General features: G+C 52.3%; 39 protein-coding genes and 6 pseudogenes (1 of these 45 running past the window's edge). 26 read left to right on the top strand and 19 right to left on the bottom strand.

Annotated features, from left to right (window positions below):
* Together ubiG and EAH78_RS09205 are read right to left on the bottom strand one after the other, a co-directional pair.
* Positions 1 to 296 carry the start of a bifunctional 2-polyprenyl-6-hydroxyphenol methylase/3-demethylubiquinol 3-O-methyltransferase UbiG gene (gene ubiG, locus EAH78_RS09210; RefSeq protein WP_007945809.1) on the bottom strand. 403 nt of this gene lie to the left of the window's left edge, so 296 of the gene's 699 nt are visible here — the first part of the coding sequence; it begins with the start codon at positions 294 to 296; its stop codon lies beyond the left edge, outside the window.
* Positions 297 to 354: 58 nt separating this feature from the next.
* Positions 355 to 1,689 carry a TRZ/ATZ family hydrolase gene (locus EAH78_RS09205; RefSeq protein ID WP_140667277.1) on the bottom strand — a complete coding sequence of 445 codons (1,335 nt, stop codon included), beginning with the start codon at positions 1,687 to 1,689 and terminating at the stop codon, positions 355 to 357.
* Positions 1,690 to 1,797: 108 nt separating this feature from the next.
* Between EAH78_RS09205 and mtnA the strand changes: the two genes are divergently transcribed.
* From mtnA to EAH78_RS09105, 20 genes are all read left to right on the top strand, one after another.
* Positions 1,798 to 2,874 (top strand): S-methyl-5-thioribose-1-phosphate isomerase, encoded by a 1,077-nt coding sequence (gene mtnA, locus EAH78_RS09200; protein WP_140667276.1) that lies wholly within the window; start codon positions 1,798 to 1,800, stop codon positions 2,872 to 2,874.
* 447 nt (positions 2,875 to 3,321) lie between these two features.
* On the top strand, positions 3,322 to 5,976 hold the full coding sequence (gyrA, locus tag EAH78_RS09195; protein ID WP_140667275.1) for a DNA gyrase subunit A: 2,655 nt from the start codon (positions 3,322 to 3,324) through the stop codon (positions 5,974 to 5,976).
* 228 nt (positions 5,977 to 6,204) lie between these two features.
* The gene (gene serC, locus EAH78_RS09190) at positions 6,205 to 7,290 is read left to right on the top strand and encodes a 3-phosphoserine/phosphohydroxythreonine transaminase (protein ID WP_140667274.1); all 1,086 of its coding nucleotides are present in this window, start codon (positions 6,205 to 6,207) and stop codon (positions 7,288 to 7,290) included.
* Entirely contained in the window at positions 7,290 to 8,384 is a 1,095-nt protein-coding gene (gene pheA, locus EAH78_RS09185) for a prephenate dehydratase (protein ID WP_007945815.1), read from the top strand. Before serC ends, pheA begins: the two co-directional genes overlap by 1 nt.
* Positions 8,385 to 8,394: 10 nt before the next feature.
* The gene (gene hisC / locus EAH78_RS09180) at positions 8,395 to 9,507 is read left to right on the top strand and encodes a histidinol-phosphate transaminase (protein WP_140667273.1); all 1,113 of its coding nucleotides are present in this window, start codon (positions 8,395 to 8,397) and stop codon (positions 9,505 to 9,507) included.
* A gap of 28 nt (positions 9,508 to 9,535) precedes the next feature.
* Positions 9,536 to 11,743 (top strand): bifunctional prephenate dehydrogenase/3-phosphoshikimate 1-carboxyvinyltransferase, encoded by a 2,208-nt coding sequence (locus EAH78_RS09175; protein ID WP_240051868.1) that lies wholly within the window; start codon positions 9,536 to 9,538, stop codon positions 11,741 to 11,743.
* Positions 11,740 to 12,429: a (d)CMP kinase gene (gene cmk / locus EAH78_RS09170; protein ID WP_027924112.1), complete on the top strand. Its 690-nt coding sequence runs from the start codon at positions 11,740 to 11,742 to the stop codon at positions 12,427 to 12,429. The genes EAH78_RS09175 and cmk overlap by 4 nt, the downstream gene beginning before the upstream one ends.
* 120 nt (positions 12,430 to 12,549) lie before the next feature.
* The gene (gene rpsA, locus EAH78_RS09165; protein ID WP_140667271.1) at positions 12,550 to 14,241 is read left to right on the top strand and encodes a 30S ribosomal protein S1; all 1,692 of its coding nucleotides are present in this window, start codon (positions 12,550 to 12,552) and stop codon (positions 14,239 to 14,241) included.
* A gap of 218 nt (positions 14,242 to 14,459) precedes the next feature.
* Complete coding sequence (locus EAH78_RS09160) at positions 14,460 to 14,738, top strand: hypothetical protein (RefSeq protein ID WP_140667270.1); 279 nt, start codon at positions 14,460 to 14,462, stop codon at positions 14,736 to 14,738.
* Between the two features lie 148 nt (positions 14,739 to 14,886).
* On the top strand, positions 14,887 to 15,195 hold the full coding sequence (ihfB, locus tag EAH78_RS09155; RefSeq protein ID WP_140667269.1) for an integration host factor subunit beta: 309 nt from the start codon (positions 14,887 to 14,889) through the stop codon (positions 15,193 to 15,195).
* 11 nt (positions 15,196 to 15,206) lie between these two features.
* The gene (locus EAH78_RS09150) at positions 15,207 to 15,446 is read left to right on the top strand and encodes a LapA family protein (RefSeq protein ID WP_140667268.1); all 240 of its coding nucleotides are present in this window, start codon (positions 15,207 to 15,209) and stop codon (positions 15,444 to 15,446) included.
* Positions 15,447 to 15,674: 228 nt separating this feature from the next.
* Positions 15,675 to 16,751, top strand: coding sequence for a dTDP-glucose 4,6-dehydratase (gene rfbB / locus EAH78_RS09145; protein WP_140667267.1), 1,077 nt, complete (start codon positions 15,675 to 15,677; stop codon positions 16,749 to 16,751).
* Positions 16,748 to 17,644, top strand: coding sequence for a dTDP-4-dehydrorhamnose reductase (rfbD, locus tag EAH78_RS09140; RefSeq protein ID WP_140667266.1), 897 nt, complete (start codon positions 16,748 to 16,750; stop codon positions 17,642 to 17,644). The genes rfbB and rfbD overlap by 4 nt, the downstream gene beginning before the upstream one ends.
* Entirely contained in the window at positions 17,641 to 18,531 is an 891-nt protein-coding gene (gene rfbA, locus EAH78_RS09135; protein ID WP_140667265.1) for a glucose-1-phosphate thymidylyltransferase RfbA, read from the top strand. Before rfbD ends, rfbA begins: the two co-directional genes overlap by 4 nt.
* 55 nt (positions 18,532 to 18,586) lie before the next feature.
* Positions 18,587 to 19,510 (top strand): glycosyltransferase, encoded by a 924-nt coding sequence (locus tag EAH78_RS09130; protein WP_140667264.1) that lies wholly within the window; start codon positions 18,587 to 18,589, stop codon positions 19,508 to 19,510.
* Positions 19,507 to 20,469 carry a UDP-glucose 4-epimerase family protein gene (locus tag EAH78_RS09125; RefSeq protein ID WP_140667263.1) on the top strand — a complete coding sequence of 321 codons (963 nt, stop codon included), beginning with the start codon at positions 19,507 to 19,509 and terminating at the stop codon, positions 20,467 to 20,469. Before EAH78_RS09130 ends, EAH78_RS09125 begins: the two co-directional genes overlap by 4 nt.
* Positions 20,466 to 21,485 (top strand): MraY family glycosyltransferase, encoded by a 1,020-nt coding sequence (locus EAH78_RS09120; RefSeq protein ID WP_140667262.1) that lies wholly within the window; start codon positions 20,466 to 20,468, stop codon positions 21,483 to 21,485. The genes EAH78_RS09125 and EAH78_RS09120 overlap by 4 nt, the downstream gene beginning before the upstream one ends.
* Positions 21,486 to 21,622: 137 nt before the next feature.
* The gene (locus EAH78_RS09115; protein ID WP_161599677.1) at positions 21,623 to 23,560 is read left to right on the top strand and encodes a glycosyltransferase family 2 protein; all 1,938 of its coding nucleotides are present in this window, start codon (positions 21,623 to 21,625) and stop codon (positions 23,558 to 23,560) included.
* A 478-nt stretch (positions 23,561 to 24,038) separates the two neighbouring features.
* Entirely contained in the window at positions 24,039 to 29,015 is a 4,977-nt protein-coding gene (locus EAH78_RS09110) for a glycosyltransferase (RefSeq protein WP_140667260.1), read from the top strand.
* A gap of 190 nt (positions 29,016 to 29,205) precedes the next feature.
* Positions 29,206 to 30,252, top strand: coding sequence for an NAD-dependent epimerase/dehydratase family protein (locus EAH78_RS09105; RefSeq protein ID WP_240051866.1), 1,047 nt, complete (start codon positions 29,206 to 29,208; stop codon positions 30,250 to 30,252).
* Positions 30,253 to 30,584: 332 nt separating this feature from the next.
* Here EAH78_RS09105 and EAH78_RS09100 read toward each other — a convergent pair whose 3' ends face one another.
* From EAH78_RS09100 to EAH78_RS09040, 13 genes are all read right to left on the bottom strand, one after another.
* Positions 30,585 to 31,763 (bottom strand): acyltransferase family protein, encoded by a 1,179-nt coding sequence (locus EAH78_RS09100; protein ID WP_140667259.1) that lies wholly within the window; start codon positions 31,761 to 31,763, stop codon positions 30,585 to 30,587.
* A gap of 610 nt (positions 31,764 to 32,373) precedes the next feature.
* A complete protein-coding gene (locus EAH78_RS09095) occupies positions 32,374 to 33,039 on the bottom strand; it encodes a class I SAM-dependent methyltransferase (RefSeq protein WP_140667258.1) in 666 nt (221 codons plus the stop codon).
* Positions 33,026 to 33,445: a GtrA family protein gene (locus EAH78_RS09090; RefSeq protein WP_140667257.1), complete on the bottom strand. Its 420-nt coding sequence runs from the start codon at positions 33,443 to 33,445 to the stop codon at positions 33,026 to 33,028. The genes EAH78_RS09095 and EAH78_RS09090 overlap by 14 nt, the downstream gene beginning before the upstream one ends.
* Positions 33,442 to 34,728 (bottom strand): NAD(P)/FAD-dependent oxidoreductase, encoded by a 1,287-nt coding sequence (locus tag EAH78_RS09085; protein ID WP_140667256.1) that lies wholly within the window; start codon positions 34,726 to 34,728, stop codon positions 33,442 to 33,444. The genes EAH78_RS09090 and EAH78_RS09085 overlap by 4 nt, the downstream gene beginning before the upstream one ends.
* Positions 34,729 to 34,730: 2 nt before the next feature.
* The gene (locus tag EAH78_RS09080) at positions 34,731 to 35,681 is read right to left on the bottom strand and encodes an NAD-dependent epimerase/dehydratase family protein (protein ID WP_140667255.1); all 951 of its coding nucleotides are present in this window, start codon (positions 35,679 to 35,681) and stop codon (positions 34,731 to 34,733) included.
* A complete protein-coding gene (locus tag EAH78_RS09075; RefSeq protein ID WP_140667254.1) occupies positions 35,678 to 37,609 on the bottom strand; it encodes an ArnT family glycosyltransferase in 1,932 nt (643 codons plus the stop codon). Before EAH78_RS09075 ends, EAH78_RS09080 begins: the two co-directional genes overlap by 4 nt.
* A gap of 57 nt (positions 37,610 to 37,666) precedes the next feature.
* A complete protein-coding gene (locus EAH78_RS09070) occupies positions 37,667 to 37,936 on the bottom strand; it encodes a hypothetical protein (RefSeq protein ID WP_193560074.1) in 270 nt (89 codons plus the stop codon).
* Positions 37,933 to 40,308: a hypothetical protein gene (locus EAH78_RS09065; protein WP_140667253.1), complete on the bottom strand. Its 2,376-nt coding sequence runs from the start codon at positions 40,306 to 40,308 to the stop codon at positions 37,933 to 37,935. Before EAH78_RS09065 ends, EAH78_RS09070 begins: the two co-directional genes overlap by 4 nt.
* Before the next feature lie 32 nt (positions 40,309 to 40,340).
* Complete coding sequence (locus EAH78_RS09060) at positions 40,341 to 41,081, bottom strand: SDR family oxidoreductase (protein WP_140667252.1); 741 nt, start codon at positions 41,079 to 41,081, stop codon at positions 40,341 to 40,343.
* Positions 41,078 to 42,391: an FAD-binding oxidoreductase gene (locus tag EAH78_RS09055; RefSeq protein ID WP_140667251.1), complete on the bottom strand. Its 1,314-nt coding sequence runs from the start codon at positions 42,389 to 42,391 to the stop codon at positions 41,078 to 41,080. The genes EAH78_RS09060 and EAH78_RS09055 overlap by 4 nt, the downstream gene beginning before the upstream one ends.
* A complete protein-coding gene (locus EAH78_RS09050) occupies positions 42,388 to 43,830 on the bottom strand; it encodes a UbiA family prenyltransferase (protein ID WP_240051865.1) in 1,443 nt (480 codons plus the stop codon). Before EAH78_RS09050 ends, EAH78_RS09055 begins: the two co-directional genes overlap by 4 nt.
* 954 nt (positions 43,831 to 44,784) lie before the next feature.
* Positions 44,785 to 45,528 carry an ABC transporter ATP-binding protein gene (locus EAH78_RS09045; protein ID WP_140667250.1) on the bottom strand — a complete coding sequence of 248 codons (744 nt, stop codon included), beginning with the start codon at positions 45,526 to 45,528 and terminating at the stop codon, positions 44,785 to 44,787.
* A gap of 13 nt (positions 45,529 to 45,541) precedes the next feature.
* On the bottom strand, positions 45,542 to 46,342 hold the full coding sequence (locus tag EAH78_RS09040; RefSeq protein WP_170219111.1) for an ABC transporter permease: 801 nt from the start codon (positions 46,340 to 46,342) through the stop codon (positions 45,542 to 45,544).
* A gap of 672 nt (positions 46,343 to 47,014) precedes the next feature.
* Between EAH78_RS09040 and EAH78_RS09035 the strand changes: the two genes are divergently transcribed.
* The 5 genes and pseudogenes from EAH78_RS09035 (at position 47,015) to EAH78_RS09020 (ending at position 54,531) form a co-directional block, all read left to right on the top strand.
* Complete coding sequence (locus tag EAH78_RS09035) at positions 47,015 to 49,009, top strand: polysaccharide biosynthesis protein (protein ID WP_140667249.1); 1,995 nt, start codon at positions 47,015 to 47,017, stop codon at positions 49,007 to 49,009.
* Between the two features lie 265 nt (positions 49,010 to 49,274).
* A pseudogene (locus EAH78_RS09030) lies at positions 49,275 to 49,427 on the top strand (helix-hairpin-helix domain-containing protein); the annotation flags it as partial.
* 72 nt (positions 49,428 to 49,499) lie between these two features.
* Positions 49,500 to 49,807 (top strand): annotated as a pseudogene (locus EAH78_RS32990) (class I SAM-dependent methyltransferase).
* A 347-nt stretch (positions 49,808 to 50,154) separates the two neighbouring features.
* Positions 50,155 to 50,471, top strand: a pseudogene (locus EAH78_RS32650) (IS5/IS1182 family transposase); the annotation flags it as partial.
* Between the two features lie 349 nt (positions 50,472 to 50,820).
* Positions 50,821 to 54,531, top strand: a complete 3,711-nt coding sequence (locus EAH78_RS09020) for a rhamnan synthesis F family protein (protein WP_161599675.1) — start codon at positions 50,821 to 50,823, stop codon at positions 54,529 to 54,531.
* 303 nt (positions 54,532 to 54,834) lie between these two features.
* Here EAH78_RS09020 and EAH78_RS09015 read toward each other — a convergent pair.
* A pseudogene (locus EAH78_RS09015) lies at positions 54,835 to 55,099 on the bottom strand (transposase domain-containing protein); the annotation flags it as partial.
* A gap of 202 nt (positions 55,100 to 55,301) precedes the next feature.
* On the opposite strand from EAH78_RS09015, the gene EAH78_RS09010 reads away from it, so the two are divergent.
* Positions 55,302 to 56,408 (top strand): acyltransferase family protein, encoded by a 1,107-nt coding sequence (locus tag EAH78_RS09010; protein ID WP_140667247.1) that lies wholly within the window; start codon positions 55,302 to 55,304, stop codon positions 56,406 to 56,408.
* Between the two features lie 217 nt (positions 56,409 to 56,625).
* Here EAH78_RS09010 and EAH78_RS32645 read toward each other — a convergent pair.
* From EAH78_RS32645 to EAH78_RS08995, 3 genes and pseudogenes are all read right to left on the bottom strand, one after another.
* Positions 56,626 to 57,158: pseudogene (locus tag EAH78_RS32645) on the bottom strand (IS66 family transposase); the annotation flags it as partial.
* A gap of 52 nt (positions 57,159 to 57,210) precedes the next feature.
* Positions 57,211 to 57,255: pseudogene (locus tag EAH78_RS33235) on the bottom strand (IS66 family insertion sequence element accessory protein TnpB); the annotation flags it as partial.
* Positions 57,256 to 57,419: 164 nt separating this feature from the next.
* The coding region (locus EAH78_RS08995) for a transposase domain-containing protein (RefSeq protein WP_140667246.1) at positions 57,420 to 57,671 on the bottom strand (252 nt) is incomplete at its 5' end.

Genomic DNA, 57,671 nt, shown 5'->3' with positions numbered 1-57,671 from the left:
CGGTACTCAACGTTCACGCCCGACTCAAGCTGATGCAGCTGCGCGACCGCGAGCGGTGCTTCGCCCATGTCGATGCCCATGACGGTGGCGCCGCGCTGGGCCATGGCCTCGCTCAGGATCCCGCCGCCGCAACCGACGTCCAGCACCTTCTTGCCGGCCAGGTTGACGCGCTCGTCAATCCAGTTGACCCGCAGCGGGTTGATGTCGTGAAGCGGCTTGAACTCGCTTTCACGGTCCCACCAACGATGGGCCAGGGCTTCGAATTTGGCGATTTCTGCGTAGTCGACGTTGCTCATGGTTCAGTCCTCTAAAACTTGAAAAATCCTGTTGCCCCGGTTTTATGGTCCGGGGATCTTACGATTCGGTACGGCCACTGATGCGCTGGCCCCAGGCCTTGGCGGCGGCGCAGAGCTGTTCTTCATCCATGCGGGTCAGGCGTCGGTCATCCAGCAACTGCTTGCCGGCGACCCAAAGGTGTTTCACGCAGTCCCGGCCGGTGGCGTAGATCAACTGCGAAACCGGGTCGTAGACCGGTTGCTGCGCCAGGCCGGACAGGTCAAACGCGACGATATCTGCCGCTTTGCCGATTTCCAGTGAGCCGGTTTCAGCCTCGATCCCCAGCGCGCGGGCGCCATTGAGCGTGGCCATGCGCAAGGCGCGATGAGCATCCAGCGCGGTGGCCGAGCCGGCGACGGCCTTGGCCAGTAACGCAGCGGTGCGGGTTTCACCGAGCAGGTCGAGATCGTTGTTACTGGCGGCACCGTCGGTGCCCACGGCCACATTGACGCCGGCCTGCCACAAGCGCTCGACCGGGCAAAATCCGCTGGCCAGCTTGAGATTGGATTCCGGGCAATGAATCACATTGGTGTTGCTTTCTACCAGCATCACCAGGTCTTCATCGCTGATCTGGGTCATGTGAACGGCCTGGAAGCGCGGCCCGAGCAAACCCAGGCGGCCAAGGCGAGCCAGCGGGCGTTCCCCGCGCTGCTCAAGCGATTGCTGCACTTCGAAGGCGGTTTCATGTACGTGCATGTGGATCGAGGCGTCCAGCTCTTCGGCGATCACCCGGATTTTTTCCAGGTTTTCATCGCCAACGGTGTAAGGCGCATGGGGGCCGAAGGTGATTTTGATGCGTTCGTGGTGCTTGAGATCGCCAAACAATTCCACGCCCTGACGAATGGCTTCGTCCGCCGTGCTGGCGCCCGGAATCGGGAAATCGAGGATCGGAATGGCGATTTGCGCGCGAATACCGCTGTTATGCACGCGTTCGCTGGCAACCTTCGGGAAGAAATACATGTCAGAGAAGCAGGTGATGCCACCTTTGATCTGTTCGGCGATGGCCAGGTCCGTGCCATCCCGTACGAAGGTTTCATCGACCCATTTGGCTTCGGCCGGCCAGATGTGGTTTTCCAGCCAGGTCATCAGCGGCAGATCATCGGCCAGGCCACGAAACAGCGTCATGGCCGCGTGACCGTGGGCATTGATCAGGCCGGGGCTGAGCAGCATGTCCGGCAACTCGCGCACTTCAGTTGCGTTAAGCTTCAACGCAGCCGAGCGTGGGCCGATAAAGACGATGCGTCCGTCACGGATGCCCAGGCCATGCTCTTTGAGGACAACGCCAGCGGGTTCGACGGGTACCAGCCAGGTCGGCAGCAATAACAGGTCGAGCGCAGCGGCAGTGTTCGGCATCGAGGGTCGGTTCCAGTGCTTTTGTAAAGGATGGCGAAGTATACCCGAGCGTCTTCGCGGGGGGATCGCTATAATCGGCGGCTTTTGTGCTTGAGTGCGGGGTGTGGGATGCGCGATCGACTGTTGGCTGCGGAGAAAGTGAAGGCCATCGATTGGCGTGATGGCGCCCTGTACCTGCTGGATCAGCGTATTTTGCCTTTCGAAGAAACCTGGATCGCCTACACCAGTGCAGCCGGTGTTGCCGAGGCCATTCGGTCGATGGTAGTGCGCGGCGCGCCAGCGATTGGCATCAGTGCGGCGTATGCCATGGTGCTGTCGGCTCGCGCACGGATTGCCGAGGGCGGTGACTGGCAGGCCGCGTGGGAAGAGGATTACGCGGTGCTGGCCGATTCCCGTCCAACCGCGGTGAATCTATTCTGGGCCCTGAGTCGCATGCGCGACCGCCTGGACCGTCTCAAGGGAGACGCAGACCCGCTGGCGGCGCTGGAGGCGGAGGCCATTGCCATTCACGAAAGTGATCGCGAAGCCAACCTGACCATGGCCCAACTGGGTGTGGATCTGATCCGCAAGCATCAGGGCAATGCACAAGCGATCCTGACCCACTGCAACACGGGCGCGCTGGCCACCGGCGGCTTCGGCACGGCGCTGGGTGTGATTCGCGGGGCCTTTATCGAAGGCATGGTCGAGCGCGTTTACGCCGATGAAACCCGGCCGTGGCTCCAAGGCTCGCGTCTGACCGCGTGGGAGCTGGCCAATGAGGGTATTCCCGTGACCCTGAATGCCGACTCCGCTGCCGCACACATCATGAAAACCAAAGGCGTGACCTGGGTGATCGTCGGCGCCGACCGCATCACGGCCAACGGCGATGTGGCGAACAAGATCGGCACCTATCAGCTGGCGGTCAACGCCATGCACCACGGCGTGCGCTTCATGGTGGTGGCGCCGAGTTCGACCATCGACATGAACCTGGCCAGTGGTGATGAAATCCCTATTGAAGAACGCGATGGCCGCGAGTTGCTGGAGGTCGGGGGCAAGCGGATCGGGGCGGATGTCGATGCGTTCAACCCGGTGTTCGATGTGACCCCGGCGGACTTGATCGACGTGATCGTCACGGAAAAAGGCATTGTCGAGCGGCCGGATACGGCGAAGATGGCGCAGTTGATGTGCCGTAAGCGTCTGCATTAAAGATCTCTGGCGCCTGATAAATCGTCTTCGCGAGCAAGCCCGCTCCCACAATTGATTGATGTGAGTCTATGATCTCGGGCACATCACTGAACCAATGTGGGAGCGGGCTTGCTCGCGAAGAGGCTCTCACAGTCACCAAATAACCCTCATTAATCTACGAAATCTGCATTCATTGCAGCTCTAAGCCCCTCTCGTCTCCCTGAAGCCTGTCACCGGTCAACTAACTATGCTCCATGCGCGTCTGGGGGATAGGTGCGTGGCGGCTCTTGTGATAACATCCGGCGTTTTCCGAGGCAGTCCCGCGGGGTTGTCTTTACTGCGCAAATCCATGGTTAATCTTGTTGATTTGTCGTAAGTCGGTGTATGGCACTCAGCCTGCAGCGGCGAGCTTCGTTCGTCCCATATGGATGTGACGAAGTTTCACCAGAAAAAGGAATCGAGCTTCTCATGGGCGAACTGGCCAAAGAAATCCTCCCGGTCAATATCGAAGACGAGCTGAAGCAGTCCTACCTCGACTACGCAATGAGCGTAATTGTCGGGCGGGCCCTGCCGGATGCGCGCGATGGCTTGAAGCCCGTGCACCGGCGTGTGCTGTTCGCGATGAGCGAGCTGGGCAACGACTTCAACAAGCCGTACAAGAAATCTGCCCGTGTTGTCGGTGACGTCATCGGTAAGTATCACCCGCACGGTGATACCGCGGTGTACGACACCATCGTCCGCATGGCGCAGCCGTTCTCGCTGCGTTATTTGCTGGTAGACGGTCAAGGCAACTTCGGTTCGGTGGACGGCGACAACGCCGCGGCCATGCGATACACCGAAGTGCGCATGACCAAGCTGGCGCACGAGCTGCTGGCTGACCTGCATAAAGAAACCGTGGACTGGGTGCCGAACTACGACGGCACCGAAATGATCCCGGCGGTCATGCCGACCCGTATTCCCAACCTGTTGGTCAACGGCTCCAGCGGTATCGCCGTGGGCATGGCGACCAATATTCCGCCGCACAACCTCGGTGAAGTCATCGACGGTTGCCTGGCCCTCATCGACAACCCTGAGTTGACCATCGATGAGCTGATGCAATACATCCCCGGTCCGGACTTCCCGACCGCCGCGATCATCAACGGTCGCGCCGGCATCATCGAAGCCTACCGCACCGGTCGCGGGCGCATTTACATGCGCGCCCGCTCGACGATCGAAGACATCGACAAGGTCGGTGGCCGTCAGCAAATCGTCATCACCGAACTCCCTTACCAGCTCAACAAGGCCCGTCTGATCGAGAAGATCGCCGAGCTGGTCAAAGAGAAGAAGCTTGAAGGCATCACCGAGCTGCGCGACGAGTCCGACAAGGACGGTATGCGCGTCGTGATCGAACTGCGTCGCGGCGAAGTGCCTGAGGTGATCCTCAACAACCTCTACGCCCAGACCCAGTTGCAAGCGGTGTTCGGTATCAACATCGTTGCGTTGATCGACGGCCGTCCGCGGATCCTGAACCTCAAGGACCTGTTGGAAGCCTTCGTTCGTCACCGTCGCGAAGTCGTTACCCGCCGTACCGTGTTCGAACTGCGTAAAGCCCGCGAACGCGGTCACATTCTGGAAGGTCAAGCGGTTGCCCTGTCGAACATCGACCCGGTCATCGCGCTGATCAAGGCTTCGCCAACGCCGTCGGAAGCCAAGGAAGCGTTGATCAAAACCGCGTGGGAATCTTCCGCCGTGGTTGCGATGGTTGAGCGTGCCGGGGCCGATTCGTGCCGTCCAGAGACCCTGGACCCGCAATACGGTCTGCGCGAAGGCAAGTACTTCCTGTCGCCAGAACAGGCGCAAGCCATTCTGGAACTGCGTTTGCACCGCCTGACCGGCCTGGAACACGAAAAGCTGCTGGCCGAGTATCAAGAGATCCTCAACCAGATTGGCGAGCTGATCCGCATCCTCAACAGCGCCACGCGCCTGATGGAAGTGATCCGCGAAGAACTGGAAGTGATCCGCGCCGAATACGGCGATGTGCGTCGCACCGAGATCCTCGATGCCCGTCTCGACCTGACCCTGGGTGACATGATCCCGGAAGAAGAGCGCGTCGTGACCATCTCCCACGGTGGCTATGCCAAGACCCAGCCATTGGCTGCGTACCAGGCTCAGCGTCGTGGCGGTAAAGGCAAATCAGCGACCGGCGTTAAAGATGAGGACTACATCGCTCACCTGCTGGTCGCCAACAGCCACACCACGCTGCTGCTGTTCTCCAGCAAGGGCAAAGTGTACTGGCTGAAAACCTACGAAATCCCGGAAGCGTCCCGCGCTGCCCGTGGTCGTCCGCTGGTCAACCTGCTGCCGCTGGACAGTGATGAATACATCACCACCATGCTGCCGGTCGAGGATTACACCGAAGGTCACTTCATCTTCATGGCGACCGCCAAAGGCACCGTGAAGAAGACCCCGCTGGAATCCTTCAGCCGTCAGCGCAGCGTTGGTCTGATCGCGCTGGAGCTGGACGAAGGTGACGTGCTGATTTCCGCTGCCATTACCGATGGCGAGCGCGAAGTCATGCTGTTCTCCGACGGCGGCAAGGTCACTCGCTTCAAGGAAACCGACGTTCGCGCCATGGGCCGTACCGCTCGCGGTGTCCGCGGCATGCGTCTGCCGGAAGGCCAGAAGCTGATTTCCATGCTGATCCCGGAAGAAGGCAGCCAGATCCTCACCGCTTCGGCGCGTGGTTTCGGCAAGCGTACGGCGATCACCGAGTTCCCAGAGTACAAACGTGGTGGTCAGGGCGTTATCGCCATGGTCAGCAACGACCGTAACGGCCGTCTGGTCGGCGCGGTCCAGGTGCTGGATGGCGAGGAAATCATGCTGATTTCCGACCAGGGCACCCTGGTTCGTACCCGTGTCGACGAAGTGTCCAGCCTGGGTCGTAACACCCAGGGCGTGACCCTGATCAAGCTGGCCAGCGATGAAACACTGGTCGGTCTGGAGCGGGTTCAAGAGCCATCGGAAGTCGAAGGTGAAGAGCTGGAAGGCGAAGAGGGTGCAGAGTTCATCGGCGAAGTCGTGATCGACGACGTTGTTGACGATCAGCAACTCGATGCCGCCGCTGACGAAGAGCCACAAGAGTAAGCGAACAAACAGGGGGCGGATGAGAATTCGCCCCCTTGTTGTTTGTCCGTATTGAAATTTCGGCGCCCATGGAGATCGAGTGTGGGAGCGGGCTTGCTCGCGAAGACGGACTGACATTCAGCATCGATGTCGTCTGTTACACCGCCTTCGCGAGCAAGCCCGCTCCCACATTGGATCTGCGTCGACTGATAAGTTTGCATGACCTACCAAATCAGAGCGAGATTGGATGTGAGCAAGAGAGCCTATAACTTCTGTGCCGGTCCTGCGGCACTTCCCGAAGCTGTCCTGCAGCGCGCCCAGGGTGAACTCCTTGACTGGCACGGCAAGGGCCTGTCGGTCATGGAAATGAGCCATCGCAGTGATGAGTTCGTGTCCATCGCCACCAAGGCCGAGCAGGATCTGCGTGATCTGCTAAATATCCCCTCGAACTATAAAGTGCTGTTTCTGCAAGGCGGCGCCAGCCAGCAATTTGCTCAGATTCCACTGAACCTGTTGCCGGAAAACGGTACTGCCGACTATATCGACACCGGTATCTGGTCGCAGAAAGCCATCGAAGAAGCTTCGCGCTACGGCAACGTGAATGTCGCTGCGACCGCCAAGCCTTACGACTATTTCGCTATCCCTGGTCAGAACGAATGGAACCTGTCGAAAGACGCGGCCTACGTTCACTACGCGCCGAACGAAACCATCGGCGGCCTGGAATTCCAGTGGATTCCAGAAACCGGTGACGTTCCGCTGGTGGCCGACATGTCCTCGGACATCCTGTCGCGCCCGGTCGATGTTTCGCGTTTCGGCATGATCTACGCCGGCGCCCAGAAAAACATCGGCCCGAGCGGCATCGTGGTCAACATCGTTCGCGAAGACCTGCTGGGTCACGCCCGTTCCCTGTGCCCGACCATGCTCAACTACAAGGTCGCGGCCGATAACGGTTCGATGTACAACACCCCGCCGACCCTGGCCTGGTACTTGTCCGGCCTGGTGTTCGAGTGGCTGAAAGAGCAGGGCGGTGTTGAAGCCATCGGCAAGCTCAATGAAGTGAAGCAGCGCACGCTGTATGACTTCATCGACGCCAGCGGCTTGTACAGCAACCCGATCAACCTGCCGGACCGCTCGTGGATGAACGTGCCGTTCCGTCTGGCTGACGACCGTCTGGACAAGCCGTTCCTGGCCGGTGCCGACGAGCGTGGCCTGTTGAACCTCAAGGGTCACCGTTCCGTGGGCGGCATGCGTGCCTCCATCTATAACGCCGTCGACATCGTTGCGGTCAACGCACTGGTTTCGTACATGGCAGAGTTCGAGAAGGAACACGGCTAATGTCTGAGCAAGAACTCAAGGCACTGCGCGTCCGCATTGATGCCCTGGACACTAAAGTCCTGGAGCTGATCAGTGAGCGCGCACGCTGCGCCCAGGAAGTTGCGCGAGTAAAGATGGCCTCGCTGGCCGAAGGCGAAGTGCCGGTGTTCTATCGTCCTGAGCGTGAAGCTCAGGTGCTCAAGCGTGTGATGGAGCGTAATAAAGGGCCGCTGGGCAACGAAGAGATGGCGCGGTTGTTCCGCGAAATCATGTCCTCGTGCCTGGCGCTCGAGCAGCCGCTGAAAGTGGCTTACCTCGGCCCTGAAGGCACGTTCACCCAAGCCGCAGCCATGAAACACTTCGGCCATGCGGTGATCAGCAAGCCGATGGCGGCGATCGACGAAGTGTTCCGAGAAGTGGCGGCCGGTGCGGTGAACTTTGGCGTGGTCCCGGTGGAAAACTCCACTGAGGGCGCGGTCAACCACACCCTCGACAGCTTCCTCGAACACGACATGGTCATCTGTGGCGAAGTCGAGTTGCGGATTCACCACCACCTGTTGGTCGGTGAGAACACCAAGACCGACAGCATCAGCCGCATCTATTCCCATGCCCAATCGCTGGCCCAGTGCCGCAAGTGGCTGGATGCTCATTACCCGAATGTCGAACGCGTGGCGGTGTCCAGCAATGCCGAAGCGGCCAAGCGGGTTAAAGGTGAGTGGAACTCGGCGGCGATTGCCGGCGACATGGCGGCAGGCCTGTACGGGTTGACCCGTCTGGCCGAGAAAATCGAGGATCGTCCGGATAACTCCACGCGATTCCTGATGATCGGCAGCCAGGAAGTGCCGCCGACTGGCGACGACAAGACCTCGATCATCGTCTCCATGAGCAACAAACCGGGCGCGCTTCACGAGTTGCTGGTGCCGTTCCATGACAACGGTATCGACCTGACTCGAATCGAGACGCGTCCTTCGCGCAGCGGTAAATGGACCTACGTGTTCTTCATCGACTTCGTCGGTCACCATCGCGATCCGTTGATCAAAGGTGTACTGGAAAAAATCAGTCAGGAAGCAGTGGCACTCAAAGTGCTGGGTTCCTACCCGAAAGCAGTTCTCTAAGGGGTAGCAAATGAGTGATGACTTCCTCGCCCTGGCACAGCCAGGCGTGCAACAACTTTCGCCGTACGTCCCGGGCAAGCCTGTGGACGAACTGGCGCGCGAGCTGGACCTTGATCCAGCCAGCATCGTCAAACTGGCCAGCAATGAAAACCCGTTGGGCGCGAGCCCCAAGGCACTGACGGCGATTCAGAATGCGCTGTCTGAACTGACCCGGTACCCGGACGGCAATGGTTTTGCGCTCAAGACCTTGTTGGCCGAGCAGTGCCGCGTCGAACTGAATCAAGTGACGCTGGGCAACGGCTCCAATGACATTCTGGAACTGGTCGCGCGCGCCTATCTGGCGCCGGGCCTCAATGCCGTGTTCAGCGAGCACGCGTTTGCGGTCTATCCGATCGTGACCCAGGCCGTCGGTGCCCAGGCCAAAGTGATTCCGGCCAAAGACTGGGGGCATGACCTGTCGGGCATGCTGGCGGCGATCGATGCCGAAACTCGCGTGGTCTTTATTGCCAACCCGAACAACCCGACCGGCACCTGGTTCGCTGCTGAGGCGCTGGATGAATTCCTGCAGGATGTTCCAGCGCATGTGCTGGTGGTGCTGGACGAGGCCTACATCGAATACGCCGAGGGCAGCGATTTGCCGGATGGCCTGGATTATCTGGCGGCTTATCCGAACCTGCTGGTTTCGCGTACGTTCTCCAAGGCCTACGGTTTGGCGGCGTTGCGGGTCGGTTATGGCTTGTCCACCGCCGTGGTCGCGGACGTGCTGAACCGTGTGCGTCAACCGTTCAACGTTAACAGCCTGGCCTTGGCCGCTGCGTGCGCTGCGCTGCAAGACCTCGACTATCTGGCGCAAAGCCGTCGCCTGAACGAGTCCGGCATGCTGCAACTGGAAGCCGGTTTCCGTGAGTTGGGTCTGAGCTGGATCCCGTCCAAGGGCAACTTCATTTGCGTTGATCTCGGTCGCGTGGCTGCACCAGTGTTTCAGGGCTTGTTGCGCGAAGGCGTGATCGTGCGTCCGGTGGCCAACTACGGCATGCCGAACCACCTGCGCATCACCGTCGGTTTGCCGGCGGAAAACAGCCGCTTCCTAGAGGCGCTGACCAAGGTCCTGGCTCGTGGTTGATGTCACTGCACTGCAATCTGCTGCACCTATGATCGGTCGCCTGGTGGTGGTCGGTCTGGGATTGATCGGTGGTTCGTTCGCCAAGGGTATGCGTGAAAGCGGCCTGTGCCGCGAAGTGGTCGGGGTCGATCTCGATCCGCAGTCGCGCAAGCTGGCGGTCGAGTTGGGCGTGGTGGATCGCTGCGAAGAAGACCTGGCCGCTGCTTGCCAGGGCGCTGACGTGATTCAATTGGCCATCCCGATCCTGGCCATGGAAAAAATGCTGGTACGCCTGGCCGCAATGGATCTGGGGTCGGCGATTCTGACTGATGTGGGCAGCGCCAAAGGCAATGTCGTCCGTGCGGCGACCGAAGCGTTTGGGGGCATGCCGTCGCGTTTTGTGCCGGGGCATCCGATTGCCGGTTCCGAGCAGAGCGGGGTGGAAGCCTCCAACGCCGAACTGTTCCGTCGTCATAAAGTGATTCTGACGCCGCTGGAGCAAACCGATCCGGCCGCGTTGGCAGTGGTCGACCGTTTGTGGCGCGAATTGGGCGCCGATGTCGAGCACATGCAGGTCGAGCGCCACGATGAAGTGTTGGCGGCGACCAGCCATTTGCCGCACCTGCTGGCGTTCGGTTTGGTCGATTCGTTGGCCAAGCGCAATGAAAACCTTGAGATCTTCCGTTACGCTGCCGGCGGTTTCCGCGATTTCACAAGAATCGCGGGGAGCGACCCGGTCATGTGGCACGACATCTTCCTCGCCAACCGCGAAGCTGTCCTGCGCACACTCGATACATTTCGCAGCGACCTCGACGCCTTGCGCGACGCGGTCGATGCAGGGGATGGGCACCAATTGTTGGGCGTGTTCACTCGCGCCCGGGTTGCCCGCGAGCATTTCAGTAAAATCCTGGCCCGCCGGGCCTATGTGGACGCTATGAACTCCAACGACCTGATTTTCCTGGCACAACCTGGTGGCCGCCTGACTGGGCGGATTCGTGTACCGGGCGATAAATCGATTTCCCACCGTTCGATCATGCTTGGCTCCCTGGCCGAAGGCGTCACCGAAGTCGAAGGCTTCCTTGAGGGCGAAGACGCTCTGGCGACCCTGCAAGCCTTCCGCGACATGGGCGTTGTGATCGAAGGTCCGCACCATGGTCGCGTGACCATTCACGGTGTCGGCCTGCAGGGTTTGAAGCCGGCACCTGGCCCGATCTATCTGGGCAACTCCGGCACTTCGATGCGTCTGTTGTCTGGCCTGTTGGCTGCGCAGAGCTTCGACAGCACCCTGACCGGTGACGCTTCGCTGTCCAAGCGCCCGATGAATCGCGTGGCCAATCCGCTGCGTGAAATGGGCGCCGTGATCGAGACGGCGGCTGAAGGCCGTCCACCGATGACCATTCGTGGCGGCAACACGCTCAAGGGTTTGACCTACACCATGCCGATGGCCAGCGCCCAGGTTAAATCCTGCCTGCTGTTGGCGGGTCTGTACGCTGAAGGCAAGACCACCGTCACCGAGCCTGCACCGACGCGCGACCACACCGAGCGCATGCTGCAAGGTTTTGGCTATCCGGTCAGCGTCAGCGGCGCTACCGCATCGGTCGAGTCCGGGCACAAGCTGACCGCGACCCACATCGAAGTGCCGGGCGACATCTCGTCCTCCGCGTTCTTCCTGGTGGCTGCGTCGATCGCCGAAGGTTCGGAACTGGTGCTCGAACACGTTGGCATCAACCCGACCCGTACCGGCGTGATCGACATCCTGCGCCTGATGGGTGGTGATATCACTCTGGAAAACCAGCGGGAAGTCGGCGGCGAACCGGTCGCGGATTTGCGCGTACGTGCAGCTAAACTTAAAGGTATCGAGATTCCCGAGGCCCTGGTTCCACTGGCCATCGACGAATTCCCGGTGCTGTTCGTGGCCGCGGCCTGTGCCGAAGGGCGCACGGTATTGCGTGGTGCTGAAGAGCTGCGGGTCAAGGAGTCGGACCGGATTCAGGTTATGGCCGATGGCTTGCTGGCACTGGGCGTCAAATGCGAACCGACCCCGGATGGCATCATCATCGACGGCGGCCAGATCGGCGGCGGCGAAGTGCATGGTCATGGCGACCACCGGATTGCCATGGCATTCAGCGTTGCATCGCTGCGCGCTACTGCACCGATCCGCATCCATGATTGCGCCAACGTCGCGACGTCGTTCCCGAACTTCCTCGCGCTGTGTGCGCAGGTCGGTATCCGGGTTGCTGAAGAGGCTCAGTCGTGATCAACAAGTCGCCAGTCATTACCATCGATGGCCCGAGCGGTTCCGGTAAAGGCACGATCGCCGGGATACTGGCGAAGCGTCTGGGCTGGAATCTGCTGGATTCCGGTGCGCTGTACCGGTTGCTGGCGTTCGCTGCGCACAATCATGGTGTTGATCTGACCAATGAAGAGTTGCTGAAGGCGCTCGCGGCGCATCTGGACGTGCAGTTCATCGCCGCGACGGACGGTCAACTGCAGCGAATCATTCTCGAGGGCGACGAAGTCAGTGATGTGATTCGTACTGAAAGTGTTGGCGCCGGTGCCTCCCAGGTCGCGGCATTGCCCGCCGTACGCGAGGCGCTGCTGCAACGCCAGCGTGCTTTCCAGGAAATGCCGGGGCTGGTGGCCGATGGCCGAGATATGGGCACGGTGGTGTTTCCGGACGCGCCCTTGAAGATATTCCTCACTGCCAGTGCCGAGGAGCGTGCGCGCCGTCGATACTTGCAGTTGAAGGGCAAAGTCGATGGTGTTAGTCTGTCGAGTCTGCTAGATGAGATACGTGTCCGCGATGAGCGTGACACCCAGCGAGCGGTAGCCCCGCTCAAACCGGCGGCTGACGCCATACAGCTGGATTCCACGGAATTATCCATCGATCAGGTGCTGGAACGCATCATGAGCGAGATCGCCATTCGCGATATCGCCGGGTGACCAAGAAGGCCGCAGGGGACCAGTCATAGTCCTGCGGTGGCTTCTTTTAAATGAAACTAACCCATACCGTCTGGGGTGTGGAGATGGGCGTAGTCTTCGCCCTCATCAACAGGAATTAAAATGAGCGAAAGCTTTGCGGAACTCTTTGAAGAAAGCCTAAAAACCCTGAACCTTCAGGCAGGCTCCATCATCACCGGTGTTATCGTTGATATCGATTACCAGGCTCGCTGGGTAACCGTTCACGCTGGCCTGAAGTCTGAAGCACTCATCCCGCTTGAGCAGTTCTACAACGACGCTGGCGAACTGAACATCAACGTCGGTGACGAAGTTCACGTTGCTCTGGACTCGGTTGAAGACGGCTTTGGTGAAACCAAGCTGTCCCGTGAAAAAGCCAAGCGCGCTGAATGCTGGATTGTTCTGGAAGCAGCCTTCGCAGCCGAAGAAGTGGTCAAGGGCGTTATCAACGGTAAGGTTAAAGGCGGCTTCACTGTCGACGTTAACGGCATCCGTGCGTTCCTGCCAGGTTCTCTGGTTGACGTCCGTCCTGTGCGCGATACTACGCACCTGGAAGGCAAAGAGCTGGAATTCAAGGTCATCAAACTCGACCAGAAACGCAACAACGTTGTCGTTTCCCGTCGCAGCGTCCTCGAAGCCGAGAACTCCGCCGAGCGTGAAGCTCTGCTGGAATCCCTGCAGGAAGGTCAACAAGTCAAAGGTATCGTCAAAAACCTCACCGATTACGGCGCATTCGTCGATCTGGGTGGCGTCGATGGCCTGCTGCACATTACCGACATGGCTTGGAAGCGTATCAAGCATCCTTCCGAAATCGTCAACGTTGGCGACGAGATCGATGTCAAGGTTCTGAAGTACGATCGCGAACGCAATCGTGTTTCCCTGGGCCTCAAGCAACTGGGCGAAGATCCATGGGTTGCTATCAAAGCCCGTTACCCAGAAAGCACTCGCGTTACCGCTCGTGTAACCAACCTGACCGACTACGGCTGCTTCGCTGAGCTGGAAGAAGGCGTTGAAGGCCTGGTACACGTTTCCGAAATGGACTGGACCAACAAGAACATCCACCCTTCGAAAGTCGTACAAGTCGGCGACGAAGTGGAAGTTATGGTTCTGGACATCGACGAAGAGCGTCGTCGTATCTCCCTCGGCATCAAGCAGTGCAAATCTAACCCATGGGAAGATTTCTCTGGCCAGTTCAACAAGGGCGATAAAATCTCCGGCACCATCAAGTCGATCACCGATTTCGGTATCTTCATTGGTCTGGACGGCGGCATCGACGGTCTGGTTCACCTGTCCGACATCTCCTGGAACGAAGTGGGCGAAGAAGCCGTTCGCCGCTTCAAGAAGGGCGACGAGCTGGACACCGTTATCCTGTCGGTTGACCCAGAGCGCGAGCGTATCTCCCTGGGTATCAAGCAACTGGAAAGCGATCCGTTCTCCGAGTACGTTCAAGAGAACGACAAAGGCGCAATCGTTAAAGGCATCGTGAAAGAAGTTGACGCTAAAGGCGCCATCATCACTCTGGCCGACGATATCGAAGCGACTCTGAAAGCCTCCGAAATCAGCCGTGACCGCGTTGAAGACGCGCGTAACGTTCTGAAAGAAGGCCAGGAAGTAGAAGCCAAGATCATCAGCGTTGACCGCAAGAGCCGTGTAATCCAGCTCTCCATCAAGTCGAAAGACGATGCTGAAGAGAAAGAAGCCATCCAAAGCTTGAAAGACAAGCCTACGGATAGCGTCGCTGCTGGTCCTACCACTCTGGGCGACCTGTTGCGTGCACAAATGGAAAAACAGAACTAAGTTCTGTCCGACCATAGAAAAAGGGCGACTTCGGTCGCCCTTTTTTGTGTCTGCGATTTGACGGGGTTGCCGATGCTTTTTGGTTGTAGTGGTCGCTGGTGAAACCAACATCCCCGATAAGCTGTCTCTTTCTTTAATCGGATCAATCGTTTGTTTGCAGCTAACCTTTAGCCTGAAGTGAACGACAGTCGGGCAAGGCACCCGGCATAAGGAAGTGAATGAACAAGCTCATTGTCGCAATAGCATTACTGACATTGGCGGGTTGTACCACTAATGCCAAGACCCATGTCGTGCGCGGGGTCAGTGGTATAGAAATTGATTGTTCCGGGCTGGGGTCCGGGTGGGAGAAGTGTCGCAAGCGTGCGGACAGGGAATGTAAGGCTGCGGGGTATAAGGTCGTGGCGAGGTCGGATGACGTCAAGGATGAAGACGAATTTCCTTTTGGCTTCAATCCGGCGGGTTACCTGACGCGGACCATGTTGGTTATCTGTCGGTGACAGGGGGTTCTACCGGGGAGTCGGGTTTTTATATGGCATCCGCCGGGGCTTGAATATATATGTGAAAACTCGGGCTGTTCAAATTCTTTCGAGCATGCTAAAACCTTTGAAGCGCTTTTCCTAGCTGCTTGAAAAAGAAGGGAAAAATATGACGAAGTCGGAGTTGATCGAACGAATTGTCACCCATCAAGGGCTGCTCTCATCCAAGGATGTGGAGCTGGCTATCAAGACCATGCTTGAGCAAATGTCCCAATGCCTGGCCACTGGAGATCGGATTGAGATCCGTGGTTTTGGCAGCTTTTCCCTGCACTACCGCGCACCACGCGTTGGCCGTAATCCGAAGACTGGCCAGTCGGTGAGTCTGGATGGCAAATTCGTGCCGCATTTCAAGCCGGGCAAGGAATTGCGTGATCGGGTTAACGAGGAAGAGGAGGAAGGTTTTGGCCTCCATAACTAAAGGTTTGACGCATGCGTAATTTCAAGCGTGTACTCCTTGTTGTATTTGTTCTGGTGCTGGTTCTGGCGGTATTGGCCTTTGTTCTCGAGAATCAACAGTCGGTTTCATTGTTGTTCCTTGGCTGGGCTGGTCCTCAACTGCCGGTGTCATTGTTAATAGTTCTTACGCTACTGATTGGCATGCTGATCGGGCCGTTATTTGCGTGGCTTCTGGGACGTGCGTCCAGAGTCTCCCGCAAGCGCCTTGTCTGATAAGGCAAACAAAAGGGGTCTGTCGAATTTGCTTCACAGCTTGTCCATATCCATTAGTAAAATCTTCATTAAGCTGTAAAATGCTGGGCTTATCCGATAGTGGCACATTCCCACATCGGTTCAGGCTGACTCTGTCAGAAGCCTTGGCTTGATGCTGGCTTTTGCATTCATGGATTAGACAGCGCTCGGTTGCCGGCCCTGTCAGTTACTCAAAGGGTATGGTTTCGCGTGAAAATTCTAGTAACCGGTGGCGCCGGGTTCATTGGCTCAGCAGTCATCCGTCATATCATTGGCAACACCACCGACTCTGTCGTTAACGTCGATAAGCTGACTTATGCCGGCAATCTCGAGTCGTTGGCCGAAGTCAGCGCAAACCCGCGCTATGCATTCGAACGTGTCGATATTTGCGATCGTGATCAAATCGACCGTGTCCTGCGTGAACACCAGCCGGATGCCATCATGCACCTGGCCGCAGAGTCCCACGTTGATCGCTCGATCTCCGGACCGTCCGAATTCATCCAGACCAACATTATTGGCACCTACACCCTCCTCGAAGCTGCGCGCCACTACTGGGCAGCGCTGGATGATGCGCGTAAAGCCAGCTTCCGCTTCCACCACATTTCGACTGATGAAGTTTACGGAGACCTTGAAGGTCCGGAAGACCTCTTCACCGAAACAACGCCTTATCAGCCAAGCTCGCCGTACTCCGCGAGCAAGGCCAGTTCCGATCACCTGGTTCGCGCCTGGAGCCGTACTTATGGCTTGCCGACCCTGGTCACCAATTGCTCGAACAACTATGGCCCATGCCACTTCCCTGAAAAGTTAATCCCGCTGATCATTCTGAATGCGCTGGAAGGCAAGCCCCTGCCGGTCTACGGCAAGGGTAATCAGGTCCGTGACTGGCTGTACGTCGAAGACCACGCGCGCGCACTGTACAAAGTCGTGACCGAAGGCGTTATCGGCGAGACGTACAACATTGGTGGCCATAACGAAAAACAAAACATCGAAGTCGTAAACACCTTGTGTGCACTGCTCGACGAATTGCGTCCGGATTCTGCCTATCGGCCACATGCCAGCCTGATTACATACGTTCAGGATCGTCCTGGTCACGATCAGCGTTACGCCATCGACGCCAGCAAAATCCAGCGCGAGCTAGGTTGGACGCCAGAAGAGACTTTCGAAACCGGCATCCGCAAGACTGTCGAGTGGTACCTCACTAATACTGAGTGGGTTGCTCACGTGAAGAGCGGCAGCTATCAGCAATGGATTGACCAGAACTATAGTGATCGCTCGAGCAAGGCATGAAGATCCTCCTGCTAGGGAAAAACGGACAGGTGGGCTGGGAGCTGCAGCGCTCCCTTGCGCCGCTTGGCGAATTGATTGCCCTGGATCGTCATGCGGTTGATGGCTTGTGTGGCGACTTGGCTGACGTCGATGCATTGCGTGCGACGATCCGCAAGGTCAAGCCCGACGTTATCGTCAATGCCGCGGCTTACACTGCCGTCGATAAAGCTGAGTCCGAGCCTGAGTTGGCCGACCGCGTGAACGGTCAGGCAAGTGGGGTCATGGCTGAAGAGGCTGCATCCCTGGGCGCTTGGTTGATTCATTACTCGACTGACTATGTGTTCAGTGGGCAGGGTTCGGCGGCGTGGCAAGAAACCGATCCCGTCGCCCCGGTCAATCACTACGGCGCCAGCAAGCTGGCTGGCGAACAGGCGATAACAGCCTCTGGCTGCAAGCATTTGATCTTTCGCACCAGTTGGGTCTATGGCGCTCGCGGCAACAACTTCGCCAAAACCATGCTGCGTTTGGCCAAGGATCGCGAAACCTTAAGCGTTATCGCCGACCAGATTGGAGCTCCAACGGGCGCAGACCTGATTGCCGACGTAACAGCGTTGACCATTCAGCAGATTTTGCACCGTCCCGAGCTATCGGGTTTGTACCATTTGGCTGCCCACGGTGAAGTTTCCTGGCACGGCTATGCCAGCTACGTGATCGAATTCGCCAAAGCCAACGATCATGAAAAGCTCGCCGTAATGGCGATTAACCCGATCGAAACGACCGCTTATCCAACACCCGCACGTCGCCCCCTGAATTCGCGCTTGAATACTCAGAAGCTGCGCGACAATTTTTCTCTACACTTGCCGGATTGGCAAAGTGGTGTAACTCGAATGCTTAGGGAAGTTCTGAACAAATGACCACGACAAATCGTAAAGGCATCATCCTCGCTGGCGGCTCGGGCACTCGTCTGCATCCGTTGACCCTCGGTGTTTCCAAGCAGATGCTGCCGATCTACGACAAGCCGATGATCTTCTATCCGCTGTCGGTGCTGATGCTTGCGGGCATGCGCGAAATCCTGATTATCTCTACGCCTGAAGACTTGCCATGTTTTCGCAAATTGCTGGGTGACGGCAGCCTTTACGGCATCAAGCTGACCTATGCCGAACAACCTAGTCCGGATGGTCTGGCACAAGCCTTCATCATTGGCGAAGAGTTCATCGGGGAAGATCCTTGCTGCCTGATCCTGGGCGACAACATCTTTTACGGTCAGCATTTCTCGGACAACCTGCGTTCCGCCAGCTCTCAACAACATGGCGCTACTGTATTTGGCTACCACGTCTCCGACCCGGAGCGCTTCGGTGTTGTCGAGTTCGATAAAACCGGTCGCGCTCTTAGCATTGAAGAGAAACCGCTGAAGCCAAAATCCAACTATGCAGTGACCGGCCTTTACTTCTACGACAATGATGTTGTCAAGATTGCCAAGAGCATTAAGCCGTCCGAGCGTGGCGAGTTGGAAATCACCGACGTTAACCGCGTCTACCTCGAGCAGAACACCCTCAATGTAGAAATGCTCGGGCGCGGCTTTGCCTGGCTGGACACGGGGACTCACGACTCGTTGCTCGAGGCCAGTCACTTCGTGCACACGATCGAGCAGCGTCAAGGCTTGAAAGTGGCCTGCCTGGAGGAGATCGCCTACACCAACGGTTGGATTACCGCTGAACAGTTGGGCGCTCAGGCCGATAGACTGAAGAAAACTGGCTATGGTCAGTACCTGCAAAAACTGCTGGATTTGGATTCCCTCTGAGTCGAGAGGATTTACTTTCAAACCTAGTGTTTTAATCCGTGCAAGCAGGAATAGCATGCCAGTAAAACGTCCCAAGGTTGCAGTTTTGCTGGCTGCGTACAACGGAATGCGGTGGATTGAGGAGCAACTGGTCTCGATTCTCGGCCAGTTATCGGTCGACGTTACCCTGCACATTAGCGTCGACCCCTCTACTGACGGCACCGAGGCGTGGTGTAAGGCTTATGCGGCTGAGCATCCAGCCGTTGTAGTGCTTCCGGATGCCAACCGCTTCGGCGGAGCATCGCGCAACTTCTTTCGGTTGATCCGGGACGTTGACTTCGATGGCTATGACTTCATCGCCTTTGCCGACCAGGACGACATCTGGTATCCCGACAAGCTGCACAGAGCAACCCAGGCGCTGCAGGCACGAAGAGTAGATGCCTACTCCAGTAACGTGACGGCGTTCTGGCCAAACGGCAGAACCTTGCTGCTGGACAAGGCGCAGCATCAGGTCGCCTGGGATTTTTTGTTCGAGGCAGCCGGGCCTGGCTGCACGTATGTATTTAGAAAAAACCTGGTAGAAGCCTTGAAAGGCTCGATGCTTGCCAACTGGCAGCAACTGCAAGGCGTAACTTTGCATGACTGGTATTGCTACGCCTTTGCGCGCAGTCATGGTTACCGTTGGTATATCGACCCGTTACCCAGCATGGATTACCGGCAGCACGAGCGTAATCAGGTCGGTGCCAACACGGGCCTGAGTCCGTTGATCGCTCGTTACAAAACCATTCATGACGGCTGGTGGTTCGGTCAAGTTCAGCTGATTGCAGATCTGGTGGGACAGGGGGCGAAGCCCTTTGAAGGCGTCTTGCTGCAATTACGGCGTACGGAACTGATGAAACTGTCCTTCAGTGCCTGGCAATGCAGGCGCCGGGTACGGGACAAGATTTTCTTCTTTTTTATCTGTTGGTTCACCGCGTTGATAGGAAACAAAGCTCAATGACAGCCCCAAAGGTATTGGTCACGGGGGCAGGCGGTTTCGTGGGTGAGGCGCTGGTTTTCAGGATGTTGGCGGACAAACAGTTCGCTCCGATCGCAGCTGCTCGCAGTCCCACCCGGTTACAGGGTTTATGCCCGGTTGAACCCTTTGATCTGAATGATCCTGAAGCCTTGCCTGAGTTGAAGGATGTAAGTGTGGTCGTCCACGCGGCGGCCAGAGTTCACGTGATGAACGAAATCGCTTCTGATGCCTTGGCCGAATTTCGCAAGGTCAATGTGGAGGGCACTCTTCGGTTGGCAAAGCGCGCCGCTGCATCGGGGGTCAAACGCTTCATCTTTATCAGTTCGATCAAGGTCAATGGCGAAAGCACCCTGCCAGGCAAGCCGTTCAAGGCTGACGATACTCCGGCCCCGGTGGATCCTTATGGCGTGTCCAAGCACGAGGCTGAACAAGGCCTGAGACAACTTGCTCGTGAAACCGGAATGGAAGTGGTGATTATTCGCCCGCCATTGATCTATGGGGCGGGGGTTAAAGCCAATTTTCTGAGTATGCTGCGCTGGCTCAACAAAGGTATTCCGTTACCGTTGGGAGCGGTCCGGAATCAGCGTAGCCTTGTGGCGATTGGAAACCTGGTGGACCTTGTAATCACCTGTATCGATCATCCTGCCGCAGCGAATCAAACCTTTCTGGTCAGTGATGGCCAGGACTTGTCCACAACTGAAATGCTACGTCGCCTGGGCAATGCGCTCGGGACGAAGGCCTGGCTCTTGCCCTTGCCAGAGTGGTTGCTGATAGTGGCGGCTTCGGCATTGAGAAAGCAATCCGTTGCTCAACGGATCTGCGGGTCATTGCAGGTCGACATCAGCAAAAATCGTGAATTATTGGGGTGGACACCGCCCATCAACATGGATGAAGCCATGCGCCAAACCGCAGGTCACTATCTGGACGCGCAAACGAAATGACTTTTTTGTGGCTGCTACTTGCCGTATTCGTTGTTTCCTGGGGGCTGACGCTTGTTTTGCGTCGTTATGCTTTGGCCAATAGCTTGATGGATACACCAAACGAGCGCAGTTCTCACTCTGTGCCTACTCCTCGGGGTGGAGGTGTAGCTATTGTTATTTCCTTTCTGTTGGCGCTTCTGATCCTACGCGGTCTTGATTTGATGAGCGTGGCGACGCTCGTTGGTTTGCTCGGGAGCGGCTTGCTGGTCGCGCTTATTGGTTTTGCCGATGATCATGGGCATATCGCTGCAAGGTGGCGCCTATTAGGCCATTTTGCCGCCTCGGTATGGGCGTTATATTGGCTGGGAGGCTCTCCTGCCGTCACGATCTTTGGCGTCACCCTTGATCCAGGGTGGATTGGGAATATTTTGTTTGTGCTGTATTTGGTTTGGATGCTGAATCTATACAACTTCATGGATGGAATTGACGGCTTGGCCAGTGCTGAAGCGATCAGTGTCTGCCTCGCAATGTTGCTGGTCTATTGGTTTGGCGCAAACCTCGAACTGGCGTGGGGGCCTCTGGCTCTGGTGGCAGCGGTCGCGGGTTTTCTCTGTTGGAACTATCCGCCGGCGAAAATTTTCATGGGAGATGCAGGCAGCGGTTTTTTGGGGGTTGTATTGGCAGGGATGTCCATTGAGGCAGCCTCCAAGTCGCCCGAGTTGCTCTGGAGCTGGTTGATCATGCTTGGCGTTTTCATTGTTGATGCAACATGGACCCTGATGCGCAGACTTTTGCGAGGTGAAAAAGTTTATGAAGCCCACCGCAGTCATGGTTACCAATACGCCTCTCGCAAGCACCGTAGCCATAAAACAGTAATGCTGGCATCGATCACTATTAATTTTGTATGGCTTATGCCGTTATCGATCGCTGTAGCATGTGGGTGGATTTCCGGGTTTTTTGGTATGGTCGTAGCTTATGCTCCGCTGATAATTGTCGCACGCACCTACAAAGCTGGAGAGTCGGAGCAAGTAGTGTAATTAAAAAGCGTCATAAACACATATCAGCACAGGTTTGCAATGGTCGCCTCTCTTGTAGAGTGTCTAGGGATGTACTTGCCGCTGATGTTGTGATATTTGCAGGTCGCGAAGTTGCATTGGTTAGGGAGTTCGATTTAATGAGTGGTTTATTGGGTATGGTTGCTTCAAAAATCTGGCAAGTCGTAACGCGTTTTTCTCGAGGGCTGCGCTCTTTTTTGAGCAAGTCTAAGGCGTTAATTCGGCCCATTTACCAAAAGTTTCCTTTCCTCGTGTGGATTCGTGTTCGTATACATCTGTTTTTCAAGCGTTTGCGCGAAAACATAATGTTAGTGATTAATTCGCGAAATAATACCAAAGCTATACAGTCTATATTGAATCGTCGTTTCTCACGGCTCCAGAACTCGTCGATCGCGCAGGCGCAACCAGTTATTGATGTGTCGGTGGTGACGTTCAATAGTGGCAAGTGGGTTGATGGTTTTTTTGAGTCGTTAAAGGCGCAAAGTTACCCGCTCAGCAAATTAAATATGTTCTTTGTTGATAACGGATCTTCGGATAGCACACTCGAAGCATTGCAGCGTTGGCAGGCGTTGCTTGGTCAGGAAGTGGCTGGTTTCGACATTCTGGAAGGCGGCAATGTCGGGTTTGGTGCCGGGCATGAAAAGGCAATCCATAAAGGGCGCTCTGAGTATTTTCTTGTTAGTAATGTGGATATCGTTTTTGCCAAAGACTCTATAACCACTGTGGTGGCCGCTGCGTTGGCTGATGCCAAGGATGAGGTGGCATCCTGGGAGTTGAGGCAAGCACCTTATGAGCACCCTAAATATTACGATCCGGTAACGTTGGAAACCAACTGGTCGTCCCATGCTTGCGTACTAGTAAGAAGGTCGGCTTATATTGAAGTCGGTGGATACGAGCGCGAGATCTTCATGTATGGCGAAGACGTCGAGCTTTCCTATCGCTTCAGGTCCTATGGATACCAACTCAAGTATTGCCCGTCCGCCGTCGTCTATCATTACACCTATGAACATGAGCATCATGTAAAACCGATTCAGTATACCGGCAGCACGCTGGCCAATGCTTATATCAGGCTACGCTATGGCAATTTGAGCGATAGGGTGGGTGGCTTTATCTTGCAGTGCCTGCTTTTGCTCCGTCCAGAACCCTATGCTGGCGCCCGTCGCGATGTGTTCAGAAACTTCGGTGTGATATTTAAGAAAGCTCGGTATTTTATGCGGGGCAAGGGACCGAGTGAAAACTGCTATTTCCCTTTCAGGGGCTTTGATTATGAAATGATCAGGGATGGGGCGTTCTGGGAGGTGGGTGAGCCATTGGCCGATTACCCTCTTGTTACTGTGGTTACTCGAACTTACAAGAATCGAGGAGAGTTTCTCAGGCAGTCCATGATGTCTGTGTGTAATCAGACGTACCCGAATATTGAGTTGATAGTCGTTGAGGATGGCGGTTCTACGATGAGCTCGGTTGTGGCTGATTTTGAATTTCCGCAAGGAATGAATGTTAGTTACTACTCCCTCGATAAGGTCGGTCGTTCGGTGACCGGTAATTATGGTTTGGAAAAGGCAGCCGGAAAATACTGCATGTTTCTCGATGATGATGATTTGCTTTTCGCGGATCATGTCGAGGTGCTCGTTGGTGCGTTGGCGAAAGATTCTAACGCGGTAGCGGCCTACTCATTGGCGCTGGAAGTCGGTACTGTTGCCAGTGGCGTGGAAGGGCAATATTTTGAGGTTAGTCATGCTGTACCTCCGATTCTCAAGCAAGAATATGACTATGATGTTCTGTTGGATCACAACTTTATAGCGATCCAGTCTCTCCTTTTTCAAAAGGATCTCTACTTGCAACGCGGTGGATTTCAAACCGATATGAGCAGTCTCGAAGACTGGAACCTTTGGTTGCGATATGGTTATGGCAATAAGTTTGCTTATGTGCCAAAAACAACGTCTTTGTTTAGAACGCCTGGTGACCCCTCTGTACGAGTGGAGCGGCATATGCAGTTGCATGAAGCTTATTATATTGCCAAGAATCACGCAGTGAAAATGTGTAAGAGTTATACCTGACCTTTAAATAAGCAAATATGGCTGGTTCGTGAGGGGCGCCGGCCTAGGTCAGGTGCCTCCCGTCAATGATTCAGACCACCGGGTGCGTGCATGGTTTTGAGGTGTTTTTCGCTCTTGACGGTAGCGGCCTGAGCCTTTTTTGTTGGGCGCTGCGGCTAAGCCATAGGTGAGGAACCCGGCATTTCTGAGCTATTTTGAATGTTAAGACCGAAAAATGTTATAAATCAGTTTTGGTTGGTTTCGCGCTTGTTAGCTCCGGGTCAGCGACCGCGTTTGTGGTTCGCTCGGCCAAAGGGGGCTAACGTCGTCGACGTAAAGTCGTCGCTGGAACCAGGGAGTGGTCATTTGCAAGTGTTACCCTTTTATGTAGGGCTATGGTAGTAGCCGTCTTACAGGGTGTTCGTATTGGTGCAGATAATTTACTCGTTTGGAAGTGCGTTGCTGAGAGTCAGCATGCCCATAGGATTTTTTGACGCATATGCTAAATATTAGTGATTTGTCATCAGTGGACAAACAAAAAGTCTTCGACTATCTCAAGTGGAACAGCCTTCGTTCCGAGAAGTACAAGATTTTATACGTTAGTACCCCCAAGGTTGCGAGTACTTCCCTGAAGTGGTGGTTTGCGTCACTGGAAGGTTTTTCGCAGGCCTTGCGTGCAGTTGGTGAGGCTGCGGGAAGTAATTCTGATCAGATTGTTCACGAGTTTCACAAGGTTGCGCCCCATGTCAGCGGGCTCGAAATGGACGACCTTTTGGAATCCCTTCTCTCTGATACATATTTTCGATTTGCCGCCGTACGAAACCCTTACAAGCGTATCTTTTCTGCATGGCAGTCGAAAATACTGTTGCAAGATCCACAGCAGGTCGCATTGTATCCAAAGTTTGAGTTGTTACAGCAGCCAGTAAAAAGCGTAGCGGATGTTGCTTCGGCTTTTGAGGCGTTTCTGGAGTATCTCGCAAGCAATCGCGGATCTTCACCTGAGAAGGATTTTTGGGCGCCTCAAGCCACGCTATTGCGTCCGGATTTGATCAATTATTCCTTGTTGGTCAAAATTGAAAACGCCTCTGGACTCCATAAAGCATTATCGGAGCACTTCGGTGAGCAGGCCACCGATCCTTTCGCAGAGCCTTCGCCAAGTGAAAATGTCATTCCCTTCCTTCCGGCTTTTATTACGGAGCGAAGTGCGAGTTTGATTGAAGAGTTATATGCCGAAGATTTTGATGTCTTCGAGTATGATCGGCAGATACCAGAATCTACAGAAGCGTTTTCGGTAGAGCAGTTGGATCTCGCGTTTGACGCAGCCAGGCTGATTCGGGAAAGTCGGCAAAAAATAGATGCGCGCACCCTTCAAATCCAAGACTTGACTCAACAGATCGAGGATTTGAATCAGCGAATTGCGTCATTGAATCCGACCCTGTTTGAACGTGAATCGCAGTTAAAAGAGCTTATGGGTTCTTTGGTTAAGCGGGACCGACATATTGCAAGTTTTGAGCAATCGGTGGGTGTGCTCAACAGGCAGTTAGTCGACCTCAAAGCCGTTTTGGTTGATCACGAAAAAGAGAGTATTAGTCTCAAGGCTGATCTGCTCAAGACGCAGCAGGAACTCAATGCGTTACTCTTTTCGCATTCCTGGCGTTTAACCTTGCCTGTGCGCATAGTTACGGGGTTTATGCGAGAGTCCGTCCATAACGTCAGGACGCTGACATGGAGTAAATTTGTTGACTCGTTAAGGCGTCGTCGAGAGCTTTATAACGAAAATACGCTTCGTGAGATTCAAGAAAGCGGGTTGTTTGATCCGGATTATTACCTGGCCAGTAATGCAGAAGTTCGTGCAAAAGGCACTGACCCACTCAAGCACTACATGCTTAAGGGTTGGATAGAAAATCGCAATCCTTGCGCCGCTTTCAGTCCTTCGGATTATCTGTTGGCCAACCCTGATGTTGCCGAGGCTCAGGTACATCCGCTGCTTCACTATATTCAATGCGGCCAGCTCGAAGGTCGTCCAATCAGATTGCCAGCTCGCAGTTCCGAGACGACGGCGGTCAAGCGTCGTCCCGTCGGGCGTAATGCGGTTTTCAAGCCGTATGGAGAATATACACCGATACCGGTACTCAATGCTGTGCTTGAGGCTCAGATCGAAGCCGTCAAAAAGTCAGGACTGTTCGACGAGAAGTACTACCTTGCGATGTACAGCGATGTAGAGCAGGTCTCCGTAGATCCGCTCAGGCACTACTGTGAACAGGGCTGGCGCGAAGGCAGAAATCCGTCCATGGACTTTGATACGCGCGCCTACCTCGCACTTTACAAAGACATTCAACACATTGGTCTCAACCCGCTTTGGCATTACATTGTCACTGGCTCGGCGGAGCATAGAATAGCGGTACCGGACGCACTCATTAATCACGAAAACGACATCTGTTTTGGTGAAGTGAACAGCGACATCAAGTTACTTGCGTTCTATGTGTCGCCTGACTGGGAGGCGTTGCGTAGCGCCAGATTCGCTTCCAAGGGTAATCCGCAGCGATCACGCCCTGATAAAACGCTTGGGTTGTATGATTCGTTGGACGGGAGTGTGCTCACCCAGCAGGCACTCAGTGCCAAGAGTCATGGCTTTTTCGGCTTTTGTTTCAAGCTGAGTGCAGATTCGGTTGCGCAAGTGTCGCCACAGCCTCTGGATACCTTTCTTGCCCATACGGAAATCGACTTTAATTTCTGCATTCAAATAGATTTGCATCAGGACGGTCTATCAAACAACTTGATTACGCCTGTTGTTGCAGTTCTAGCTGATAAGCGATGTGTTCAGGTTGGTGAGCGCCCCGTCATCGTGGTTAAGCTCAATGAGTATGACGAAGACATACTTGCTTCAATTCGCAAGCTCCGTGAGCGATTGAATGAACTGTGTGACGGCGTGTACTTGATTGCTCAGTTTGGTTTTGCGGGTTCGGAAGAGTTGGCGCAGGACCTGGATGGTTTGTGTGACGCAGTGCTTGATCTTTCTGCAGATCCTGTGCCGGGCGAAACTGGCGTATTTCCACCGCAAAACAAGAATGGTATAGATACTGTTCCGTATAACCTTATTGCTTCGCAAGGAATCGTGCGCGCACAGAAGGCACATCTTCGCGCTACTCCGGTTTTCCACGCTATTTCATTAGGGCGTGATGAAACTGCGATTAAACAATATTCTCCTCTGGTTTATTCGCGCTTTCACATTCGTGACTATGGGCGTTGGCTTGACGCGGCGATCAGGGGCGCGAGAAAGGCGCTCCCCGAGGATCGCCGTCTACTGTTCGTGAATGCCTGGAACAATTGGCAGGAAGGACTTTACGTTGAGCCAGACAGTACCACCGGTTTTGGTCGGTTGAACGAAACAACACGCGCTCTGCTGGATATTGACTCCAGTGTCGTTATGCCGAAAATTTCGGTAATTGTTCCAAATTATAATCACGAGAGCTATCTCGCTCGTCGGCTGGATAGTATTTATGGGCAGACTTACAAGAATATAGAAGTCATCCTGATGGATGACTGTTCGACTGATGACAGCCGTTCGGTGTTAACTGATTATGCGGAAAAGTACCCCGATGTAACGCGCTTGTTGTTCAATGAGACGAATTCTGGCGGCGTTTTTCATCAGTGGGCTAAGGGGATCAAGGCGGCCACAGGCGACCTGGTATGGGTCGCTGAAAGCGATGATTACTGTGATGAGCGTTTCCTGGAGGCGCTAGTTAGTTGTTTTGATGACGAAGCGGTCATGCTTGCGTACTCGAAATGTGAGTTCGTAACCACGGACGAAGTCGTTATGCCGGACCAGTTCCTTAACTATGTAAGTGATCTGGAGTGTGCGAATAAATGGGCCGGTTCCTATGTCAGCACGGCGCATAACGAAGTGCGCTCGGCGTTGGGTATTAAAAATACAATACCCAATGCCAGTGGCGTGATTTTCAAGCGTCCCGTTGATATGCCGCTGTTGGATGATCCGTCGTGGCTATCAATGAAAGTTGCGGGTGATTGGGTCTTCTATTTGCACATCCTGCGCGGCGGAAAGATTGCTTACTCCACTGAGGGTACAAACTTTTTCCGTCGGCATTATGCAAGTACGGCCAACTCCACTTATCGCAGAGAGGTCTTTTATCGCGAGCTCGGGGTGGCGAACAGGACGGTCCAGTCCCTCTACAATGTTCCGATGTCGGTGCTTGAGGCTTGCGAGGAAGCCAGCAAGAAGTTGTATGACCACTACGTCGGGGGCTCCGCAGAAGAGTTTTTACGCTGGTACGACCATGATTCGATTGTTCGTGCGAGGGCTGATCGACTGCCGAACGTGATGGTTTCGACCATCGGCTTCTATCCGGGCGGAGCCGAAATTCTTCCGATTAGACTGGCAAACGAGTTTAAGCGCCAAGGTATTTCCGTCTCCTTGTTTAGCGCCGGGATACCAAAACGCGAAGACGGTGTTCGAAAAATGCTGAGAAACGACGTGCCGGTGATCGAGACGTCGAATATCGAATCAGTGAAAGAGATCATTCATGATTTCGGAATTGAAGCACTTAATAGCCACCAGTGGTACGTTCAGAAGTACCCGGTCGATGTCCCGGATGTTTTTTCCGAGCTTGGCGCCCACGTGGCTGCTCTGCACGGGATGATTGAACATGGCAATGGAGTGACGGATGAACAGTTGCGCATTGCTGACAAAGGTGTCAGTACATGGGTCTACACCGCTGAGAAGAATCTTGTTCCTTTCTCAGACATCTCACTGTACGACAAGTCTTCTCCCCGTTTCGTCAAGGTTCCAAACGGGTTGCAGCCACCGGAAATCGTTCCAATCTCGCGCGTGCAGATGGGCATACCGGAAGATGCTTTTGTATTGTGTTGTGTCAGTCGGGCAATTCCCGATAAAGGCTGGGGCGAAGCTATCCAGGCGGTAGAACGTGCGCGATCACTTTCCGGTCGGGACATCCGTATTATATTGGTCGGTAATGGCCTGGTGTACGATGAGTACTGTCAAGCAGGTGCGCCGGACTTTGTTTACCTGGCTGGCTTTAGTGATAACTCCGTAGGTCATTATGCTGCCGCGGACATGGGCATCATGTTGTCGACCTTCAGGTCTGAGAGTTTCCCTCTGACCATTGTCGATTGTCTGTTTGCCGGCAAGCCATACATTGCCACAGACGTAGGCGACATCAAAAACATGTTGACGATAGAGAGCGGCGTTGCCGGGGAGATTATCGGGCTGGAAGATTGGGTCGTCCCAATCGAGAGCACGGCCAGCGTGATTGCAGCGTTCGCGACAGATGAACGGAAATACCAGGAAGCCGTCGGCTTGGTAAAAGACGTTTCCAGTCGATATCGAATTGACGCCGTTGCCTCTCAATATCTTCGTTTATTCGAGCGTGACATTCAGCAGACCAGGGCAGAGTCGGCGAAGGCCGAAGGCTCCGGCATAGCTGTCCAAGACCTGTAGCAGGACGGCAGGACAGCTAGCGTTAAAGGGAGGGCTCATAGGGGCAGGTCTGGCTGATTGCCAAGCCTGTACTGAGTGCGAGACGGGTGTCTCCGGCAATTTGGTAAGCCGCCTCTCTTGACGTATCATTAGCCGTCAGAATGTGTTCCTGTAAATAATAAAGTGTAGGTCGTTGCAATGGTTGCCAAGGATGGGGCAGGTCGCGCACGCCTTGTCTGCTGCTGCACAAGGCAGCAGTTTCAACCATATCAAGCGCTGGAGGGCAACGTTGAATAATTCCGAGAACACTTCCCCTAATCCTGTTAAACGGTCCCTGGTGTTGGGGGGGCGTGGTTTCATAGGCACCCATTTGATAGACGCATTGCTCGATCAGGGGCATTTTGTGCGCTGTTTCGATCGTCCCAATGTGGTGCCGTTGGGTGAATCCCACTTCAATCATCCTAATTTCGAGCTTTGCGAAGGAGACTTCACCAGTGAGGCCGAAGTCGCCAAGGCATTGGAAGGTTGCGATGTTTGCTATCACCTGGTGTCTACTACACTCCCCAAGTCTTCAAATGCTGATCCCGTCTTCGATGTGGAGAGCAATGTCGTTGCGACCATCCGTCTGCTAAACCTCGCGGTGAAGTCCGGCCTGAGGAAGATTATTTTTATCTCCTCTGGTGGCACGGTGTATGGAGACCCTACACAAGTACCTATTCCAGAAACCCATGCGACTGACCCGGCCTGTTCCTATGGAATTGCCAAGTTGGCGATTGAGAAGTATCTGGCGCTTTTTCATCGCTTACACGGCCTTGACTATACTGTCCTACGTCTTGCAAACCCGTTTGGTGAGGGGCAGCGCACCTATGCCAGCCAAGGCGCGGTTGCCGTATTTCTTGGTAAAGCCCTGCGTGGCGAGACGGTTGAGATTTGGGGTGATGGCACGGTAGTGCGTGACTACATACACGTCTCTGATGTGGTGCAAGCGCTGTTGGCATCGTTGGCGCGATCCGGTGAAGAACACGTGTTCAACATCGGTTCAGGGCGCGGACATAGTCTCAATGAAGTACTTGATGTTATCGAGCGGGTCACGGGGCGAGATGTAAGTCGTCATTACGTGTCGGGTCGTGGGTTTGACGTGCCTGTCAGTATCCTGGATATAGAGCGTGCCAAACAGTCTTTAGGGTGGGGTCCTGCCGTGAGTTTCGATCATGGGCTGGAGCGCTTTGCCGCTTGGTTATTGGAAAATCCGGAATAAGAACATTGATTTATTGATGTAAACACTCCATAAGCCCGCTTCTTGGAAGGTGAGCTTATGGGGCGGCTACGATCTTTAAGGCTTCAAAGGCGGGGGGATGAGGCGTCAAACTGATCTCTAAATGGTCACCATCCGGCTGGGTTGTGACGAACGAAAACCCTTCCAGAATATTACGTATAAGAGCGCCGATTTGTTAGATATGTTTGCACCCGCGAACATCATCAATAAAATCGGCGTTTTTGTTTCTATATTTCCTGCCGTCCGTGAAAGATTATTTACGCGCCTGTAACTGATTTGTCAGCGATCGATAAGCGCGTCTTACAGGGTGGAGTTCATTGGACTAATTGTTTGTCTTTCAAGAGTTTTCGTGTGATTGCATTAACCTGTTTAACCCACCAGTCATCAAAACGAGAGAGTGGTATTGCTAGTGCTATTGAAGTGGTAGCGGTGACAATAAATACGATAATTAAACTTTTTGTATTGCTCATTCCGTAAGCTGCAAGTTTGACATATACGTAGCTTGATAACGAGCAAATCACAAGTGTATGGATAAGATAGAGTGGAAAACTGATTTTTCCAATGCCTCTTAAAAACTTACCGTTGAGGGTTTTAAACACCTTTTGATTGCTCATGGTTGCGAATATTATGCAGGCGGAACCCAGTGTGTGGAGCAAGGTTTGGGTGTGCACTTTCATAATATCCGGGATGGCTGAAGCCCATGCATATGATTTTTCTGGGATCATATATCCGAGCATGTATAGCCCGAAAATAATCAGCGCTATGGAAGTATGGAGGGGGATTTCATGTTTGTTTTTGGCCAGATAAACAGAAAGAAATGTACCGGCAACAAAGGGGAGCATGAAGGTATTATAAAATAGTGCTGATATTGAAATAACTAAAAAAGCATAAATAAGGTAGCGGTATTCGAGTATTGCAGAAATAAAGCAGGCAAGCATAAAGACAATCAAACTGCCGAAAAACTCGAATTTCATAGTCCAAAGGTTTGTATTGTAGTTGACTTCTCCTGTAAAAAAAGTTGTCATTCCTTGCCATAGCGCCTCCCAAAAGCTCGGCTCAAACTCTGGTTTCCATCCGTTAGCAAATGTCGCAAGCCATGGGCTCAAACTTAGTTTGGAGGCCTCATGGAAGTAATAAAAATTAAGCTTGAATAAGCAGTAACTTGCGACAGTGCTAATGGTTACAATGGCTGCGAGTCTCGGGAATCTCTTAAGAAATGCCAGGAGAAGTTTTTGTGGGCTCTCGTGATTGAAATAGGACCAGCACAAAACGAAGCCGGAAAGGGTAAAGAAAAAGCCGACAGCCGCTGTACCGTTAAAAAGAGCAAAAAATGGCTGCCCCACCAAGCTGTCTTGGTTTCGTACTAATAATCCAGTTGTGTATGGGGAAAACCCTAAAAAAAAATGGTGTACAAGGACAATAAATGCAGCTATTCCCCTGTAGGCTTCAAGAGGGAATAGTCTATTGCTTCCGTGTTCCAATTTTGCTGACATGTCATGCCCTGAGTATTTGTCGTTTAAATCTATAAAAGCGCGATAATAGGCATATTTATTGGTTTTGGCTAGCTCGGGCCAATAGCTCTGGGGAATTGTACTACCGTTGAAGTCGTCTCGCTCCGCATTACAAAATTTACACGCGGTTGTCGTTTTTGTTGATGGTCACGAAAAGCGCAGAGGGGGGCGTGAACATGGTGACCAGTTTAGTAGGGGGAGGGTTAGGCTATCGATAGGTTCGTAATTGACTCGTTTTGGATACAAATAGACCTGTTCGACTTTAGCGTCGTGTCTCATCATGACGAGCTGGTTCCTGAGGGAATAGGGAGCACAGCATCCGGGATCAGATAGGCACTTTGAATGTTACGAAAAATTGGATTATGACTAAAGACGCCAACTGAAGAGGGAAGCAAGCTTCCCCCTCAGTTGTTACCGGGCACTAGTGTGGGGCATTGTCGTCGCACATGATTAGCCGTGGCAGGCTAGGGTCGCAGCATCATGCCATTATGCGACAGCTACATGTGATGGGTCATCGCAAATAAATCCGGGGCATTACAGTTGTCGCACAAGTTAGGAATTATGCGACACAGTGGCGCCGTAAGAGAAAATATTAAAGCGGCTTATGAGCAACTATAAAAAACTGCTTGCCTAGTATTTTCCATGCCGCAGGTGCCTTTAAATACATTTTAACGAGCCATGGGTGAGAGGGTAATGCCCCTTGGGTTGTATATGGAAGAAAACGATCAATGCAAACATCTACATTAAACCCTCTTAGTTTCAAAGCTTCACTTAGCGACAAATGTGTTAGCCCTAAATGATGATCATAAAAGTCCCAATACTCGCCAGGTAAATATCTAAGATTGGGGCCGAGAATTATGTATTTACCTCCTGGCTTAAGAGCTAGCAGGACCTGATCTAAAAATTTGTCAAGTATATTTTTGTTTGGTAAGTGCTCAAGGAAATTTGAAGTAAAAACAATATCAGCATCTTCTTTTATAACAGATCCGATATCCGTTGCCATGCACTGGTGGAATTCAATATCTGATCCCAAGAACATTTTTGCGTCAGGATTTAAGTCGACAGCGATTTTTCTCTTTGCCGCTATGTTATTCAGGAATTCCCCGTATCCACAAGCTACATCAACCACTGTGTCTGACGGTTTTATAAATTGCTGGATAAAGTCATTACAAATAACCTTCCAAATAGCATTCTTCCGTGGCAGTTCCTCCTCGGCAAAGCGTATTTTATAAAGACTCGATAGGTCACGACTTTCCATAATTTGTATCCTTAAATGCAAATAATTTGTAAATCAGAAAAGTTGCAAACATTGGAATTGCTACCGCGATTCCATGTGCAATGGTTTCCGTGTGTACCGAAAATCCGAGATGCTTCAATAGATCGTTTATTTTAATTGAGGCAATCCAAACAACTGGAAAAAATGAAATATTTATAATGACAAAATCACGCGCCTGCTTGTGCTTGGGTTTATCTGATTTATGAAATACAAAAAAGCTATTAAGTGTAAAGGCAACTAGCATTCCAATAAAATATGCACCCGCGACCGCCCATGCGAATGGTAGCCAATTACTCAGCGCAATTCTTGAAAGCCAATGGAGTAATGCGGCTAATCCACCCACGGCCAGAAATCCAATAAACTGTTTTGTAAAGAAAAACCGAATCATTTATTTATATCCCGTGCCATCTGTCGGCCGAAATCGATACTTTCAGAAATCCCTCGATCCTCAGGATAGTAGTAGGACGTATCAGCAACCCACAGCCCCTTGATTGGCAGGGACACAGGCGGAAGCCTGTTCAAGTAACCAGGATCACAGATAGGTTGCGCATAGCGGTAACGACTGGCACGTAGCTCAATGAAATCCTCGTCGCGTAGATCCGGATTAATCTTCTTCAGGTAACGTTGTACCTTGTCGAGGAATGCCTGGTCCGGTTCGGCAAACTTAGGATGCTCACCAGGCATGTAGAACGGTACATAGACAATGTGTTCGTTCATTGGGCGCAGGTTGGTGTATTCGACCAGTCCCGGGATATCCATTTCGGGGTCGTTGGTATTGAGCCAGAAGTTCTCGGTCAGAGGCTTGCGCAGCTTGGCGATCACGCAGACTACCGCGACGTTCTTGAGGGCTGCAAAGCGCGCGAGAATGTCCTGCGGCAGGTCCGGCATCAGGGCGGGCACGTAGGGCAGCGGCACGGTGCTGATGACCTTGTCGAAGCGCTGGATTTCTCCCCCGCAGACCACACCCTGAACCTTGCCGTGTTCGATGATCACGCGATTGACCGGTGACTTCAGGCAAATGATGCCGCCGTGTTTTTCGATGTCGGCCTTCAGTGCCTGCAACAGGGTGTCAGAACCTCCCTCCAGGTAGCCGAGTTTTTCGCGGAACAGGCTATAGCGCGAGCGGCCTATGCGGCGAATGCGGCTCCAGATCCAGGCTGCCGAGAGGTTATCGGTGTAATGGTAGAACTTGTAGTCGAACAGGCGCTTCCATAGCACTTCCCAAGCCTCGGCCCCGACCCAGCGCTTGATCCAGCCCGTGGCTTCGACGTTGTCCAGGGGCTTCCAGTCATTTCTCTTGGTGGACAGGAATGCGTGCAGGCCATAACGGAACTTGGCTGTCAGGCTCAGGCCCTTGAACTTGAGCAGAGCAATGGGGTTGCCCCAAGGCTGCAAGCGGTTCTGATACCAATAGCCCATTTTGGTTTCGACCCAGCGCATTTTCGACGCCAAGCCCAACTCGTCCAGTACCTTCAGGAAGGCATGGTCAGAAATGCAGTGGAAGTGGTAGTAGCGCTCGATGGTGGTGCCCGAGAAATCGAACGCAGCGGTCATTCCACCCACACGGTCATCGGCCTCGAATACCACGGGTTTATGCCCGTCCCTGGCCAACTGGTAGGCCACTGCGAGGCCCATGGGGCCGGCGCCTAGCACGGCGACTCTTTGTCCCATCGTCAAAACTCCAGAACCACTTTGCCGTAAGTGGGGTCGTTGAATGTTTCGTTTATCGCCTTGGCAAACGGCGTGTAGGTCACGCCGAAGGTGCCGGGCCAGTCATTGACCTCGAATTCGTCCTTGGCGCTGAGTGCCGCCAGTTGCTGGGTGGTGAAGGGAGGGTTCTTGTCGAACAGGCTCCACGTCCAGATCAGGCTGTAGAAAAGGCCGTAGGGGATGCGCGCGATCAGGGCTTTGGCACCGGTGGCACGCTTGATTTCACGAATGATATCGATGTAGTCGACTTTTTCGTGCCCCGATACGTTATAGACACCGTCGCGCACACGGTTCTGTATGCAGCTGATGATGACATTGCAGAAATCGCCCACATACAACGGCTGGCGCATGTAGCGGCCATGACCAGGAATCGGGAAGACCGGAACCTTCTTCATGAAGCGCGACAGCCAGCCCAGGTGCTTGCGGTCAAACCAGCCGAACATGAGGGTCGGGCGCAGCACCGGGCAGGGGATGCCGCTTTCCAGCACCATCTTTTCCTGGGCTATTTTGCTTTTAGTGTAGAAGTCGTCGGCCACCGATTCGACCACCGAAGAGCTGATGTGCACCAGATAGTCGATGCTGTGCAGTTTGATCTGTTCAAGAATCAGGCGGGTGGCATCAACGTTGTTCTTGACGAATTCCTGATAGTCAATACCACCGATCTGTGCCTGCAGCATGACGACCACATTGGCACCCGCGAAGGCCTGTTGCCATTCGCCGGGCGCGGACAGGTCACCAAAAATAGTGGTCACATCAGGCTGCACGCGCTTGAGGATCGCCAGGTTTTCGCGGTGCTTGTCGATGACCACGATATTGCTGTAGCCCTTGGCCTTGAGACGCGCCACCAGATTCTGCCCGACCAGCCCGGCACCGCCGGGCAGGATGATACGTTCATTTGTATTAATAGAGGTCATTGCGGGTCAACCTGGATGTCTTTGTGAAATTGGCACAACTGCAGCTCCTTGCCTACCACGCGGGCCACGCCAACTGCATAGCTGCCCTTGAGGTCGCGGGTGTCGATAACGCGGCCGAAGCCGGCGTTGCCAAGGTCGGATTTTTTGAAGAAGTCGTTTACATCAGGGCGTGCGTACTGGGTCGCATTATAGTAGCGCACGTTCTGGTGGGCATCGGTGAGGATGATGTAGACCTGTGACGGCAGCTGGTTGCGGGCCACATCCACGACGGTCCAGCCCTTGGCTTCAATGGCGCCTACGAGCTTCTGCGTGGTCGGGTTCGCGAAGTCGAGGCTGCCAATGCATTGCGCTGTAACCTTCGGTAGGTCCAGGCCTACGTTTGTCTGTGGCAGGCTGACGTAGCAGCCTGATACTTCGGCGACCTTCCACTGACCGTCTTTGTGTTGCTGGTTAACCAATTGGCCAAGGCTGGGTTTCTCAACCGGCGGGCACGCGACTACCGCGCCGAGGGGCGCGCCACCCAGGAAAGTCTCGGGGGATTCGATGGTCTTGTCCAGATCCTTGAAGAAGTTGGCAATGGTGAATGACTTGTGTTTTGCGTAGTAGGCGATCGACGAACTCCAGTCGTTGCCGTACAGGGTAAACGCCTCGCCGTCCTTCATGTTGTGCTTCAGTGCGTCAGCCACCAGCAGGTCTCTGGAGTTGCTCAGGTCAATCTTCTGCCGCAGTTTTTCGCCATACCCTTGTGCGAAGGTGCTGTAGTTATTGGCCAGCAACGCTACGAACAGCCCCAATATCCACAGGCGAGACTGCGGCTGAGCGAGGCCTTGGGACAGCGCCACGGCCAGGGCAAAGATGATGAAAATGACGCTGGCCGACTGGTAGTAGGGATGGATCAGGTGAAGATTGGTGAAAATGAACAGGGGCAGCAGTGCCAGGACGCAACTCGTCAGCACCACCAGGCGAGTTCTGGTGTCGCGTGCCATCAACAGGGCGCAACAGATGATTGCGATGCCGAAGACGCCTGAAAGGTTGCCCTTGACGATGCGTGACCAGATGACCTCGCCATACAACAGCTTGGAAAAGCGTTGAGGCAAAGTACCCCAGTTCCATGTCGAGAGCGCGCTGGACGTCAGGGCGCTGCCGAATTCATTCTGGTTCTTGAGCACGTCAGTGTAGTGGGTCCAGGCAACCCCGAACACGATGGGCAGCGCGAACAGCAGAATGCCCAAGGTGATGTTGCGTGCACTGATGACCTTGAACAGGTCCCCGTTGCGCTGGATTTCGTGTACGAGGAACACCAGTGCCATCACCGCCAGCACCGGCAGGCCTGTGGTGGCTTTTTGCAGGATCGAAAGCGAAATCAGAGTGGTGAAATAAATCGCATCCCGGTGGCGACCTGTGGCCAGGAAATCGAGGAAATACTTAATCGCGGCAACGGCGAAGAACACCGCCACTGTCTCGATCATGAAGGTGCGACCCCAGAACAGGTAAAGAGGGCTGGAGAACAGCAGACCGGCGAAAATGTAGAAGGTGCGCGGGGCTAGCTTCAACGAATGGCAGATGGAGCGAGCCGGCAGCAGGCACAGCACCAAGAACCCGAAAGAAACGATCCTGCCGACTTTGTCCAGGTCGACGCTGGTGACCTTGCTGATCAGCGCCACCAGCGCCTGATAGAACGGGAATTCAAACGGGATTGACCAGGGGGCGCCGGAGACAGGTGTTTCGTAGGCGAACTTAACGCCCTCCTTGATGAACCAGAAGGAGGTCAGCGCTGTTTGGGTCTGGCGAAAGCCGAACAATTCGAGCAATGGCTGCCCCGAAAAACGAAACGCCAGATAGGTCGCATAAAGCACCGTCAATACGGCAATGCATTTGATACTGCGCTCGATCAGCAGCTCATTATCTGCCAACTTGAATAACTTCAAGGGTCTACCCCAGTCTGTGCAAAAATTTGAATATGAATTGCGGCACGTTCCTAATGATCAGAAGCGCGATACATAGTCATTGCCACCAATCTGCGCCTGTAGCATGACGACGACATCCCCTCCAGCCATGTGTCTTTGCCTGCCGTCAGACTCTGCCAGGTCAGGATACTCGACAGTAATTTCTGATTCTACCTGTCGAAGTACAGCCATGTTTGGGAGATGCTTGTCGAGTACGACGATATTAGTGTCGCCCTTGGTCTTGAGACGAACGACTAGATTTTGGCCAACCAAACATGCTCCGCCAGGTAAAATAATTGAATTATTCATCGATGGGGCTTACCGATAGTCGCTTTAATTTTAAACTGAGGGCATATCTCAATTTTGCCGGAAATTTTCATCGCCAGCCCTATAACATACTCGCCATGCAGGGACGATACATCAGCGATCGAAGTATACCCTGACATATTAAGTTCAGGGTTTTTATAGGCAACCCCAATATCCTCGCGCGATACTGCTCGAACCTTAAGAAATTTTTGTTTATGTTCGCTATCAGTAAACACAACATAGGTTTCTTCAGGAAGGATTCCTTTCCCATTATATGAAAGAAGCCAGCCATTAATGCGTATAAATCTCTTTATATCAATATGCTCTGGTATTGGTATGATACTGTTAATCATATCAATGCCACCGTTACACTGCTCTGACTGAGTAATATTATTTACTGATACGGAGCTTTCAAAATCGTCAAGATCATAGATCTTAGAAATGTCGCCAGAAAGTTCCGGTTTGATCTTGGTTAATGATATCGCATATTCATTTTCCCAAAACATACTACTGCCTTCTTTCGGGGAAATAGATATTGATTTAACAGTCTTCTCGTCTAAAAACTCTGGATCCGCATACAGCATACTGAAATCAAGAGTGTCTTCTATTAGGGGTGAAACTATAAAGCCTGACTTGGCCATGCCGGAAATGATACGATACTGTTTCTTTTCACCATTACCCAGCTTAACTGTTAATTGCAGTTGGCTTGGCTTGAATAAAATACTCGCCAATCGCCCAATGATTGTTGGGGTTATTTCAATTTTAGCAAATAGCGGCTGATCTGAAACTGGTAATTCAACAGTATCCCCAAAGTTGTACTTGCCGTTCATAACGCTAAATGATGATGCGCTAACGTCTTCGGTTTTTTTATTTTTCTCCAAAAACAAAAAGTCATTTTTAAGGTGCGTAGGCCGGTAATTCGTCATCAATATAGGCCAGCTTGCTCCGTCCTCGGTTGACGGCATCCTCAGATCTATTGGCTCAACTCTAAAAATAATATTAGCTGGAGAATCTTTTCCGGCAAGATATTGCTTGTTCAACTCTGCAAGAACTGAGTTATAAGCAGAGTAGCTCTGAAAAACAGGGCGTGGCGCCCAATTATTACCTGAGGCTATCAAGTAAGACTGATTAAATGAATATATATCAGACGTTCCTTTTAGCATTGGAAAATTTGCTTCTGTTCGCAACGATTCCACCGAATCATCAAAAGCACTACGCGGCCAATTTTCCAACGCAACCCTTCTTTCAAGCCCTCTCCATACTGACGAGAAATTCGAATATATATCATTTATTACGACGTTAGGCGATGACTGCACATAATGACTACAAATATAAAAGCTAGCTATCAATGAAGGAGCGATAAAAAAAATAGAGGAGCGTTTGTTGAATAAGAAGAGAGTCGATAGACCCGCAAGCAATATCGACAAGCCGGCCGCCAAGGCATGCCCATCGTGCCTTACGAAACCAGCCTTAAATGACAGGAACAAAAACACACAATACATACACACCAAAAAAATTTTGGATGGAATATAATTTTCCGATTTAATAAAAACAAAGAGCAGTAACATTAGTGAGGCTGCTATATATACGTATACCTCGGCTGTATTTCCATCTAAAGCCATCGCTTCTGTATAACCAGAAACAATCGGGGCCATATTTATAAGATAACTTGATAGTCCAGCAATAGGCTGACCAGAAACCAGCCAGAAAAAAAACATTGAGCACAAAGGAGATACTAGGCAAATCAGCGCTAGCGTACGGCGCTTTTTAAATAAAAAAAGAGCCGCGCATAAAAGAGATACTGCTACGCACGAAACTAAAAAGCTCCCCTTCATCAAAGGTAAAAAACCAAGTGACGAAAAAAATACCAAGGCTAAAAAATTCACCGAGCGTCTATCATTGGATAGATGGCTGCGCAATGAGCAAAACTTAAACGCAGATAACCCCACAAGAAGTGGTAAGAAAAACATCAAGGCATCACGCGAATACATCAAACCCGAAAACACGACACAAAAAGACAATAGTAAAAAAAGGCTATTTTTTTTTGCCAAAAAAACCAAACATGCCCAACAAATCAATGCCAAATATAAACCTCCACTGAGCATCATTAGATCAGTGGCTGGGTGATATGCATGCGTATAGACAGATGAGTATGGCCCAAACGTAAATACTATATCTGTCCCAATACCGAGAGATTGGGACACTGCTTGATTCATTCCGAAAGTCCATGACGGATCAAGGCTTTTAGCAGGCATTGTTGGAGATACTGGAACAAAAACAAATAACATTGCAGCCAGCAACCAAATCCTGACAAACCAACTTGCGAAGCAAAAAAAATACCTATTGTTGGTTTTTCTTATATTTGACGTATTCACAAAAAACTTCCAGAACTTTAAGATAAAAAAATTTAAATATTAATTCTTTTGAAAATCACACCAGGAATTGACTTAATGATAGTCATAATCAATGCCCAAAACCCCGGGGTGTAGAGGACGTCAACTTTATGCTCGATACCTTTGACGATGCGGTGGGCAACCTGCTCAGGCTTGGCCACCAGCGCAGCCGGTAACGGCAGCCCTTGAGTCATCGGTGTATCGACAAAGCCCGGCCTGATGTCGATGACGTGGACACCGACCTTGAACAGACGTGCTCGTAGACCTTCGCAAAAGGTGGAAACCGCAGCCTTGGCGGTACCGTATAAATAGTTGGACGGGCGACCACGATCACCAGCTACCGAGGAAATCACCGCGAGGGTGCCGCAATGCTGTCTTTCGAACTGGTTGGCCAACAGAGTCATCAGGGCAATTACCGACGTTCCATTGTTGGAAAACTCCTGCAGCGCCATGCCGACATCCTGCTCACAGGCTTTCTGGTCAGGCAAGGTGCCATGGGCGATCAGAGCAATATCGATTTGCTGCAAAGAGCCCAGGCAGCTCGCAAGCATCGCTGGGTGTGCGGCAAAATCAGTAGCTTCCATATTATGCAGAGTGACAGCCTTGGCGCCGCGAGCACGAAGATCGGCGGCGGTCTGCTCCAGCTTCTCGTTGTTACGGGCAACCAGGAAGAACTCATTTCCCTGCTCGGCCCACAAGCGCGCGCAAGCAGTGGCAATGGATGAGGTAGCCCCAATGATCAAAACCTTTTTCATGCAGTGACTCGTTTCCAGAAGCGGGACATTAGGGAAGGATCGCGCAGGGCTTCCAGTTGCTCCCAAGCCGGGTAGGCTTGGCGAAAGTCACTGCCGCTCATATGGGCATCTTTTGCTGGATACAGACGGCCACCGGCCTCATGCACAATGGCATCCAGGCGGAGGAACAGCGCAGCCAAGTCTGCCGTGTGAGGGAAATCCAGGGCTAGCGAGGTGCCCGGCAGGGGGAAAGACAATAAGCCTGGCGAAATGATGTTACCACAGCGTTTGAGCACCGCGAGGAACGAGCCTTGGCCGGAATCGGCAATGGCGGCCAGCAGCTCACGCATGGCCACCTCGGCCACCGCATCAGGTATAACGCACTGGTACTGCTGGAAGCCCTTGCGCCCATAGATGCGGTTCCAATGCAGGATGCGATCCAATGGGTAGAAGAACGGCTCGTAGCTACTCCACTTGCGAGCGCGAGTGGCTGGATGCATCCGCCAATAGGCCTCATTGAAGGCGCGCAGGGACAGGTTGTTGATCAAGGAAACCGGTGGAGTCAGGGGGACATGCAGTTTCTGACGTTCATCGACCTCCAGTGACCCATAGCAAGCATGATCACCAATAATGAAAACGCCGCGCCCGGTTTTAGCGCCTTTGGCCAGGCAATCGATCCAGGCCACGCTGTACTCATGCTGATGATCTAGTTCGGCAGATAGAGCAAAGAACCCGGCCAGATTGTCGAAGCGCACTACGGTGCTGTCGATCTGGCAGGAACGGATCGGCATCAACTGGATTTTCGCCCAGATGATGACGCCAGTCAGGCCCAGGCCACCGATGCTGGCAGCATACAGCTCGGTATTTTCAGTTGGGGAGCATGTCAGCAACTCTTGGCCATGACGCAACAAACCAAAGCTATGCACATGTTTGCCAAAGGTGCCGCGTAGGTGATGATTTTTGCCGTGCACATCGTTAGCAATCGCCCCGCCCAAGGTGGCGAACTGGGTACCAGGCGTGACCGAAAGAAACCAGCCCTGCGGGATGGCAATCGCCAGGATCTCGGCGAGGGTTACACCTGCCTCTGCTTGCACGGTTCCCTGCTGCCAATCAACCCGGATGAAGCGATCCATGGCTGGTATGTGCAACACCTGATCGCTCGCGGCCAGGCAGCTGTCTCCATAACTACGTCCGTTGCCATACGGCAGAGTGCTCCCATGCGTGGCGACCACTCCATCGCGCAGAGCCTCGACTTCGCTACGCCAGCTGCAAACGTGTGCAGTCTGCGGGGCATGGGGATAGCATCCCCAAGAGTACAGCGGACGGCTCATGTTGCCACCCAGAACACCAGTCCAAACAAAGCGCCAACCACGAGACTGCTGCGGTCGCGGATGGCGAACACTACAGGGTCATCATGCATTTGCCCGCGATGTGTGAGCATCCATACTCGTGTGATCCAGAACAAAAGCAGCGGGCAGGCTAGCCAGATCACTTGCGGGTGAGCATAAAGCCCGGTTGTAGCCTGATCATGGATGTACAGAGCCAATACCATTACCGCTAGATAACCGGAAGACGCGCCCAGCGAGGAAATCATTTCCAGGTCGGCGGGATAGTAGCCTCGCCCACGGGTTTTCCCGGTATCGCCCTTGCGTCTTGCTTCGCGCAGTTCTGCGTAGCGCTTAACGAGTGCGAGGCTCAGGAACATGAACGTCGAGAACGCCAGTATCCAGAATGTCAGTTCCAAATTGAATGCTGCCGCGCCAGCTATGATTCGCAGGGTATAAAGCGCAGCCAGGGCGATCACATCGATAGCCATCTGTCGTTTCAATGACAGCGAATAGGCGAGAGTTAATATGTAGTATGCAATGAGGGTTCCGGAAAACTCCCAAGGCAGAAGCCATGCAGCCCCTGAAAAAGCGCCAACCAATAATATGGGAAAGAGCTGTAGCCCGGATTTGATCGACAATCGTCCAGCGGCAAATGGACGATGCCGTTTGGAGTGATGATGCCGGTCATCGGCGAGATCCAGCAAGTCATTAAGTAGATAGACGCTAGAGGCACATAGCCCAAAAAACAGAAAGGCTAATACTCCCTGCCATAGGAGCATGGGGTTGGTCAGTTGATGCGCCGCCATTAGAGGTACGAAAATCAGCGCATTCTTCATCCACTGGTGCAGCCGCAACGCCTTCAACCAGTCCTTCAGCCTGGAAGGATTGGAGTAAATCACCTGTTCGACATTGCCCTGTGCCCGAGCGTCACGCTCAACACCGGATTCCGGATTGACCACATAAGCCTTCCGGGCAGCCGCCCAAACTGGGACGTCGTCATGAGAGTTACCCACGTAATCAAAGCCCCGCTCACCAAAGTGCTCGACCAACAGATCGCGTTTACGATGGGCCGACAGGTTTCGCTCGCTATCAGAAGCTAGCACCTGGTCAAACAATTGGAGATGTTCAGCAATACGCTCGGCCAGGCTGTAATGGCTGGCTGTCGCCAGCACTACCGTCCGACCGTTACGCCGCTCGACTTCAATCAGTTCAATGACCGCAGGATCGAAAGGCAGGACACTGACATCAATATGGGTGGCATGGGCGAGGCCTTCCTTTAAAGCCACCTTTCCTTTGGTCAACCAAATAAAGGGTTGGAATAGGCTCAATGGCTTATTTCGAACAAAAGCCATACCTGTTTCCAGCAGCAGATCGGAGCGCAGCAGGGTGCCGTCGAGATCGACAATGAGCGGAGGAGCGGGCGGTGCAATATCGACAATCACAAGAATTCTTCCCTGACCATGGGGTGCTAACACAGGAAAACAACGGGAGACCTTAGCAAAGGTGACTAAAAGGGGGGGGGGGTGGAGCAACGGAACAGAAAGTGCACTTCAGCTCAGTCGCTGCTCCCAACCCCCTGCAACGTCTGGATAGTTTCGAAAAACGACCGTTTTATGAAACCGTTTCCGCTATCACCAGGAAAGGTCACCAACACCCGAAAATCAGTGCCATAAAACGCGTATCTCGAATCAAAGTTCGTTAATTCTGCTGTCGCTGACGAGTAAAACAAACGTTGATTCGTCTTACGTTGGTCTTCAGTTCCATTGCTCACCAGTCCCCTAAAAGGCCTGCAGGCTTTCATTTGCCGGCGAAAATACCACGAATAGCACATTATTTCATGGAGAATTGATTGGCGGGACATGCTGTGTTCACAGGGTCATAGCGCATCTCATACTTCATTTGCGCAACCTGATTGGATGCCCCGCAAAGAGTGAGGCGCGTCAATAACCGTCGAGAATCATCGATTGCCCCTCTGTCCCCTAGGGAAACTCCGAACAACTTTAATTGAATGCGTCACCAGTAGAAATGACAAACCCTACAGCTTTTTTCAGCGCAAAGAATAGCTAAAAATGCCGGATCACCGAGCCTTGCGTCACGATTTGCCTTGTTTCGGGCGCACCTCACCCATGCCCAGCGACCATCCGCTTCCTTGGAAAACCATCCGCGCAAAGTCAACGGATCCATGTTCGGTTCATTGGGGAGGGAAGAGTGGGCGGTGCTCACTGTAACAAGCTGGCGAGAGATTTTGCTGCGAGGGGCTCGTTGGCTCCTACACAGCGGTGTCTAAGCGGCTACTTTCATACTGAGGCTACATTTATCTTTACTTGATAAAGTGGATTCTTTATGAGTTCGCCGGCTTGTTTGCTTAATGACGGTTGCAGACGCGAACGAAAATATTAGTGGCCAAAATAAGCTCGGGTAACTGTTTCGGGGTCTGAGTCCATTTTTATTTTACCGTGCTCCAGCCAAATGACCCGATTGCATGTATGCAGTACCAGGTCGCGGGAGTGGCTGGCTATCACCAAAATGCTGGTGGCTTCGACCAGTTCGTTCATCCGAGCTTCTGCTTTGTGCTTGAAGCCTTCGTCCCCTACCGACAGCCATTCGTCCATGATCAATATTTCAGGTCTGATGGTCGTCGATACCGCAAAGGCCAAGCGCAAGTGCATACCGGAAGAGTATGTGCGTACCGGCATGTCAATGAAGTCACCCAGTTCTGAAAACTCAATAATCTCTTCGAGTTTTTCTGCAATATCACTTTTTGTCATCCCAAGCAGGATGCCGCGCATGAAGATGTTTTCCCTGCCGGATGCCTCCGGGTCTATCCCTAATGAAATATCAATGAGGGAAGCGACTTCGCCGCTGATACTGGCGGTGCCAGCGGAGGGGGCGTATACACCGCTCAGCAGTCTGAGTAATGTACTTTTGCCCGCTCCGTTATGACCGAGCAATCCAACGCGGTCTCCGTCATTGAGGGAAAAAGTCAGGTCTTCCAGTGCCCTGACGATCACTCGGCCTTGCTCGTTGGAACTGATTTTGCCGCCTGTAGCGACTTGAATCAGTCGCTTTTTCAGGGACCGAGCACTTGCGTTATAGATTGGGAAATCAACGCATGCGTTATTAAATTCAATACAAGCCATAATAGTTTTCTTCTTAGAGCCAATAAGCAATGCGACGTTTATAGAGGCCATAGATGATGATCGCTATGCACCAGCCAAACAGAGCCATGCCCCCGGCCACGCACCAGCTAACAGTGCTCACATCCTGTCCGAGCAATGGGGCCCTGACGATTTGTAAGAGATGATAGATGGGGTTCAAATCCAGCAAATAGGTGCCGGCTCGTCCAGGTAGCAGGCTTGGAAGCCACATGATTGGCGTCAAATAAAAGGCTATTTGCAAGACGCTCGCAATGATCTGCGGGAGGTCGCGATATCGAGCGCATAAAAGGCTCAATATCAAGCTAATCCATGCCAGATTGAGAACAAGCAGTGCAAAGCCCGGGATACTCCACAGTGCTTCCAGCCCCAATGGTTTTTGAACAGCCAGCAGCACAAGCGGGAAAATGACGATGTTGTGCGCGAGGATCAAAGTATTGCGCCATATTGTGCGTAAAATATGCACGAATAGTGGGATGGGGAGTTGTTTGATAATGCTTTCTGCGGCGATGAGGCTGGAGCAGCCCTCTAACACGCAGGTAGAAATAAAACTCCACAAAATCATACCTGCTGCAAGAAATGGCAGGAATTCTTTCATGGGGGAGTTAAATATTTGGCCAAATACGAGGCCAATAGTACCAATCATAACGCCCATGCTGATGGTTAGCCAAAACGGTCCGACAGCCGAGCGCCTATACCGTTGACGTACATCCTGCCATCCGAGCATGCCTACCAGAGAATAGCGCTTTACAGCCGTCGCTATATCTGCCATGGCGGCGGTAATTGAGTTGTTTAGCATTCGAAACACCGGGTTGTCAAAACAGTCAGTGATTGTAATCTTGTAGGAGGGGGGAGTGTCACTTTTTCCATCCCATCTGGTTTCCAGCTTTTTACGATCGCGGAATGTACTCCACGTAGAGTGCCTCCCCCCTGTTGCACGGAGGGGGCGTAAAGTCTGCAGCTATTTCGTATGGCGCGCGCTCGCTATAATGCCAAGCTTCAGCTATTCGCTCAAAAAAGAAGTGCTTGTGTCGAGCGAGTCGGGTGTGCTAGACCTCGTAAGTTAAATCATCTGTAAGGTGATTCGCGCTTTTTCTATCATCCCACGCTGAGAGGTGAACTCCCAAGAAATTTCCCTCACTCCAGAAACGCGTTTTGGGTTAAGTCACGGCGTCTGATCGTCAGCGCTCCAATAAATAGCCTGTTCGCAAGCGGGCGGAGCGATTAGCTCATGGTTGCCGACGAGCAGTTTCGCGGCAGCAACGTTTCGGGTTTTTAGGCGAGTTTCGTGTCCGTGCGTTGTCTGTCCGGCAGGCCGGTCAGAGGGGGCGAATTATAGCGGCGCTTTCAGCTAAATGCTCCGTCCTGGAGCCATGCCATGTTCAAGTATTGGGCGATCTCGCCGTCATTGAGGTTACAATGCTGATCGACGACCGCGTAAAAGGAGGGGGCTGCGTGCTCGATAGCTTGAATGGATAAAGTACGGATAATTTTGCTGGGTTTGCCTCGTAGGCAAAAAAGACTGCTACAGGTCGCCACCGATGTGGTTTTGGTGTGGGTTGCTTTGTGGCTGGCCTTTATTGTCCGCCTCGGTATTGACGACGTATACAATCCGCTAAAGGTCCATTTCTGGCTCTTCGTCAGTGCCTCGACTATCGCCATTCCCCTTTTCGTACGCTTTGGCATGTACCGCGCTGTCATGCGCTACTTCGGTAATGATGCACTGATTGCCATCGTCAAGGCAGTCAGTCTGTCCTCGCTGATTCTCGCTGTGGTGGTCTACTGGTACAGCAATCACGACGTCGTGGTGCCGCGCTCTATCATCTTCAATTATTGGTGGCTAAGCCTGGTAATCATTGGCGGTTTGCGCCTGTGCATGCGTCAGTATTTCATGGGGGATTGGTTCACCGCTGCGCAGCATGTACCGTTTGTCAATCGAGACGATGGTTTGACCAAGGTCGCCATTTATGGAGCTGGCGTCGCGGGCAACCAGTTGGTTGCAGCGTTGCGCATGGGGCGCGTGATGCGTCCTGTGGCGTTTGTCGATGACGATTCCTCTATCGCGGATCGCTCGATTGCTGGGTTGCAGGTCTTTAAGCCCAAGCATATTCAGCAGATGATCGACGTGACGGGTGCTCAGGAAATCCTTCTGGCGTTGCCGTCTTCGACTCGTGCGCGGCGTAGGGAGATTCTCAATTTTCTGGAGGACTTCCCGCTCCATGTGCGCAGTGTTCCGAATTTCACTGACCTGGCCAGTGGTCGGGTCAAGGTGGACGACATTCAGGAAGTCGACATTGCTGACCTGTTGGGGCGGGATTCCGTGCCGGCCCAGCCTGATTTGTTGACTCGATGCGTCAAGGGCAAGACGGTTTTGGTAACGGGGGCGGGCGGTTCGATCGGTTCCGAACTCTGTCGTCAGATTTTCTCCCTGGGGCCAACCACGCTATTGTTGTTCGATCATAGTGAATTCAATCTCTACAGCATTATGTCCGAGCTCGAGCATCGTATTGCTCGTGAGTCGTTGCCTGTCCGGTTGTTGCCGATACTGGGGTCTATTCGTCACCCCCACAAACTTCTGGATGTAATGAAGACCTGGAGTGTGGACACGGTTTATCACGCGGCGGCCTATAAGCACGTGCCGATGGTTGAGCACAACATTGCCGAAGGTGTGCTGAACAATGTGATCGGGACACTCAATACCGCTCAGGCTGCATTAGAGGCGGGTGTTGCAAACTTTGTGCTGATCTCGACCGATAAGGCCGTACGCCCGACCAATGTCATGGGCAGCACCAAGCGGTTGGCCGAATTGACCTTGCAGGCCCTCAGTCGTGAGTTGGCGCCGGTGTTATTCGGGGGCAAGTCCAATGTGTCCCGGGTCAACAAGACCCGTTTCACCATGGTGCGGTTCGGTAATGTGTTGGGATCATCGGGATCGGTTATTCCGCTTTTCCACAGCCAGATCAAGTCGGGTGGGCCTTTGACGGTTACCCATCCGAAGATTACCCGTTACTTTATGACTATTCCCGAGGCGGCACAGCTGGTAATACAGGCCGGCTCCATGGGGCAGGGCGGTGATGTGTTTGTGCTGGACATGGGCGAGCCGGTCAAGATAGTCGAGCTGGCAGAGAAGATGATTCACCTGTCTGGCCTGAGCATTCGCTCGGAGAAAAACCCGCACGGCGATATTGCCATTGAGTTCACTGGACTGCGTCCCGGGGAAAAACTTTACGAAGAGTTGCTGATCGGCGATAACGTGTCGGCTACCCGGCATCCGATGATCATGAGCGCCAAGGAAGATCATTTGCCTTGGGAAGCGCTTAAAGGCAAGTTGATGGAGTTGCTGTCTGCCGTTGAGAGGGATGATTATTCGCGGGTTCGCCAACTTCTGCGTGACACTGTCAGTGGCTACGCCCCGGATGGTGAAATCGTCGACTTGATTTACCAGCAGCGTCGCCTCGAACCCTGATTGTTACACACCCTGTAACGGACACACTTTTGACAGAATTTCCCCATGGTTTAGGTTTGGGAGGCAGCTTCGGAAAAGCTGCACTTCCTTATCAATGTCATGGAGCGTCACTTATGGGTACAGGCTACTTCTACTCTCTGTTTGTTGCCCTGATGACCAGTGCCTCTGTTGTCGCGCCTGTGATCAAGTTCGACACCGATACCGCCCGTTGATGCTGCAAGGCTGCACCCTCGGATCTGAATGGGGCGGGCGCGACGATCTGTACCGTAAGTTCTCCGGAGTCGGTGAGGCCAAGCCCAAGGCAATTGTTGCCTATCGCGAGAGTAATAGGTCAATTGCGTCGGTGGGTGAGTTGTTGGAGGCCAAGGGCACCGGCAAGGCGATTCTGGAAATGAATCGCGAAAAGCTCGCGGTGAACTGCACCGCTATAGCGCTGGTTCGGTGCTGTCTCTCACTTGCCATGCAGGCTTTTGAGGCAGAGACACGACAGATGAATGCACTACGCCCTTTACTGCATCCTGCGCCGATCACGACACACCTTACCTAGCGCAATCCAAAAAACTGGTTGCTGACTATTACCAGCCCACCTTGCTTCGCTAGTTTGACAGCTGGCCACGAAATAACGGAAACCTTTCCATAATCCTGGTTCAGTTCTTTGAAGGCGGTGAGTTGGTCGTACATTTTTCCCGCGACAGTTTCGATCTGGCCGTCATCCAATTACCTGGCTCCAAAGATGCACCTGAGGTCATCAGGCGGCGAACACGAATCGCTCGCCTAGGTCTGATCACTCGTCGCTGAGATTCAGGGGGAGTCGATCGTGATGATGTACGCGAACTGTTCGCCAGTGTATGGAGTGCGATGCTGATCAGATACAGTTTCAGGTCCAGTCGTCAGTGCCTATGATCTGGAAGCGCGATGCCTTGTCATGATCGTCACTCGCGTGCTGAGGTAGGCTTTGTTTGGGGCGTAGGGGTGATCGCGTTCGACTGTTAGGCTTTCCACTCGCTTGGTCAGAGGCGCACCCGACTGTCGATCTTTCGCAGTTTTTTTGCCGTAGGTGTGTTTGAGAAACTCCGAACAAGTCCACAGATGTGCTTGAATACGCCATGACTACCTGACCCTACCTGACCTGACCTGAGCCCTGCATGAACCAGATGAGCTGTTCCGACTTCGAATACGCCAGCAAGCGCAAGCAGCCCCGGCGTGAACACTTTCTGGCTGAAATGGCGGGAGTGGTGCTCTGGAGCGGATTAGTGGTGCTGATTGAACCGTGTTGTCCCAAAGGTGGGTGATGGTCGTAAGTTGTATCCTCAAGAGATCGTACTGCCTATTCAATTGCTGCAAAACTGGTTTTTCTTGAAGTGATCCGACTATGGAAGGTGTGTTCCATGAAATTGCCTTGCTACGCCAGTTCACTCGTTTCACGCTGGGCCATCCGATTCTTGGTGACTCCACCGTTTTATTTCGGGCCGCTAATTAAAATGTTATTCGGGTTTGAAGTGGCGGGGCTGCAAAGCCCTGAAGATCATAAATTGATTAGAATGGCCTCGGCCGAACAGCGGTCCGCCGTTGATTTCTCTGGCGTTATGAATCTACAATCATGCGTTTTTTTTGGTGGTCGCGGGCTATGGTCGACCTATCAGCCGAATAAGTTTTATCGCGTCATGGATGCTTTGATGTTTAGATTCTCTCCAGCATTAACTAGGGATTTTTCTGGGTGTTGTTAGCTCATGTGTCAGTTTCCTATTATTAAAGTGCTGTAGATGGTTTGTTGTTATATAAAAAATTATGTGATAAAGGGCGGATGTGTTATGTTTGGCGTTATTTCTAAAGGTCAAGTGGAGTTGATGAGGTATAGCTCATGCTACTCTGAAAAGTATAAGATTTTTTATGTGTGCACGCCGAAAGCAGGCTCCACTTCATTAAAATGGTGGTTTGCTAAGCTTGAAGGTTATGTGCCTGCCATAAATAAAGACCTAAAGAGTCTAGAGAGTACGCCAGAGTTAACCATCCATGACACCTTTCATTTGGTTGCTCCATCAGTTACTGGTCTTCCCGAGTCCCGGTTGGGTGAGCTAGTTAACACTGATGGAGTTTTTTGTTTTGCGGTGGTTCGTAATCCTTACGAGCGTATATTTTCTGCTTGGCAAGCAAATATTTTACTTCGTGAGCCATTGCAAATAGAGCGGTATGTAAAGCATGAGTTTTATAGTCATAAAATAGCGAGCACCGTTGATATCGCGAATGCTTTTGAAAGTTTTCTTGAGTATTTGTTGGCGGTTGAGGCACCGAGTTTTTCTGATTCGGATTGGACACCACAAGTAGCCTTGCTGCGGCCTGACTTAATAAAGTACGATATTGTTTCGCAGTTGGAAGATACTTTGCGCCTGGAAGCAGAGCTTGAAGGTATTATAGGTGATGGGTTTGTTGCCCCGTTTGTGACAAATCGGGCTAACCAAAGTCTAATTCCTTATTCCGAAAGCTTTATTACTCCAAGGTCTGCGGAGTTGATAAAGCTTTTGTATGCTGAAGATTTTGCTGCTTTCAACTACCCTTTGGACGTACCTGAGGGTAAAGCCGAATTGAGTCAAGATGCACTCGATGTGGCGCTGAAAGGGATAAGTATGATTAAAGGTCGGCACGCCAGGATCTCTGACTTTCTCCTACAGATAAAAGATGCTCAGGCCGTACAATCCAGACTTAGTGAGCTTTCTGATGGACTTGAGGGGCGGCTGAAGGGGCTAGAAGTGAAAGTTTCTACTGTACTTAATGAACGGGAGAAGTTAAAACGTGAATTGGTCAAGCAGCGAGATGAAAATCTTGCCTTGAGGCAACAGAATCGTTTATTGAATGAGCGAAGTCTGGAAGCTCATCATCAGTTCGAAGTATTACTGAATAGTAAGCATCAGCTAACTATAGTTCTGGCCGAGTGTCTTAAAATTATATTTTCTTCCCGGCCTTGGAAAGCTATGCGAGCGGCGCGCAAGCTCTTGGGGGCAGTTGAGCACCCATTTGCACGTGTGCTTTCAAAGCATTTTAGCTTTGAGTACAATAAATATTTACATGCTAACTCAGATGTGGCTGCTATCGGGGTTTCTCCAGAAGAGCACTTCCTTGTGAATGGAGCCATTGAAGGGCGTCTGCTTTCTATTGAAATCGAAGACGAGGTCATCTTTGATGCTGATTTATATCTATCTCTTTACCCTGATGTAAAAAGCTCCGGAGTAGATCCTGAGAAGCATTACCGATCTACAGGTAGAAGGGAAGGGCGCATGGGAGCCATGCCGACTCTTGAAGTTCGGGGTGCGACCGAGTCTATTGATCCATTACGCAAAACGTTTTTGGTTGTCAGTCACGAAGCCTCCAGGACAGGCGCACCTATATTAAGTCTCAATATAATTATAAACCTGTCTAAGAAGTACAACGTTATCGCCCTTCTTCTTGGTGGGGGGGATTTAGAGGATGCATTTTTAGCTTCAGGTGCTGCTGTAATTGGGCCCATCGCGGGGATAAAAAGTAACTCGGTCATTACCAAAGCGGTTGTAAAACAGATACTTGAGCGGTTCAATATAGATTGCGCAATAGCGAATAGCATCGAAGCCAGATACGTGCTGCCTGCTCTTGCAGAGCGATTTGTGCCTTGCATAAGTTTAGTGCATGAATTCGCAGCTAATACTCGACCTCGCAATGCATTTCGAGAAGCGCTTTTTTGGTCAGGTGAGCTGATATTTTCAACAGACATTACATTGAAAAGTGCTCAGGCGGAGTACGCGGAGCTAAACAAAGGGCATTCGCATATTCTTCCCCAAGGTCGCTGCCTTTTACCTCCTGAGAACCTTAGTTCTTCCGAAATTGAGAGGGAGCAACAACGCATCGTAAATGCAATGCGACCTAATGGCAGTGCTGAGGGGCTGGTCGTAATCCTTGGAGCCGGTTATGTGCAGCTGAGAAAGGGAGTAGACCTTTTCATTGAATGTGCTGCAAGGGTGGTCAATGCACCAGGTGGTGAAAACTGTCGTTTTGTCTGGGTTGGACAAGGCTACAATCCGGATCACGACATAGGCTACTCTGTCTATTTGGCAGATCAGATAGCAAGAGCGAATCTCGAGAAAAATGTATTCTTCATTTCCGAAACCTCCGCAATTGATACGGTTTATGAAAACTCCGATATTTTCTTGCTGACGTCGCGACTGGATCCATTGCCCAATGTCGCCATTGATGCACTCAGCCACGGCATACCGATTGTGTGTTTTGATAAAACTACGGGTATAGCTGACTTTTTATCTTCGTGCGGTCTTGCTGCAGAATGTGTTGCGCCGTATCTGGATACTGTATCAATGGCAGAAAAAGTCCTTTCGTTAGCGAACTCTCAAAAATTGAGAGCTGACGTCGGTAGGCAGAGTGGTTCTAAATCTCAAGATTATTTCGATATGAATAAATATATTGAAAGTCTGGAGCGGATTGCACATGTTGTAGAGGCGAGAACGAAGCAGGAACATGCAGATTTTTTGATTGTGAAAGACTCTGATTTGACCGATTTTGAGTTTCTCAGAGATTCTCATCGGGTGAACTTTAGTAATATCGATTTGCTCTATATGTATATGCGTTCTTGGGTGCGTGGAATAGGTAGAAAAAAGCCTTTTCCAGGCTTTCATCCGGGTATCTACCTTGAACAGAATAATATCGACCATCTTGAGATTGATGCGTACGCTCATTTTCTTCAGGCAGGCAAACCTCAGGGATCATGGCTGCGTCCAGTGTTGACGCCAAAAACAATAGTTGGCGAGGTGTTGGATGACACAAAGATAGCGCTTCATATTCACGTCTATTATCCGGATTTACTCCCGGAAATTTTGCAAAGACTGAAGGCAAACAAGGTAAGGCCAGATCTATTTATCAGTGCTCCGTCGTTAGAAGCTAAGCTTGAAATCCTGGCTCTACTAAAGGCTAGTAACGTAGAGGCTGTCTGTGTTGAAGTTGTTCCAAATAGAGGCAGAGACATCGGTCCCTTGCTGACTGCTTTCGGTTCAGAGCTTGTACAAAACTATCAAATTGTTGGGCATATTCACACGAAGAAAACTGTTGATGTAAAAGACTTGGAGGTTGGTAGAAAATGGTTCAACTTCCTCTTGGATAATTTACTGGGCGGAGCAGTTGGAAATATGGCTGACGTCATCGTTGGTCAAATGTCCTTGAATCCGAAAATTGGATTGATTTTTCCAGATGATTCGAATGTTGTGGGTTGGGATGCAAACGAAAAACCTGCTCAAGAATTGGCTTTACGTTTGTCACTTGACCCGTTGCCTAAAAATATTAATTTTCCGGTGGGAACAATGTTCTGGGCTCGCTCAGAAGTATTGGCGCCGCTGGTTAAATTGTGTTTCAAGTGGGAAGAGTATCCGACAGAACCTCTTCCCTATGATGGCTCGCTGTTGCATGCACTAGAACGTATCATTCCCCTGGTCTGTGAAAACGAAGGCTTTGAATATGCAGTAACAAATGTTAGTGGTAGCACACGCTAAATCGCTAAATTGGCTTTTTGCCTAGCAGGTAAAAAGCCAATTATTTTAAATGCGTTATGTGGGTCGTATTTTTTATTTTATTGTGTGTTCTGATTTTGTTGTTGTGTATTAAGAAGGTAACCGACTGGTTCCGTACTCGCGGCACAGCTCTGGCACTGGGTCTCCAACCTCCGCTTGCTTGAGGATGACAATGATCAGTTTGTCCGAAAACGCGATGTCTTGACGCAAAAATGCCTTGATCCAATTAGGAGAAAAATCGTAAGCGCTACATAAATCCCGCCCACTTCAAGTTGAGCAGAGCGCTCAGCTAGGTGATGCCGGCGAGCAGCTCCACTGCGCCAGGGCTTCGTAATCCTCAACCGAAGACGCCATTGGCAGGTACTCAAGTGCTTGGCGCAGCCATACATGGGGCTCTTAGCCATTGGCTTTGGCGGTCTCGACCAAGCTGTAAAGTTGTGCACTGTCTACCGCGCCTTTGGGCGTGTCGCTGAACAACCAGTTCTTACCTTCCGATAACGACGGGCCAAATGGCACGTTCGGCGGCATTGTTGTCGATCGGCAAATAGCCAGTGATCTGCGTAGTCGTGACAATGCCGCGCTGATCCATAGCCGTATTCTGGACAGGAACAAAAACGCCGGTAGCTGGGCCGCCGTTCGGCAGGATCCGTATCAATTGCGCAGCGGTAATTGGCATATTTTTCTCCGGTTATTCAAAAATCGTATCATTCGTTTATAATTGCTTTTCTCCTAACAAAAGAATTGAGAGCGCAGTGACCTCAACTTATGAAAAAACAAAAGACCGCATAGTGTTTTTAGACTGCATGCGGATATTTGCGTTTATTAGCGTATTAGTCGGGCATAAGTTTTACGACCAGCTAGAATTTGCATCTCAGAACCAAAAACTGCACATAACAATCAGGTACCTCGCCGAGGTGTTACTGCCGCTTTGTCTTGGGGGCGCGGCAGGCGTTATAGTTTTCTTCCTGACCTCTGGCTACATAATCACTCATGTCTTGCAGAAAGAGATAACAACTGAATTCATAGTCAAGCGTGTATTCAGAATCTACCCTCTTTACATATTCGCGGTCATTACGGAGGCGTTGCTCGCAAGAATTATCGATGGCGTCGAGCTTCCAAGTATATCTATATTGATTCCGAGACTCCTATTGATTGGGGATTTCTTCGGAACACCGCTTGCGTTGGCGGGCGTGGAGTGGACACTAAGGGTTGAAATTTGCTTTTATGCCTATATGGCACTGATGCGTTATTTTTCTATCTTGCAAAAACCAACCATTGCCGTTTCTGTTTTTTTAATAACCGCTATGATTATGTTTTTTGCACCTCAATTTCCATCAGCCCCTGGATTTTCCCGTGGTTACTTAAGCACGTACGGGGTATTCCTTTTTATTGGAGCATGCTTTTATATATACGAAAATAACACAAAGGCAAGAAATCTATGCGTCTTTGCAATCCTGTCGATGCTTGCATTATTTTTCTTCACGATTTCGAAAAGCCATCAAACATGGATGAATAGTAACTATGGGATTTTTGCTATGGCAATTTTTGTGGCTGGGTGGGTTTTAAGAGGACGGATGCAATACGGGCCAATTATTGGGGTTGCATCAAACCTCACGTATGCAGTTTATCTGTTCCATAACTGGATGTGGGGCTATATACAAATAGTCGTTTCAAAGGCTGAAATAGCGTTCGTGCCGCTGAGCATGCAGATCTTTGTGGTTCTTTTGGTCATGTGTTACTTGGTGCACATCAGCATCGAGAGGTACGGGCTTGAGATTGGCAAGAGAACGCTAGGGCTCATCCGAACCAAAAAAACCTATGACTTTAAGCCGTCGCAGGCGCCACAGACGAATCGGTGAGATCTACACCGTCAACCGGCTGGGTCGGCCACGTCAAAATGGCTGCCCACATGACCTGGCTTGTTACCCGACCAAGACCAATCGAGTAGTTCTTCCGTAACTGCTCTGAACCCCATATTCAGAGCCGCAATTTGATGCTGGAAGCTGTGCTCTCGATATCTTTCTGGACCCAGCGCCTCGTGAGGCGACCCGACGCTAAAGTCGAAAAAATGTATCTTTACCCCAAGCCTGTCGACTTCCGAAAATCAATCGTTGGCCTTGCGTGGCGCAGCCACGCATAGGGCTCTTGGCCGTTGGCTTTGGCGGTCTCGACCAAGCTGTAAAGTTGTGCACTGGCCACCGTGCCATTGGGCGTGTCGGTGACAACCAGTTCTTTCTTCTGATAACGAAGGGCTTGATGGCACGTTTGGCGGCATTGTTGTCGATCGGAAAATAGCCTTCCTCGATGCACCGTTCAAGTTTGTTCCAGTTAGTGGCCAGGTAGCCGATGGCCTTGCCAAAGGCGTTCTCAGATTTGACCTGTGGTTATGTCTTGTCCATCCAGCTTTTCAATTAAGCCAACACCGGTAGGCTTCGCTCAGGCCGACCGGTTTTACGAGCTTCATCGTTCGCTTCCTTCAGGTCGCGCACGACGCCATAAAGCTTGTTGATCAGGTTCAGCGCGACGTCGGCACGTCCTGTCTTGCTTTTTGGCTGCGTTTTTTGCGCTTCAACGAACTAACGTCGTGCGTGGGCCCGGCAGGACAATCGCCTCGTCGCTGACATCGGGCGATGTTTTGAATCGCTCAGACTCAAGGCGTTCTAGCCAAAGACAGAAGCCGTTGCGCTCCCAATATAGAATCTTCACGCGGTTACGTGGCTTGTTCAGAAAGACGAAAAGCTTGGGGCGAATACTGCGACTTTAATGTTCAGTTCGACCAGTTCGCCCAGTGTGGCAAGGCCGTCGATGGATTTTAGCAAGTCGACGTAAGCGCTCCATAAACCCCACCGACTTCAAGATGGGTAACGCGCTTAGCTAGGCGATGCCGGCGAGCAGTTCCACGGCAACAGCGCTTCGTAATCTTCAACCGAGGTCGCCAGTGGCAGCCGTTCTAATGCGTGGCGCAGCCACGCATAGGGCTCTTGGTCGTTGGCTTTGGCAGTCTCGACCAGGCTGTAAAGTTGAGCACTGGCCGTCGCGCCTTTGGGTGTGTCGCTAAACAACCAGTTCTTTCTTCCGATGACGAAGGGCCTGATCGCACGTTCGGCAGCGTTGTTGTCGAT

Source organism: Pseudomonas arsenicoxydans, from assembly GCF_006438915.1.
GTDB classification, from domain to species: Bacteria; Pseudomonadota; Gammaproteobacteria; order Pseudomonadales; family Pseudomonadaceae; genus Aquipseudomonas; species Aquipseudomonas arsenicoxydans_A.
Note: the sequence above shows the minus strand (reverse complement) of the source record. Positions and strands in the feature narration are given on the sequence as shown.

Excerpts from the sequence above, each read along its gene's own strand:
- EAH78_RS09125 (WP_140667263.1), top strand. The coding sequence starts at position 19,507 with ATGACAGCCCCAAAGGTATTGGTCACGGGGGCAGGCGGTTTCGTGGGT.
- EAH78_RS09115 (WP_161599677.1), top strand. The coding sequence starts at position 21,623 with ATGAGTGGTTTATTGGGTATGGTTGCTTCAAAAATCTGGCAAGTCGTA.
- EAH78_RS09020 (WP_161599675.1), top strand. The coding sequence starts at position 50,821 with ATGTTTGGCGTTATTTCTAAAGGTCAAGTGGAGTTGATGAGGTATAGC.
- rfbD (WP_140667266.1), top strand. The coding sequence starts at position 16,748 with ATGAAGATCCTCCTGCTAGGGAAAAACGGACAGGTGGGCTGGGAGCTG.
- rpsA (WP_140667271.1), top strand. The coding sequence starts at position 12,550 with ATGAGCGAAAGCTTTGCGGAACTCTTTGAAGAAAGCCTAAAAACCCTG.
- EAH78_RS09035 (WP_140667249.1), top strand. The coding sequence starts at position 47,015 with ATGGATAAAGTACGGATAATTTTGCTGGGTTTGCCTCGTAGGCAAAAA.
- EAH78_RS09060 (WP_140667252.1), bottom strand. The coding sequence starts at position 41,081 with ATGAAAAAGGTTTTGATCATTGGGGCTACCTCATCCATTGCCACTGCT.
- EAH78_RS09095 (WP_140667258.1), bottom strand. The coding sequence starts at position 33,039 with ATGGAAAGTCGTGACCTATCGAGTCTTTATAAAATACGCTTTGCCGAG.
- EAH78_RS09090 (WP_140667257.1), bottom strand. The coding sequence starts at position 33,445 with ATGATTCGGTTTTTCTTTACAAAACAGTTTATTGGATTTCTGGCCGTG.
- hisC (WP_140667273.1), top strand. The coding sequence starts at position 8,395 with ATGAGTGATGACTTCCTCGCCCTGGCACAGCCAGGCGTGCAACAACTT.
- EAH78_RS09120 (WP_140667262.1), top strand. The coding sequence starts at position 20,466 with ATGACTTTTTTGTGGCTGCTACTTGCCGTATTCGTTGTTTCCTGGGGG.
- rfbA (WP_140667265.1), top strand. The coding sequence starts at position 17,641 with ATGACCACGACAAATCGTAAAGGCATCATCCTCGCTGGCGGCTCGGGC.
- EAH78_RS09175 (WP_240051868.1), top strand. The coding sequence starts at position 9,536 with ATGATCGGTCGCCTGGTGGTGGTCGGTCTGGGATTGATCGGTGGTTCG.
- EAH78_RS09100 (WP_140667259.1), bottom strand. The coding sequence starts at position 31,763 with ATGTCAGCAAAATTGGAACACGGAAGCAATAGACTATTCCCTCTTGAA.
- mtnA (WP_140667276.1), top strand. The coding sequence starts at position 1,798 with ATGCGCGATCGACTGTTGGCTGCGGAGAAAGTGAAGGCCATCGATTGG.
- EAH78_RS09080 (WP_140667255.1), bottom strand. The coding sequence starts at position 35,681 with ATGACCTCTATTAATACAAATGAACGTATCATCCTGCCCGGCGGTGCC.
- EAH78_RS09040 (WP_170219111.1), bottom strand. The coding sequence starts at position 46,342 with ATGCTAAACAACTCAATTACCGCCGCCATGGCAGATATAGCGACGGCT.
- pheA (WP_007945815.1), top strand. The coding sequence starts at position 7,290 with ATGTCTGAGCAAGAACTCAAGGCACTGCGCGTCCGCATTGATGCCCTG.
- EAH78_RS09150 (WP_140667268.1), top strand. The coding sequence starts at position 15,207 with ATGCGTAATTTCAAGCGTGTACTCCTTGTTGTATTTGTTCTGGTGCTG.
- EAH78_RS09070 (WP_193560074.1), bottom strand. The coding sequence starts at position 37,936 with ATGAATAATTCAATTATTTTACCTGGCGGAGCATGTTTGGTTGGCCAA.
- EAH78_RS09160 (WP_140667270.1), top strand. The coding sequence starts at position 14,460 with ATGAACAAGCTCATTGTCGCAATAGCATTACTGACATTGGCGGGTTGT.
- EAH78_RS09105 (WP_240051866.1), top strand. The coding sequence starts at position 29,206 with ATGGGGCAGGTCGCGCACGCCTTGTCTGCTGCTGCACAAGGCAGCAGT.
- EAH78_RS09085 (WP_140667256.1), bottom strand. The coding sequence starts at position 34,728 with ATGGGACAAAGAGTCGCCGTGCTAGGCGCCGGCCCCATGGGCCTCGCA.
- EAH78_RS09130 (WP_140667264.1), top strand. The coding sequence starts at position 18,587 with ATGCCAGTAAAACGTCCCAAGGTTGCAGTTTTGCTGGCTGCGTACAAC.
- EAH78_RS09045 (WP_140667250.1), bottom strand. The coding sequence starts at position 45,528 with ATGGCTTGTATTGAATTTAATAACGCATGCGTTGATTTCCCAATCTAT.
- ihfB (WP_140667269.1), top strand. The coding sequence starts at position 14,887 with ATGACGAAGTCGGAGTTGATCGAACGAATTGTCACCCATCAAGGGCTG.
- EAH78_RS09205 (WP_140667277.1), bottom strand. The coding sequence starts at position 1,689 with ATGCCGAACACTGCCGCTGCGCTCGACCTGTTATTGCTGCCGACCTGG.
- gyrA (WP_140667275.1), top strand. The coding sequence starts at position 3,322 with ATGGGCGAACTGGCCAAAGAAATCCTCCCGGTCAATATCGAAGACGAG.
- EAH78_RS09110 (WP_140667260.1), top strand. The coding sequence starts at position 24,039 with ATGCTAAATATTAGTGATTTGTCATCAGTGGACAAACAAAAAGTCTTC.
- EAH78_RS09055 (WP_140667251.1), bottom strand. The coding sequence starts at position 42,391 with ATGAGCCGTCCGCTGTACTCTTGGGGATGCTATCCCCATGCCCCGCAG.